The following is a 57,671-nucleotide window of genomic DNA, read 5'->3' on the forward strand; positions in this document are numbered from 1 at the left end:
ATGTCGAGAGCTTATGGAGCGTCAGTGAGGATGATCCTGTGTTTGGTGACACGATTGCTGATCGTTATAAGCAGTTGGCCGAACGTGTTCGTCAAAGTGATACTGAGTATGTTTAAGCCTGAGTGATGAAACCTGAGCGAGCGAAAGTCGTATCTCGGGTTTGTGAGATACATTTCTTATTTATTGGGAATCAACCGAAAATTTCGTGTGCATATTTTTCGGCAAAAAGTACGGAAGATTCTCATTGAGTAATAATGGTATTCATACTTAAACCTTGGTACATAAACTCACGGTGTTTACGGTCACTGTAAACAAAAAACAAAAGGCACCCGTAAGGTGCCTTTTGTTTGAATTAGAGTTTAATGTCTTCCAAGTTATAATCGGTACAGACATCAAGTTCGCGCAGCTCTTTAAGCAAATTGCGTCTGTCGTTCATCTCTTCTATTTCACGCCACTTTCGCTTTACTGGTTTGGCACGAGATTTGGTTGTTGAGGTAGTATCCAGATTAAAAATGTCATCTAGTTGAAAGCCTTCCATAAGCCACCTTTACCTTTCTTAAGCTAAACTGTTGTAACCAGTCCTTGTGGAGTTTTTTAAGTACCACAATAGCCGTGAGAATAACCATGATATATTTCGCATTTGTGTCGGTAGCATGACATTTTCGTGCAAAAATATTCTCAAAATCACACTTTTTATTGCAACGATGTGGATAAAAAATGCACAAACGATCTCAAGAAAACGATTAAATAGAGAGATTTTCTATGTTAATTCGATTTGATGAATGGGTGTACTGCGCAAAGGTTAAAGTTGCATAAAATCAGTTTGATGAAATAGTGTTCAATTAGATGGTAAGTCACTAGCGTAAATTTATGTAACACCTTGTGAATACTAGCTTGTTCTTGTTTATACGGTTTACCATTCCATTTAATGAAGAATAATTATTTATGTTGGTGTTTGGTAATTGAAATGTTGCGCAGTTTGAGTGTTAAGTCTTCTATTTATGTTATTTTTTGGTGACTTTATAGTGAAAAATAACAATGTTATTCATGTTGTTGCATATTGATTTTTGCGCTCCTAGGTTGCATTATCCGCCCGTCAAAAAATACGCTGGTACGTAAAATGGATGCATGAAGCGACGTTTACGATTCTAGATTGCCCATAAACATTACTTAAAAAGCTAAGCACACTTTGACACTTAGCAGGCAATTTGGTGGATGGCTAGGACGCATAGACTGGCGCAACTCACTTTGAGGTACACATGACAGACTTAATCAATTTGATGAACGATCTCCTCTGGGGCTCGATTCTGGTTTATCTTCTTGTTGGTGTTGGTATTTACTTCACCGTTCGATTAGGGTTCATTCAGTTCCGCCATTTCGGCCACATGTTCTCTGTTCTTAAGAACAGCCGTAAAGCAGACAAAGCTGGTATTTCCTCTTTCCAAGCGCTTTGTACTAGTCTTGCTGCACGTGTTGGTACAGGTAACATGGCGGGCGTTGCAGTTGCATTGACTGCGGGTGGTCCTGGTGCGATCTTCTGGATGTGGCTGATTGCAATGCTTGGTATGGCAACATCGTTTGCTGAGAGCACACTGGCGCAGCTATACAAAACCAAAGATGATGATGGCAACTACCGTGGTGGCCCTGCCTACTACATGGAAAAAGGCCTGGGCATGCGTTGGATGGGCGTGTTGTTCTCAGTTTTCCTAATCATCGCTTTTGGTTTGGTATTCAACGCCGTACAAGCTAACTCAATTGCCAATGCAATGAGCAACGCATTTGGTTGGAATAACCTGTATGTCGGTATTGCCGTTGTTTTACTGTCTGCAATTGTTATTTTCGGTGGCATCAAGCGTATCGCAAGAGTTGCTGAGATGATCGTTCCGATCATGGCACTACTTTATCTAGCCCTAGCGCTGTTCATCATGTTCTCTAACCTAGAGAAATTACCTGATGTATTGATGCTTATCTTTAAGAGTGCATTTGGTCTGCAAGAAGCAGCAGCAGGTGGTCTTGGCTACGCAATTGCACAGGCAATGATTAACGGTATCAAGCGCGGTCTATTCTCGAATGAAGCAGGTATGGGTTCTGCACCTAACGCGGCAGCTTCAGCAACACCTTACCCACCACACCCAGCGTCTCAAGGTTACGTACAGATGCTAGGCGTGTTCATGGATACGATCGTTATCTGTTCTGCAACAGTGGCTATCATCCTGATGTCTGGTGAGTATGTCGGTCAAGCAACAGAAGTGACGGGTATCGAGCTAACTCAGCGTGCATTGAGCTCACAAGTTGGCGATTGGGGCGGCATCTTTGTTGCTGTGGCAATCTTCTTCTTTGCGTTTACTTCAATCATTGCAAACTACTCGTATGCTGAAACGAACTTAATCTTCCTAGAGCACAATCATAAAGCGGGCTTAAGCATTTTCCGCGTTATTGTTCTTGGTATGGTGATGTTTGGTGCACTAGCTTCGTTACCAGTCGTATGGTCGCTTGCTGATGTCTCTATGGGTCTGATGGCGATAGTCAACTTGGTGGCGATCATCTTGCTATCTGGCATCGTGATTAAACTGGCCAAAGATTACAATCGCCAGCTTGGTGAAGGCAAAGTGCCAACATTTGATGCGAATGATTTCCCAGAGCTGAAATCTCAGCTTGAAGAAGGCATTTGGTACAACGATAAAAAAGACTAAGTGAGCTATCACTCATAGTTGAAAGCTATTAGTACGATGTAAAAAGCCATGCAGACAATGCATGGCTTTTTTTGTACCCTATTAAAAACAAAATTAGAGAAGGGAAAGTCATGCTTATCGTAGTTTCTCCAGCGAAGACTCTTGATTACGAGTCTCCGTTAGCGACAGAAAAATTTACTCAACCTGAGTTGGTCGAATACTCAAAAGAGCTTATCGATGTTTGCCGCAAACTGACTCCTGCTGATGTTGCCTCTTTAATGAAAGTGAGCGACAAGATTGCCGATTTAAATGTGGGCCGATTCCAAGAGTGGAGTGAAACGTTTACCACGGAAAACTCACGACAAGCCATTCTTGCATTTAAAGGTGACGTTTACACAGGGCTAGACGCCGAAAGTTTATCTGAAGCGGACTTCGAATATGCTCAAGATCATCTGCGTATGCTATCGGGTCTTTATGGTTTACTAAAACCACTTGATTTGATGCAGCCATACCGTCTTGAAATGGGTACCAAGCTTGCAAACGACAAGGGTACGAACTTGTACCAGTTTTGGGGCAACGTTATTACGGACAAGCTTAACGAAGCGATTTCTGCTCAAGGTGATAATGTCCTTATCAACCTTGCATCAAATGAATACTTTAAAGCGGTTAAGCCAAAGAATTTAGATGCGCAAGTGATCACGCCAGTATTCAAAGATTGTAAGAATGGTCAATACAAGGTCATCAGTTTTTACGCGAAGAAAGCGCGCGGTATGATGGCGCGTTACATCATTGAAAACCGTGTTGAGAGCGTAGCAGACCTGGCTAAGTTTGATACGGCGGGTTACTACTTTGTGGAAGATGAATCGACGCCAACAGAGTTAGTATTTAAACGCGAAGAGCAAAAATAAAGCTGATTGAGACGTAGTCTACGTTAATCTCTATCAGCACAAACGAAAAAAGGGTTGGCATTGCCAACCCTTTGTTATTTTCTAGCTTGAGCTACTTGGTCCCAACAAGATTACTTCTTCTTAGCGGTTTTCTTTTTCGCTACTTTTTTCTTGTCGTCTTTTTTCTTTTTCTTCTTAAACACAGGCTTTTTGTGTTTAGGACGCATCTCTTTCACGAAACGCTCTTTGATGTCTTCTTTCACGTAACGTGCAACGCGATCCATCATTGGTTGGTCGTGTGCTTCTACGATTGAGATAGCGTTACCTTTCTTACCTGCGCGAGCAGTACGGCCGATACGATGAAGGTAAACATCAGCCGTGCGTGGCATGTCGTAGTTGATAACGTGTGATACATCCGGAAGATCGATACCGCGCGCAGCAACGTCCGTCGCGAGCAGCACGTTCACAGTACCATCGCGGAAGCGAGAAATCGCATTATTACGACGATCTTGCGGCATTTCACCTTGAATCCAAGAACATGGAATCTGTGCACTTTCAAGCTGCGCTCGTAGCTCAGCCAAACGCTCACGAGTCTTTAAAAAGACGATAGTGCGCTCAGCTTGCTGAGTAATAATGTGTTTTAGTAATTCCAGTTTGTGTTCAGCATCATCAGCTCGGTGGTACCACTGAGCAATTTTCTTACGCTCACGCAGCGGCGATTTTGCATCGATCTCTGCTGGGTCATTCAACAGATCAGCGGTAAAGCCTTCTACGCCTTTCCCTTCTAACGTTGCTGAGAACAGAAGGGTTTGCTTACGCCAGCGACATTCGTTAGATAGGCGATCGACAGTAGGAGCAAAACCCATATCTAGCATACGGTCTGCTTCATCAAGGATTAACCATTCGATTGCACGACAATCAAAACGTTCTGCATCAATGTATTCTTTTAAACGGCCAGGTGTCGCAACCACAATGTCTTGCGTTGTTGCAAGGATGTCGGCGTGCTCTTGGTACTGAACACCACCAGTGATGGTGAAAATGTTGAGTTTGGTATTTTTTGCCAAAGCACGTGCTTGATCGGCAATTTGCATCGCCAGTTCGCGAGTAGGCGTTAGGATCAAAATACGCGCAGGTCCAGGCTTACGACGAGGGAAGTCTTGCAAGTATTGCAATGCTGGCAGGACGAAGGCGGCCGTTTTACCAGTTCCTGTTGGCGCTGACGCTAGAATGTCACGACCGTCCAACGCTTGTGGAATCGCTTCTGCCTGAATTTTTGTTGGGCGTTCGTAACCCATCTCTTCAATGGCTTCAAGTAGGTTTTGGTCTAGATCAAGTTCAGCAAAGGTTCTGATCACAATGAGTTCTCCACAAGCAAAGCTTGGTTAATGGTTCGCCACAACAGCATAGAATACAAAAAGGTCGCACATTATAAAGTGATTGGTGATAAGGATCACATGTTATTTCACATCTTAAGATAAAACTCGCGGGTTAACTGGATGAAATCATCACTATAGCCGTCATTTGAACGGATAATTAAATGTGACGTCTGCAAATCGCAAGGTCGTTTTGACAGTTCAAATAACAATCGGTGTACTGGTTTCTTTTCTGATGGTTGCACACGACAGATCCTCGATAGATACCAACCTTGGTTTAATGCTAGCTCAATGAACTGCTCGCCTTCGGTGATTGGCAACACAAAACTAGCTCTCCCTTCGTCATCAAGCAAATGATAGCAACGCTGTAGCAATGCGTTATGGCCTAGCGTATCAGTGTGCCTCGCGGTTGCACGTTGACTGTGTTTCGATTGCTCGCCGCTGTTGAAGTAGGGCGGGTTACAAATGATGCGTTGGAATGAATGTGTCGGCGTAAAGTGCAGTATGTCGGTGTGATGCACACTTACACGATCTGACCAAGGAGACTGGGCCATATTTTTTTGCGCGGCAGCAACGGCTGTTAATTCGATATCGACCGCGGTTATTTGAGCTTCCGTAAAGCGTTGAGCACACATCAGGGCAAGCAGGCCAGTGCCAGTGCCAATATCGAGAATTTTAGCGTCGTTAGGGCTTTGAATCCAAGCACCAAGCATTACCCCATCTGTGCTGACTGGCATACCACTCTCGCCGCCCTCAATACAAAATTGCTTAAAATTGAAACCTTTAGTTTTCAGTTTTTTGTTCTTCATGATTGTTTTATATTTGCTCAATAATTAAGTGGATTACTCTATTGTTTATTAATTGTATAGATTGTTGTTTTGTTGGTTATTAAATTGTATTGTTAATTGATCGAGATAAAGAACTGGTCTGTTATTTGGATCTGGTTATATCCACTGCTTTTAAGTTTGAAAACTAAATTAATATGGTGTTTTTTTCTTAAAGGTTGCCAAATGATGAGTCTTTCGTCATTATGCGGCGAAAATTTTATAGATTGAACCACGTGTACTTATTGACTTTAGGTATACAAAAAGTGGTCTAAGCATACACAACATTCATTAATTAAAAGACAAGGGTTATCTGTGAAGCAGACGTTAAAACTAACAGATATTATCGCAGTAGGCTTTATGCTATTTGCGTTCTTTTTAGGTGCGGGCAATATTATCTTTCCACCTCTAGCGGGTCAGTTAGCGGGTGAAAACTTAATGCCAGCTATGTTTGGTTTCTTGCTGACAGCGGTAGGTCTACCTCTTATTACTATCGTTGCTATTGCTGTTGCTGGTGGTTCTTGGGATCACTTAACGCAAGATCTTCCGAAAAAAGCAGCGGTTATTATGGCTGCGTTGATCTTCATCATCATCGGTCCTGCGTTTGCTGCGCCTCGTACTGGCCTAGTGGCTTACGAGATGGCGGTGAAACCTTTCTTCCTTGAAGCGTCACAAACGCATCTCACTGCATTTTCAGTGATCTTCTTTATTGCGGCGATGATGTTCTCATGGTTCCAAGGCCGTTTGATCGATCTTATCGGTAAAGTACTGACACCAGCATTGTTCGTTGGTTTGATCATTCTTGCTGTCGCTGTCTTCCTTGATCCTCAGGGCGATATGATTGGCGCGCACGGTGAATACCTAACGCAGCCTCTGACCAAAGGCTTCTTAGAAGGCTACAACACAATGGATACGTTCGCGTCATTGATGTTTGGTATGCTGATGGTTGATGCACTGCGCGGTAAAGGCATTACTGAGCGCTCTGCAACTACTAAATATCTGATCTATGCAGGTTGTATTGCTGCTGCTGGTCTTGCGTTTGTTTACATCTCACTATTTTACTTAGGTGCGACGAGTGCAACGGTTGCTGCTGGTGCTGATAATGGTGGCCTAGTGCTTAGCCAATACGTTCAAGCGTTGTTTGGTCCATACGGTCAAATCGTTCTGTCTGTCATCGTATTGCTAGCGTGTCTGACAACCGCGATTGGCTTGATTTCTGCGTGTTCAGATTTCTTCAGCTCGAAAACACCACTGTCATACAAGCAATGGGTACTGATTAATGGTTCTGTTTGTGCATTGGTTGCAAACGTTGGTCTTGCACAGCTGATTTCTCTGTCAGTGCCAGTATTGTTTGCGCTGTACCCTGTGGCGATTGCGTTGGTTGCACTAACATTTGTGCGCAGCAAACTGCCAAATCCACGTTTTGCTTACCGCGCGGTACTGCTTGTATCTCTGTTGTTTGCGTTGGTTGATGCGGCAAAAGTATCGGGTATTGATGTTTCTGCGTTTAACATGTTGCCACTATTCGAAGTCGGCATGGGTTGGGTGCTTCCAACATTTGCGGCTATCGTGTGCATGTTCTTCATCGCGAAACCTCGCCCAGAACTAGCACAAGAAACCGCGTAATCACTTCGCGTTATCAAGATAATAAAAAGCCCGATGAATTACTTCATCGGGCTTTTTACTTTTTAATGATGACGTGTTTGCGCTATTAAAGCGTGTCGTGGAATTCCACAAGAACTTGTTCACACCATTTTTCGATGCGTTCATCACTCAGTTCGTACTGTGAGTCTTCATCTAACGCAAGTCCAACAAACTTGCTGCCATCTTCGATCAGTGCTTTCGATGCTTCAAATTCGTAGCCTTCATTTGGCCAGTAACCGATAAAGGTTGCGCCTGTGGCTTGTAATTCATCGTGAAGTAAGCCCATCGCATCTAAATACCACTCTCCGTAACCTTCTTGGTCACCCAGACCAAACAGCGCTACAACTTTGCCTTTCAGTGGTGTGGTCGCGATGTCTTGCCAAATCGCGTTCCAATCTTCTTGAATTTCACCAAAATCCCAAGTTGAGATGCCAAGGAGTAATAAGTCGTAGTCCGCCATTAGTGATAACGGTGTCTCTTTCACATTGTGAATGTCGACAAGGTCTTCACCAATAAGGGTACGAATTTTCTCTGCTGCCATTTCTGTGTAGCAGGTCGTTGAGCCGTAAAAGAGTCCGATTTTCATTATATTCGTCGTTATTTGTGTTGCTGTTGTGGAAGATTCTAACCATAAATTGAGGAAGATTGCAGCGAATATCCTATGTGGGATGATTTTTTATGGTATTGGATTGGCAGGTGCTTTAATCTAAATACTGTAAATATAAACAGATAAGGAAGCATTCATGACGGCACAACAGCCTGTCAATCAACAAGATTTTTCGCTTGTTGAGCAATTCTTAGATGCGATGTGGATGGAGCGTGGTCTATCAGAGAACACGTTGGCTTCCTACCGAAACGATTTAATGAAGCTGCTCGTGTGGATGGAAAAACATCGATACCGTCTTGATTTTATCAGTTTGTCTGGCTTGCAAGAATATCAAAGCCACCTTGTAGACTTAGATTACAAACAGACGTCCCGTGCGCGTATGTTGTCGGCTATTCGTCGTTTATTTCAATACCTGCATCGTGAGAAGGTGCGTGCTGATGACCCGAGTGCGCTCTTGGTTAGCCCTAAACTGCCACAACGTTTACCCAAAGATATTAGTGAAGAGCAAGTGGACGCGTTGCTCGAAGCGCCAGACCCGAATGACCCTATAGAATTGCGCGATAAAGCGATGCTAGAGCTACTCTACGCGACAGGGTTGCGTGTGACAGAGCTCGTCAGTTTGACCATGGAAAATGTTAGCTTGCGCCAAGGGGTGGTGCGCGTGACTGGTAAAGGTGGTAAAGAACGCCTGGTTCCTATGGGGGAAAACGCGGTCGATTGGATCGAGACGTTCATTCAACAAGGGCGCCCTGCGTTACTTGGTGATACATCATCTGATATTGTTTTTCCTAGTAAACGCGCAAGACAAATGACTCGTCAGACGTTTTGGCACCGTATTAAGTACTATGCTTTGATAGCAGGGATTGACACGGATCAGCTGTCGCCGCACGTACTGCGTCATGCCTTTGCCACGCATTTATTGAACTATGGCGCAGATCTCAGGGTCGTACAGATGCTTTTAGGACATAGTGACTTATCGACCACGCAAATTTATACTCACGTGGCGACTGAACGATTGAAGCAGATCCACAGTCAACACCACCCAAGAGCATAACAATGGTTAGATTCATCCATGTCTTCTTGGAAAAACGATTTTACATTAAGGTGAATTTCATGAGCGTATTACGCCGACTAACTCTGCTGACTTTACCATTTTTTGTTACCGCTTGTGGTGCAGAAGAAAGTCAGGCTCAAACGGAGACTCCTGCGCAACAAGTGGCGCCAGCTGCACAAAGCGGCTTTGATGAAGCAGCATTAAAAACTAAGTTCTCAAAGCTTGGTTTATCTATCGTTGATATTCAACCATCAGACGTCGCTGGCTTATTGGAAATTCAAACCAATGGCGGGATCCTGTTTGCTTCAAATGATGGTAGCCATTTTATCGCCGGTACGCTTTATGCCATTAATGATGATGGCAGTTACAAAGATGTCATAGCAGAGCGTCAAGCGCCGCTTAACGCCGAGAAAATTGCGCAGTTCTCCGATAGCATGATCGAATACAAAGCCGACGATGAAAAGTACGTTGTGACCGTATTCACCGATATCACCTGTGGTTACTGTGTGCGTCTGCATAGCCAAATGCAAGGCTATAATGATCTAGGTATTACAGTGCGTTACATGGCTTACCCTCGCCAAGGTGCAACTGGCCCTGTAGCGGAGCAAATGGCAACGATTTGGTGTGCTGAAGATCCGGCGTCGGCAATGCACAACGCGAAAGTGAATCGTACATTTGATAACCCTGCGAAAGACTTGAAACAGTGTAAAGAAACCATCCAGGCGCATTACAATCTAGGTCGCCAATTGGGTATTTCTGGTACGCCAGCAATCTTCTTACCGAATGGCGAAATGGTTGGTGGCTACCTACCACCTGCAGAGCTATTGAAACGTTTAAAGCAACTATAATCCATTAGGAGCAGAGCCGGCAAAGTTGTCGGCTCTTTTAAGCATGATAGAAATTCAACGACGTCCTGAACCTGATCTTTCCCTTCTTCCTGATTCCATTCCTCCGATTCTTAAACGTATCTACATCAACCGTGGGATAACGGATCTTTCACAATTAGAAACGTCGGCCCGTGGGTTGCATTCATATCAAAAACTCGGGGGGATTGAGCAAGCTGTCGATCTTTTGTTTCAGGCGATAAAAGAACAAAAACGCATCATCGTTGTCGGTGATTTTGACGCTGATGGCGCGACAAGCTCAGCATTATCAGTGCTCGCGCTACGTATGCTTGGTAGTCACAATGTGGATTACCTAGTGCCAAATCGTTTTGAAGACGGTTATGGGTTAAGCCCAGAAGTCGTTGACCAAGCCTTAGAGCTTGGCGCTGAGATGATCATGACGGTGGATAACGGCGTCTCATCAATCGAAGGCGTGCGTTACGCAAAAGAAAATGGCATTACTGTGCTTGTTACCGATCACCACTTGCCAGGACAAGTGTTGCCTGATGTGGATGCAATGGTGAACCCAAACCTTGAGAGCTGTAGCTTTCCATCTAAAGCGCTTGCGGGTGTAGGGGTCGCGTTTTATCTCATGATGGCACTATGCGTTCATATGCGAAAACACAATTGGTTTGCAGAACAGGGGATGCAAGAGCCCAAATTGATGGAACTGATTGACCTTGTTGCACTGGGTACCGTCGCCGACGTCGTTCCATTGGATGAAAACAACCGCATTCTTGTACACCAAGGCTTGCAACGTATTCGTGCTGGCAAAGCGCGTCCCGGCATCCAAGCATTAATTGAGGTCGCGAAGCGCGATGCGCGTCGTTTAGTTGCGTCTGACTTTGGCTTTGCTTTAGGTCCACGTATTAACGCTGCAGGTCGTCTTGATGACATGTCTTTCGGTGTTGAACTATTGATGTGTAACAACATCCACGCTGCTCGTCGCATGGCAAGTGAATTGGATGGCTTGAACCAAACTCGTAAAGAGATTGAAGAAGGCATGAAGCAAGAAGCGATGGCTTTCTGTGAGCGCCTTCAGTTTGGTGAAGGCAATGAGCTTCCTTATGGCTTAGCCTTATTCCAGCGTGATTGGCACCAAGGTGTGATTGGTATTTTGGCTTCGCGCATTAAAGAGAAGTTTCACCGTCCAGTCATTGCATTTGCTGATGGCGGAGAAGGGACGATTAAAGGCTCGTGTCGTTCTATTCCGGGGCTACACATGCGCGATGCGTTGGATTTCATCGACACACAAAACCCGGGTTTGATCATCAAGTTTGGTGGACACGCCATGGCAGCAGGCTTAACGATTAAAGAGCAGGATTTTGAGCGTTTCAGTCGTTTGTTTGATGAAGTGGTAAAAAAGGAACTCGATGAAGCGGCGCTAAAAGGCGTGATCATGTCAGATGGTGAACTTAAGCCGGAAGAGTTCTCTATGCATGTTGCTGAACAGCTGCGATCGGGTGGCCCTTTTGGACAAGCCTTCCCTGAACCAATCTTTGATGGTGAGTTTAAAGTACTGCATCAAAAGCTGGTGGGTGAGAAGCATCTTAAATTGATGTTAGAGCCGCTTTATAAAGGTCACCCTACCAATGTGATGATCGACGGCATTGCATTCAATGTTGATCTACGCCGATGGCCAGATGCATCGGTTAAAACAGTACGTCTCGCGTATAAGCTGGATGTGAATGAATTTCGTGGTAATCAATCATTGCAATTGATGATCGACCATATCGAAGCTAAGTAATACCTAGATTAACCTTTCTTATAGAGTACGGTTGCCCCTAAGTGGGCGTAAAATTTTATGACCGTGCTCTCTCTCACCGCAATCTGATTTCTCATCCGAAATTTTCCTGTATCTCGGTCACATTTTTCAGTAGAATTTCTCGGTTAAATTCTATTCTAAAATGTTGAGTAAACATGTTTGAAATCAATCCAATTAAAAACCGTCTGCAGGACGTGTCTCAGCGCACAAATGTCCTGAGGGGGTATCTTTGACTATGACGCGAAGAAAGAGCGTCTAGAAGAAGTCAACGCAGAACTTGAACAACCAGATGTATGGAACGAACCTGAGCGTGCGCAAGCACTGGGTAAAGAGCGTGCATCACTAGAAGCGGTTGTTGAAACCATTGATCAACTAGAGCAAGGTGTGGAAGATGTAGAAGGTCTTCTTGAGCTGGCTGTAGAAGAAGAAGATCAAGAAACATTTGACGAAATTGAACCAGAACTTGCTGAGTTGGAAGAGAAGTTAGAAAAGCTTGAATTCCGTCGTATGTTCTCTGGCGACCACGATAGCTCTGATTGTTACATCGATTTGCAAGCTGGCTCTGGTGGTACAGAAGCACAAGACTGGACTAACATGCTGCTGCGTATGTACCTACGTTGGGCAGAAGCGAAGGGCTTCAAAGCTGAAGTGATTGAAGTCTCTGAAGGTGAAGTCGCGGGTCTTAAGTCGGCAACAGTTCGCATCTCTGGTGAGTATGCGTACGGTTGGTTACGCACTGAAACGGGCGTTCATCGTCTTGTTCGTAAATCTCCGTTCGATTCAGGCGGTCGTCGCCATACGTCATTTGCTTCTGCGTTCATCTATCCAGAGATTGATGAAAACATCGACATCGACATTAATCCTTCCGACCTACGTATTGACGTTTACCGTGCGTCAGGCGCAGGTGGTCAGCACGTAAACACCACAGAATCTGCGGTACGTATTACGCACGTACCTACGAACACAGTGGTTCAGTGTCAGAATGACCGTTCTCAACATAAGAACAAAGATCAGGCAATGAAACAGCTTCGAGCGAAGCTATTTGAGCTTGAATTGCAAAAGCAAAATGCGGAAAAACAAGCTAATGAAGACGCTAAGTCTGACATTGGCTGGGGTAGCCAGATCCGTTCTTACGTATTGGATGACTCACGTATTAAGGACCTCCGTACGGGCATTGAGAACCGTAATACTCAAGCGGTTCTTGATGGCGATCTGGACAAATTTATTGAAGCTAGCCTGAAATCAGGTCTATAAAGCTTTTCACCGACAAAAACAGGATACATCGAAAATGACTGATGCTGTTCAAAACGAAACTGTACTAGAAGAAAATAAGCTGATTGCTGAACGCCGCGCTAAACTGGATGCAATCCGAAAGAGCTGCAAAGCGAACGGCCATCCAAACGACTTCCGTCGTGACGCACTAGCGGGCGACCTTCAGAAAGAGTTCGGTGAAAAGACGAAGGAAGAGCTAGAAGAGCTTAACCACGTAGTAGCAATCGCTGGCCGTATCATGGCTAAACGTGGTCCATTCTTGGTAATTCAAGAAACTTCTGGCCGTATCCAAGCTTACGCTGACAAAGCGGTTCAAAAAGTACTTAAAGAAAAATACCAAGGTCTAGATATCGGTGACATCATCGGTGTTAAAGGTGCACTTCATAAGTCTGGTAAAGGTGACCTATACGTGAACATGGAAGAGTACGAGTTGCTAACCAAAGCACTACGTCCACTTCCAGAGAAGTTCCACGGTCTAACTGACCAAGAGATGCGTTACCGCCAACGTTACGTTGACCTGATCGTTAACGAAGACTCTCGTCAAGCGTTTGTAGTACGTTCTAAAGTAATGTCTGCAATCCGCAACTTCATGATCTCTAAGCAGTTCATGGAAGTTGAAACGCCAATGATGCACGTTATCCCTGGCGGTGCGAGTGCGCGTCCATTTATCACGCACCACAACGCACTAGACATGCCAATGTACCTACGTATCGCGCCAGAGCTATACCTGAAGCGTCTAGTTGTTGGTGGTTTTGATCGCGTATTCGAAATCAACCGTAACTTCCGTAACGAAGGCCTTTCTCCACGCCACAACCCAGAATTCACAATGATGGAATTCTACATGGCGTACGCAGACTACAAAGATCTGATGGACCTAACTGAAGAACTACTAAGCTCAGTGGCGCAAGAAGTTCTAGGTTCAACGTCAATGCCTTACGGTGATGAAACGGTTGAGTTTGGTGGTACTTACACTCGTATGAGCATGTTCGAAGCAATCAAGCACTACAACCCAGACCACGCGCAAATCCAAGCGCTAACAGAAGAAGACCTACAAAACCGTGATCTAATGGTTTCTATCGCGAAATCTGTTCACGTTGAAGTAGAACCTTTCTGGACATGTGGTCAGCTTCTTGAAGAGATCTTTGGTGAAACAGCAGAACCTAAGCTAATGCAGCCTACGTTCATCACTGGTTACCCAGCAGATATTTCTCCGTTGGCTCGTCGTAGCGACGATAACCCGTTCTTTACAGACCGCTTTGAGTTCTTTATCGGTGGCCGTGAAGTAGCGAACGGTTTCTCAGAGCTTAACGATGCTGAAGACCAAGATGCACGCTTTAAAGCACAGGTTGAAGCGAAAGAGTCTGGTGACGACGAAGCAATGTTCTACGATGCAGACTACATCACTGCTCTAGAGCACGGCCTACCGCCAACAGCAGGCCAAGGTATCGGTATCGACCGTTTGGTTATGCTACTGACTAACACGCACACTATCCGTGACGTGATCCTATTCCCTGCAATGCGCCCGCAAGCGTAATTCGATAGGATGAGTAAAAAACCACCTTCGGGTGGTTTTTTTTTTGCCTTTTAGTTAAGTTAATTCAAGTTGTTGCATTTGCTTTTTAATGGGATATGCAAATAAACATTCGCCAAATCTCAATCTATTGCATAGTCTTAATACTGAGACAGACGTGAGGGGGCGGAGTCTCGATAATGTTACCCGCTCGCAAAGATAAGTTTGTGGCACAAAATTTCTATTAACAATGAAAAAGGGTTAGAGAATGGCTGGGCAGTTTAAGATGGATTCCATCCCGGGATCGCTTGTGGTAGTTGGCGGTACTTATGAGCCTTGGTTATCGGTACTGGAGCAAGTGGGCTGGAAGTGTCACCAAGTAGGTGACTTACGCAAAGCTAATACGCTGTTAGAAGATATTGGTCCATGTATCGGTATTGTTGATCTCAGCCATGACGAGTTCAGCTTGAATGGTTTGGCGAACTTAGTCAGCTCTCACAAACACGTACGTTGGTTAGCGTTTATTCGTGAATCTCAGCTTGGCACTGACACCATATGCCAGTTCATTGTTAACTTTTGTATCGATTTTTTCACAGCGCCGATCCCAGATGCACAGTTATTAAGCACAATAGGTCACCAGCTTGGCATGCTTAAGTTGGAGAAAAAAGTTTGGCCTAGTTTTGGTAGCAGTTTAGATATGGGTTTGATCGGTGAATCTATCCCGATGAAACGTTTACGCGATCAAGTGAAGCGCATTGGTCCAACGGACGTCAGTATTCTGATTTCTGGGGAAAGTGGGACTGGTAAAGAGGCGGTTGCTAGGGCCATCCATAAAGTCTCTTCACGCTCTCATAAACCGTTTATGGCAATTAACTGTCGCGCACTCAATGAACAACGTTTCCAAGCTGAAGTATTTGGTATTAACGCCGATGAAGATATGGAAGCATGCCTGCTTGAACAAGCAGATGGCGGCACCGTGTTGTTTAACGACATTCTTACCATTTCAAAAGAGCAGCAAATGAATCTGCTGAGATTCTTGCAAGAAGGCACCATTGATACCAAAGATGGCGTAAAAGCGGTTAACGTGCGTATTCTTGCTGCTAACTCGTCAGATGTTGAAAAAGCTTTGATTGACGGTGACTTCAATGAAGAGCTTTACCATTACATCAACGTTTTGCGCATCAATGTCCCTAGCTTGAAAGAACGTGCGAGTGACATCGCATTGCTGGCTCGTTTCTACTTACAAGAGTTCTCAAAAGAGTACAACTCGCAAGCAAAAAGCTTTTCTGAGGATGCATTCAAGGCACTGACACGTTATTTCTGGCCTGGAAATGTGCGTGAGCTGATGAACCAAGTGAAGCGAGCGGTATTAATGTCCGACAGCGTAATGATTGAAGAGCATCACTTAGATTTACCTCAACGTAATGACTCAAAGCGCAGCTTGAAATCAATCCGAGAGAAGAGTGAACGTGATGCGTTGCTGGTTGTTTTGGAATCTCATTCTGGTCAAGTTTCAAATGCGGCGAAAGAGCTCGGAGTTTCGCGTGCAACCATGTATCGACTACTTAATAAACATAACTTGATTTCCGAACAAGCCATGTAGTTGGCCTTTCCCTGTGTTAAATAGGCGAATAAATACAATAAAAGAGAGTGGCCACAGAGCCGCTCTTTTTATTTTTGTTTGGTTTGATTTATAAAATCCGCAAATTTATATATTCCTCAGGTGAATATGTTATACGTAAAAGTATATGAAACTAAATTGCGGTGTATTGATTTGTTTTTAATCAAAAAGGCAAAAAATGTTTGATATATATCCATCAAAGCTTACAATTTAACCGTAACTCAATGAGTTATACCTTTCATAAACGGATTAATTTTTAGCTAGGAGGCGCAAGATGAAACATTACGTTGTTAACACCACTGCTTGCGCTGATCGTATGCCTATCGCTCCGATAACCCTTAAATCGGATGATACCAATACCACTGGCTCACAAGATAAAAATTAATCCGTAACCTATCATATTTATTACTAGGCTGCGGAAAAGTAGCGGCTTAGTATCAACAGAATATTTCTGTTCATTTTACGCACTATTTTTCCCAGTCGAATACATCGATAATCGGAGAAAATATTATGCGTCACTCTATTTACCTACAATTGGCCACTTTGCTATTGAAAGCAGACCTTAAACGCGAAGAAAAGCAATGGCAGCGCACCATACGCCGAACTGCTCATGATATTCCATGGACGAATGTTCATCTATTGAGAGATATTGGTTTAGATCGCGATGGTCGTTCTACACGTGCCAATGTTCCGGATGCAGTAAAAGTTGAACGTCGAGTTCGTCACCTTCGTCGAGTCTTAACGTCGCGAATAATGACGTAATCGTTAGCGTGTTGGGCTGACTGAGTTGCTAACGAGTCATTCAACACGCTTAACTTTTTATATGAAGTATGACTTCATTGGATAAACAGCTGATCTTGAAGATCAGCTGTTTTCGTTTGAAGGTGGTACTGTTAAGGGCAAGGATTCGAGTAAGTTGTACCTATTGCTTGAATTTCAGTAAGTAGTTCGTCGCTAAGTTGCAAATCAATACTGTCGATATTGGCTTTTAATTGGTCTAGGTTTGTTGCTCCGATAATGTTAGAAGCAACAAATGGACGCTGATTGACAAACGCGAGCGCCATTTGTGCAGGGTTTAGACCATGCTCTTGAGCTAAATTGACGTAAGCTTCGGTCGCTTTAACACCTTGCGGAGTGAAGTAGCGCGCAAAACGCTCCCACTTAGTGCATCGAGCGCCTTCAGGTTTTGCCCCGTTTAGGTATTTACCACTCAGGCAGCCAAATGCCAAAGGAGAGTAGGCAAGTAACTGAACGCCTTCGTAATGGCTGATTTCAGACAAGCCAACTTCGAAGCTGCGGTTCAATAAGTTATATGGGTTTTGAATGGAGACAATTCTTGGCAAATCGTGTTTTTCTGCCAAACGCAATAGCGACATCACACCCCACGGCGTCTCGTTGGATACGCCGATATAGCGCACTTTACCTGCATTCACTAATTCAGTAAGCGCTTCCAACGTTTCAATTAACGTGACTTCTTCTTGTTTGTCAGGGTATGGGTAGTTGAGTTGACCAAAGCAGTTGGTTTGACGCTGCGGCCAATGTAGTTGGTACAAATCGACATAATCGGTTTGTAGACGATTAAGGCTGTCATCAATTGCTGTATGGATGTGGCGACGATTAAGGCTCATGTTGTCTCTAATGTGAGGAACATTGCGAGGGCCAGCCACTTTTGTTGCCAGTACTACTTTTTCTCTTTTGCCGCTTTTTGCTAACCAATTACCGATGTATTGCTCGGTGAGCCCTTGTGTTTCCGAGTTTGGCGGTACAGGGTACATCTCTGCGGTATCGATGAAGTTCACCCCATGATCGAGGGCAAAGTCGAGCTGTTCAAAGGCGTCCTTTTCTGTGTTTTGCTCGCCAAACGTCATAGTGCCGAGGCAGATTTTACTAATCTCAAGTGATGAGTGCGGTAGTTTTGTGTATTGCATATCACGTCCTTGAAGAGTTACCGACTAAATAAGTGACTCCAATATAGGGGATTTTTAGCCGCAATCGCAAATGATTTACGTATAAAGGAAGAGCAAACTCGAAAGCTACAGTTAGCCTAACTACACTTAAATGATCGTGTGAAGGAGGTATGTTATGCAGAAGCATCAATTGGACATGTGGCTACATGGTCCACATAAAGATACTTATAAAACTCCCAAAGTATTTGTGATTGGGTGTTCTGATGTCTCTGACTATCTTTTAGCTGTGGAGTACAAGCATCAACTTGAGCCGATTAAAGACGGTGAAGACCCGATACATTTTGGCTCTCTAGACTTAGTAAAAGAAGAACTATTGAGGCTAGGGGTCGATAAAGCGTATTTAAGGCTGCGCAATGCGTATGACGAATGTGGCACTGACGAGGCAGCCTCGTACTGCGATATTGAGTTATCGCTCGTGACGCACTAAATAGCTGATATGGTTTTATTTTGGTTGAGTGTTAATGTAGTGCTTGAGTAAGATCTGTTCAGTAAACTGTGTTCTAAGGTAAAAGCCTCGGGGCAGAGTTTTCATCGGCTTACCATTTGAGTTGTATGCTTCGGTGAGCGCTTTTGCATTTGCGGCTTTAGGGCGAAGATGCAGCGCTTCTCCGTGTCTGGCGGAAATTTGATCAAATCTTCCCAAGACGATCATTTCCATTAACTCTTCCCAGTCATTTCGCAAAATCCGTTCTTCTTCTTCATCTGGTGACCAAATGAGTGGACTGCCCACACGTCTTTCAGCGAGTGGGATTTCTCGTTCTCCTTCTACGGGTACCCAAAGCACACGAGATAGCTTGTTTCGAACATGACTTGTTTCCCATGTAAGACCATGAACACCAGTGAGGGGAGCCACAGAAACAAAGGTTGTTTCTAAAGGTTTGCCAGAATAACTGATTGGAATACTTTTCAACTCGATCCCTAGTTTTGCGAAATCTTGTTGAGGTTTACTGCCAGCTGGAGCGCCCAAGTGCCATTCGAGTAATTGACCCACCCAACCTTTATCACGTTTTAAGTTTTCAGGAACAATCATATTCGCCTCGGCGGCCAACTCAGCAAAACTGAGTCCTGCCATATCATGCGCTCGTTCCAATAGATCTGCTTCTGTTTGTGGTTCTGGTTTCATAGTTACAAGGTGGTATTACAAAAAATATAGTTTATCAAACTCCGACCAAATCTACTGTTTAAGATTTCACCGAGGCGGTGTAAGAACGATCAATTCATAACTTATCCACAGGTGGAGGAGGTATTGATAAGATCCTGACGAGGTCTGTATGAATAAACAGGGGTTAAAATGCATTTTTGGGGTTGATTTTGTTGTAATCATCTAAACGAATAGCAGGTGAGTGTGGATAAATAGCCTGTTGGTGGATCTTTGACCGATCTGAGTTTGGTGAAAAGATCATCAAGAAACTGAAGATCGAATTATCGTTATTTTTAAAAATAAATGCTTTTTTATCAATATGTTATGTTTGTTTTTTTGTTTCTTCATTTGTTTTGCTTTTGATGGGATTGAACTGAATTACTCATTTGAATTGAATTCTTCACAAAGTTATTCACAGAAAAGGTGAATAAATGTGGGCAATGTCTCACTCTTGTGTTGATAAGGTATGGTTTGATTAAAAGATATCCAAAAATGGTGAAAAGGTAATAAATCTTGCTCATATCACATCAGTAAGTTTGCTAGTAATGGGGATATGTGGAAAAATCACGGTAATAAAAAATTTATTCATAGAGGTTAGCCAGTGATAGATGGCGATGGTTACCGACTTAATGTTGGTATTGTGATATGTAATAACCATGGTCAGGTCTTCTGGGCTAAACGATACGGGCAACACTCATGGCAATTTCCACAAGGTGGGATTGACGAAGGTGAAACCCCTGAACAAGCCATGTTCAGGGAGTTATACGAAGAAGTCGGTTTAACGAAAAAAGACGTTAAGATCATTGCAACAAGTCGTCATTGGTTAAGATATAAGCTACCAAAGCGATTGGTGCGTTGGGACTCCAAGCCTGTTTGTATCGGCCAAAAACAGAAATGGTTTCTGCTGAGATTAGAATGCGATGAGTCTCGCATTAATATGCAACGCGGAAAATCCCCTGAATTTGATGGTTGGCGCTGGGTAAGTTACTGGTATCCAGTTAGGCAAGTTGTTTCTTTCAAGCGAGATGTTTATCGACGAGCGATGAAAGAATTTGCATCCTTAGCCATGCCTTTTCGAGAGAGAAAAGCGAAAGGGAAAAGAAAAAAGCAACGTAGAGGATAATCATGCTCAGTCAGCTAAGGGAAATAGTTGAGAAAGTCTCCAGGGTCGATGATGTGCATCTGGCACTCGATATATTGGTGAAAGAGACTTGTGCTGCCCTTAGTACTGAGTGCTGTACTATCTATCTTGCTAATGAAGAAATGCAGCGCCTTGAGTTAATGGCAACTCAAGGCCTTATTTTTGAAGGTGATAGTATTCATATCAACTTCAATGAAGGCTTGGTTGGGTTGGTAAAACGAAGCGCTGAACCCCTTAACCTTGCCGAAGCCTCAAAACACCCCGAGTTCAAATTCTTTCCTCAACTCGGCGAACAGATTTACCACTCTTTTTTAGCTACTCCAATCATTCATCGTAAACAAGTTTTAGGTGTGTTGGTGATCCAACAAAAAACGCCGCGCTTGTTTAGTGAAATGGAAGAATCGTTTCTTGTTACTTTATCCGCTCAGTTAGCGGTGCTCATTGCACATGCGCAGAATCTTGGGCATTGGCAGTTAGCATCTAAACCCACGGTATTAAAAGGTTTGCCTGCGTCTACTGGTGTCGCGATTGGAGAGTTTTGGTTCGACAATACCCAGCCGAGTTTATCGGATATTTTCCCTTCGTCCACGTTAGATAAGGAACGCGAGCACGAGACACTACTGGTGGCCATAGAGCGAGCGTTAAATGACTTTCGCCGTATGCGGAAAAAACTGGACAGTGAAATCAACAAAGATGCTCTGGCGATCTTCGATCTGTTTACTCACTTACTGAATGATCCGATGCTTCGCGGTGATTTGAAGAAGCAGATTGAAAAAGGAGACAGGGCAGACTGGGCGTTACGCCAAGTTGTAGAGTCATACTCGAATCGATTTGCCAGAATGTCGGATGTATACATGCGTGAAAGAGCGCAAGATATCCGAGAGTTAGGGCAAAGGCTGCTCTATTTTCTGCACAACAGCGAGCAAGAAAATTCTGCAATTGATCGTCCCATTATTTTGGTGGCGAATGAACTCACTGCCACCTTGCTCGCTTCTGTACCTAAAGAGTTCTTGTTAGCCGTCGTATCATTAGAGGGAGGCGCTAACTCTCACGCTGCCATTTTATCTCGAGCTCTTGGGGTCCCTGCAGTCATGGGCGCCAACATTAATCCGGATGTGGTGAATGGCAAACTCGGGATAGTCGACGGCTATACGGGTGAGATCTTCTTAGAGCCAAACCGCCAGTTGTTGCGAGAGTATCGCAGCTTAGTAAGCGAAGAGTCTGAACTGTTTGCCATGGTAAACCAGGACCTCGCACTCCCTGCGGTTACGCAAGATAATCACCATATCGAAATTATGCTGAATGCGGGACTCAGTGCAGACAGTAATATTGCCATCAACACAGGTGTTGATGGTGTTGGGTTGTACCGAACTGAGATTGCATTTTTACTTCAGCATCACTTTCCTTCGGAAGATGAGCAGTATCATCAATACCAAGCAATACTTAACAGCTATCCGAATCAACGAGTAGTGATGCGTACTTTGGATATTGGTGGTGACAAACCTTTGCCGTATTTGCCCATTGAAGAAGATAATCCGTTTCTAGGCTGGCGTGGCATTCGTTTTACATTGGATCATCCAGACATTTTCTTGATCCAGCTGCGTGCAATGTTAAGAGCGAGTGCAGAAAGCGGAAACTTAAGTATCTTATTGCCAATGGTGTCAGGGGTAAAAGAGCTAGACGATGCCATTAGCTTGATTAATCAAGCTCACAGTGAAGCCGTTTTGCTTGATGATAGAATTCAATTCCCACAAATTGGGGTCATGATTGAAGTACCATCGATGGTGTATCTGTTGCCAACGATTGCTCACCGTGTTGATTTTGTTTCTGTCGGGACAAACGATTTAACTCAGTATTTATTAGCGGTAGATAGGAACAATTCGCGCGTAGCGGATGTCTATGAATCTATGCATCCTGCGGTACTGTTAGCGCTTAAGCAAATCCATGAGGTGTGTGATAAATATCAGGTGCCCGTGTGTATTTGTGGTGAGCTAGCGGGTGATCCATTTGGCGCTCTTCTCTTACTTGGGTTAGGGTATACCAGTTTGAGTATGAACACCTCCAATGTGGCTAAGGTGAAATATTTGATTCGTCATAGCCAACAAGAAGAATTAGAAAAATTAGCGGAGCAAGCAATGACAAAATCCTATGGGGAGGACATTCATCAAATGATGCATGACTTTTTCATTCAACAGGGCTTTGCGGGCTTTATCCGTGCAGGTAAAAAGTAGGAAATCGTGACCGTCTCTTTATTTTTGTTATTGTTGGCGCTAGGCGCTTTTGTGGGTGTGATGGCGGGGTTACTCGGTATCGGTGGTGGTTTGATTGTTGTTCCTGCCTTGTTGTATTTGCTTCCTCTTGCTGGGATCTCTCCAGAAATGAGTATGCACATGGCCTTAGCCACTTCGTTAGCGAGTATTATTGTCACGTCTGGCTCATCGGCGATGAATCACCTTAAGCTCGGCAATGTCGATATGTTTGTCGTAAAATGGTTGATGCCTGGTGTGGTCATTGGTGGCTTTGTTGGTGCCAATATTGCTGAGTGGATCCCTACACACTATTTGCCGAAAGTGTTTGGTGTCATTGTTCTTTGCCTGTCAGTACAAATGTTTCGTTCCATTAAAGTTACGAGCAGTAAACCTATGCCGAGCAGCCCTGTGACTGTAGTTTACGGCACGGGAATTGGTGTCGTATCAAGCCTTGCTGGTATTGGTGGTGGCTCACTGTCGGTACCATTTTTAAATAAACATGGGATAGAGATGCGTAAAGCGGTGGGCTCATCCTCCGTTTGTGGTTGCGTGATTGCTATTTCTGGTATGATCGGCTTCATCTTACATGGCTATAAAGTGGAAGGCTTACCTTCATACAGTATTGGCTATGTTTATCTTCCTGCTTTATTAGCTATTGCTATGGCCTCGATGCTCACAACAAAAGTGGGTGCGAAGCTCGCAACTAACCTTCCAACTGCGGTATTAAAAAAGATATTCGCGGTGTTCTTAATGTTTGTTGCAGCGACCATGCTGCTCTAAGTTTGTACCCAAGTCATTCTCGCTGAACCAAGCATCTAGAGGTTACTTGGGTATATTTATTTTGTTGTGATAAGAAGAGAATGATTTATGTCTCAAGGATATATTGAATTTCCCAATATTGATCCGGTTTTAATCTCTATTGGTCCTGTTTCGGTTCGTTGGTACGGTTTGATGTACCTTGTTGGCTTTATGTTTGCTCTATGGTTAGCGAACCGACGTGCGGATAAGCCTGGAAGTGGTTGGACACGAGAGCAGGTTTCTGATTTGTTGTTCGCAGGCTTCCTTGGCGTGGTTATTGGTGGCCGTGTAGGCTACGTGCTTTTCTACAATTTTGAGCTCTTCCTGGCTGACCCTTTGTATCTATTTAAAGTGTGGACCGGTGGTATGTCTTTCCACGGCGGCTTACTGGGTGTGATTACTGCGATGTTCTGGTATGCACACAAAAACGGGCGAACTTTCTTCGGTGTTGCTGACTTTATCGCGCCGCTTGTGCCATTTGGTTTGGGTATGGGGCGTTTAGGTAACTTCATGAACAGCGAGTTGTGGGGCCGAGTAACGGATGTGCCTTGGGCGATCGTTTTCCCAAATGGCGGTCCACTGCCACGTCATCCATCGCAGCTTTATGAAATGGCGCTTGAAGGTATCGTCCTTTTCTTCATCTTGAATTGGTTCATCAAGAAACCTCGTCCTCTAGGTTCTGTTTCAGGGCTATTTTTAGCTGGATATGGTACATTCCGCTTCTTAGTTGAGTACGTGCGCGAACCAGACGCTCATTTGGGTTTATTCGGTGGCTTTATTTCCATGGGACAGATTTTATCCCTGCCAATGGTGGTTATCGGTGTCCTCATGATGGTTTGGGCATACAAACGTGGTCATTACAAAGACGAATTACCACAAAAGACGAAGTAAGGTATTGGTGTGAAACAGTATTTAGATTTGTGTCAACGCATCGTTGACCAAGGTGTTTGGGTTGAAAATGAGCGTACAGGCAAGCGCTGCCTGACCGTAATCAACGCGGATTTAACCTACGATGTTGCGAACAATCAATTTCCGTTGGTCACCACACGTAAAAGTTTTTGGAAAGCGGCCGTTGCAGAGCTATTAGGGTATATTCGTGGTTACGATAATGCGGAAGATTTTCGTAAGTTGGGCACGAAAACCTGGGATGCCAATGCCAACCTAAATGATGCCTGGTTGAATAACCCATACCGTAAAGGTGAAGACGACATGGGCCGTGTCTATGGGGTTCAAGGGCGCGCCTGGGCGAAACCTGATGGTGGTCATGTTGACCAGCTACGTAAGATAGTGGATGACTTAACGCGTGGTGTTGATGACCGCGGTGAAATCTTGAACTTCTACAATCCGGGTGAGTTCCACATGGGGTGCTTGCGTCCTTGTATGTACAGTCACCATTTTTCATTGCTGGATGATACGCTTTACCTGAATAGTACTCAGCGTTCGTGTGATGTACCGCTTGGCTTAAACTTCAATATGGTTCAAGTTTACGTATTCTTGGCGATTATGGCGCAAATTACGGGCAAGAAACCTGGTCAGGCATTTCATAAAATTGTGAATGCTCACATTTATGAAGACCAGCTTGAACTGATGCGCGATGTTCAGTTGAAGCGTGAGCCATTAAAAGCGCCGACGTTCCATATCAACCCAGAGATTAAATCTCTAGAAGATTTGGAAACTTGGGTCACACTGGATGACTTTTGGGTTGAAGGGTACGAGCATCACGATCCTATTCGTTATCCATTCTCAGTGTAACGAGTATCGTTCTTCAAGATATAGAAAAAGCTCCGAATAGAGCTTTTTTCTTTTTTGTACTTAGAAGGTATTATTTTAGTGCACTGACAATATAACGGTGAATTGGGTTGGTCTGCATCGGTGTGGACAGTGCCGGGCTAATAAACTTAGGTTGAGTGAATATTTCTTTACTCACTAATGAACGGATAAGCTCAAAGTACTTCAGCTCTGTTTTCCCGCACAACAATAGTGAAAAGTCATCGCCCAATTTATCATAGGCATTGAGCACCTCTCGGAATCCTCTAAGATACAAGTAATCCTTCGTTAAACCTCCACCTCGATAGACTCGGGCAGTCGTTGTAAATGCTTGAAGATCAGAAGCTTTATACTGTTCTTTTAATAGCATGAACGTATGGCGGAAATCGCGATCCTTGATCATCGACTCTACTGCCAGAACTCGTAAGGCTAAGGTTCTTAGGCGCTTGATACTGAAATGTCCTGACAGATACTCACATAATATAGCCAGCCCTTCTTGAGTGTTGGTATTGGCAGGACAACCTAAGCTCAGGACTTTTAGCGGTTGTTGACGACCGTTAAGCGTAGTCAGGAGATGTACTCCCATTTCATGATGTGCAAGAGCCTCCAGCTCATCAGTGGTGATGTACGCCGCGTGGTTAATTTTGACTCGAGATCCTGAAACTAGTGCGTTTGCTAACATCCCGTCCAACACCTGTATTTCACATTCATACCCATTGCGTTGAGCAAAATTTTGCATGAAACGTGCTATTGCACGGCTATCGTGCTGAGGTTCTTTTTCTTCTTCTGTAGGAAGGTGCAATATGAAATGGGCGTTGGCAATATCTTTGGCGCTCGGTTCCCCATAATAGCGTAAGGAGTTATAAAGAAACTCTTGCGTGCCTATGGTATTCACTTGATCCAGTTTATCTGCATAAGACTGAATTACATCTGCGTACAGCCTCTGCAATTGGGTGTCTTGAATGTTTTCTAGAGGTAGCTCATATAGACGTCGCTTTGCGCTGTGAGTATCTACATTAGTAATTGAATATTGAAAATTAGGCTCTTGAGAATATTTGTTTTTAATGAAACGTTCTCTTTCTTGAGCATAATTAAGAGGATTCACGCTACTGAGGATATCAATATCAGCAACCAGTTGGGTTAGGTTTTCGTCTATTGCGAGTAGCTGATCAGAAATAGCGTCATTAAGCTGCGTCATGTTGTCGACTCCAAATGAGATAGCTCAGCATAAGCATGCTGATGTGGCTCAAATTATCACCGGACAATCGATTTGAACAGTTTAATTATCATAAAAAAGGCTCCACGATGTGGAGCCTAAACAATAAGCGATGGTATGTCGTTGTTGTTACGTTGTTAGGGCTAGAATCGCACCTGGTAGAATAACGAATACTGACATTAGGTAGCCACCAACAACAGCTTTATTCTTAATAGCCATTTCAGAAATCATCTCAGCGCCTTTAACCGGAATCTCACGTAGGAATGGAATTCCAAAGATAAACAGCGTCGCCATGATGTTAAATACTAAGTGGACTAGAGCGATTTGAAGTGCGAATACTGCGAACTCTCCAGATACCGCTGTCGCTGCTAGTAGTGCCGTAATACAAGTACCAATGTTAGCACCCAGAGTGAAAGGGTAGATATCTCGTACTTTCAACACGCCAGTACCAACCAACGGAACCATTAAACTTGTCGTGGTTGAGGAAGATTGTACTAGAACGGTCACGATTGAGCCTGATACGATGCCGTGAATAGGACCACGACCGATGGCGTTTTTCAAAATTTCACGTGCGCGACCAACCATTAGGCTCTTCATTAATTTACCCATCACTGTGATTGCAACGAAGATAGTCGCAATACCCAAAGCAATAAGCATGACGCCGCCAACAGTATCACCGAAGGTAGAAAGTGGCTCTTTAATTGCGCCTACGACTGGCTTTGTAATTGGTTTAATAAAGTTGAAGCCTTTAATGCTCATATCACCAGTAGCAAGCAGTGGAGAAACAAGCCAGTGAGAAACTTTCTCTAAAATGCCGAACATCATTTCCAACGGAAGGAAAATAGCGACAGCAAGCAAGTTGAAGAAGTCGTGAATGGTTGCACTTGCAAATGCACGTTTGAACTCTTCTTTACAGCGCACGTGGCCAAGAGATACAAGCGTATTGGTCACTGTGGTACCAATGTTAGCACCCATCACCATAGGGATAGCGGTTTCTACAGGTAAGCCACCTGCAACCAAGCCTACAATAATAGACGTTACAGTACTTGAAGACTGAATTAAGGCTGTTGCCACCAAGCCGATCATTAGACCTGCAACTGGGTGTGCGGCAAATTCAAATAGCACCTTAGCTTGATCGCCAGTTGCCCATTTAAAGCCACTACCAACCATAGATACTGCTAGAAGAAGCAGATATAACATGAATGCCAAGTTAGCCCAGCGTAACCAACGAGCTGTGCTCGAAATTGGTGCCACTGTTGAAGTAGCTTGGTTCATCATAATTTTCTCCGTTGACCTTTCAGTTCATTTTTCGGTCTGTAGTTGAATCTGCGGGCGATGTTAGAGAACAAATATTTCAGTAATATTACAGATTTCTTGCTGTGAGAGATTTTTATTGTTCTTTTTGATAATGGCGTAAAAGAAGAAGAAAATTAATTTTTAACTTGTTGATTTTAGTGGTTAAATTTTGATTTCGTTTTGTTTGGTTTTTGCGTTTTTTTTGTAGAGAAAATGCGCCTCAGTTCAACTTTTATGACAGTATTGACTTTATACTTTCGGTAAAACTTATGCTTTTGTAAGGTATTGTATGGTTTTGTCGAGTTTATTGTTTGTCTCTGTCACATTTGGTATAAAAAGTATCACTTTCTTTTCGGGACTCGATCATGTCACATCTAAACTACAACCATCTCTATTATTTCTGGATGGTGTGCAAACAGGGCTCTGTAACTAAGGCGGCTGACGCGCTCTTCCTGACACCGCAAACCGTGACAGGACAGATTAAAGCGCTTGAAGAGCGCATGAAAGGAAAGTTAACCAAGCGCAATGGTCGTACAGTTGAGCCCACTGAGTTAGGTCAGCTTGTGTTTAAGTACGCCGACCGGATGTTCGGTTTGAGCTATGAGATGTTAGATATCGTCAATTACAGCCAGCACTCGAACATTCTATTTGAAGTTGGTGTAGCCGATGCATTATCTAAACGCTTGGTCAGTAAAGTACTGATGACGACCGTCCCGGAAGATAACAGTATTCATTTACGCTGTTATGAATCGACCCACGAACTGCTACTTGAACGCCTTTCTCAGCACAAGCTAGATATGATCCTTTCGGATTGTCCCGTTGATTCTACTCAAAGTCCTGGCCTTTATAGCAAAAAGTTGGGTGAAAGTAGCATGAGCTTTTTTGCTTCTTCTGAAATTGAAAATGTGCGATTCCCTGAGATCTTGGAACAAAAAAAACTTCTGATTCCCGCGAGCCGAACGGCTATGGGGCGTAAAGTTATTCAATGGTTTGATCGTCAAGGCCTTCAACCCAATGTGCTAGGGGAGTTTGATGATGTTGCGTTGATGAAAGCTTTTGCTCGGTACCACGATGATGTGATTTTCTTGGCACCGACCGTATACATGTCGGAGATTGAAGACGACCGAAATTTACAGCTAATTGGCCATGTCGATGGGCTAAAAGAAGAGTACTACGTGATTTTTGCGGAACGAATGATCCAACACCCCGCGGTAAAAAATGTTTGTGATGCTGATTTCAGTCAAATGTTTGAGTAAACCCGTATCGTTGCGTAAATAAATAGATTACTATCAATAAAAATATAATTCTAAATAATATCTAAGTAAGCAAGATACTTGTTTTAGTGAGCAAAACTATTAATTATTGATGGCGCACCAATTAAAATCCTTGGTGGATAATATTGGTGTATCACTAACAACTAAATTAGAGGTTCTAATAATGAAGACTCTGGAAGTGTATCTTGATTTTCTTAGATATATAAATCAGTGCAACACAACAAGCTGGCCAGGGTTGGAATAAGTAAGTTGTAGCTAGAGGTCCAACACATGAATCTACAAGAAATGGAGCAGAACTCCGCAAAAGCCGTCGTGTTGCTCAAAGCGATGGCAAACGAGAGACGCCTACAAATCCTTTGTATGCTGCATAACCAAGAGCTGTCCGTGGGAGAGCTGTGTGCAAAGTTAGAGCTAAGCCAGTCGGCATTATCTCAGCATCTTGCTTGGCTTCGCCGTGATGAGTTAGTCACGACAAGGAAAGAAGCACAAACGGTGTACTACACATTAAAGAGTGATGAAGTGAAAGCGTTAATAAAAACACTGCATAGTCTTTATTGTGCTGAGAGTGCTCAACACTAATTAAATAGTCCTAATATACTGCTCATCTTAGAGTGTGAATCTAACTTGTTGGAATATTTGAGAGTGGCGTTAAACTTTTGATGATAGGGTACTACTCATCGACCAATTTGCTTTGTTCTCAAGTGTTTTAATAGTGCTTTCTAGTTTGAGCGTTATATGGGTAATGAATAAGCTGATGTCTTTAAATGGGACATTCAGAAAAAGAAAAGCTGGCATTGCCAGCTTTTTTATTAAGAAAATTTTGTAGATATAAAAAAACCGACACAAGGTCGGTTTTTTCTTCACTGTAAAATCAGGACTCTATTAAAGAGCTTTGATTTGTGCAGCGAAACGAGACTTATGGCGAGCTGCTTTATTCTTGTGAATAAGGCCTTTAGTTGCCATGCGGTCTAGGATAGGTGTAACTACAGCGAATGCAGCAGTTGCAGCTTCTTTGTCGCCTGCTTCGATAGCAGCAACAGTTTTCTTCATGTAAGTACGCATCATTGAGCGACGGCTAGCATTGTGCTGACGACGTTTCTCAGCTTGGATAGCGCGCTTCTTAGCAGATTTACTATTTGCCAAGGGTCTAACTCCCAAAAACTTAGTTCTGTGACAATTTAAGGGCGAGGAATATCCCTCATTTGCGCTTAAATGTCAAATGATTTGTGCAAAAACCGATCTAAGCCAAAACAAATTTTGGTAAGAGAGGTTATCGCGGTTAAGATGGCGGGGATTCTAACAGCATTTTTATACCAATGCTAATAATTATCCGCGAAAGGCACACTTATTCCTTACAACCCGCGGATAGATTTTTGACGTCTATTTGCAGCACCTGTCAGAGAAACAGTATAGGGTTAGCTGTCTTATGGTGATATTCCGAGGTTACAGTGAGTAAACGACTACTCAAGTCTGGCATGATCGTCAGTGCTATGACATTTATTTCCCGCGTTCTTGGCCTAGTTCGTGATGTTGTAGTGGCAAATTTAATGGGGGCAGGAGCAAGCGCAGACGTCTTTTTCTTCGCCAATAAAATTCCTAATTTTTTACGACGTTTGTTTGCTGAAGGTGCTTTTTCCCAAGCGTTTGTACCCGTTTTAACGGAAAGCCATGCTCAAGGCGACATGGATAAAACTCGGGAGCTCATTGCTCGTGCAGCGGGCACATTGGGGGTGATAGTCTCAATTGTTACCATCTTAGGTATTCTAGGTTCCGGTGTGGTGACTGCACTGTTTGGTTTTGGTTGGTTCCTAGACTGGATGCATGGTGGTCCCGCGGCTGAGAAGTTCGAACTTGCTAGCGTGATGCTCAAGATTACCTTTCCTTATTTATGGTTCATCACTTTTGTTGCCCTATCGGGAGCCATTCTCAATACACTAGGTAAGTTTGCGGTTTCTTCGTTTACTCCCGTCTTCCTCAACGTAATGATCATTTTGGCAGCATGGTTTATCTCGCCGCAGATGTCACAGCCAGAGATTGGTCTTGCCATCGGTGTTTTCCTTGGTGGTTTGGTTCAGTTCTTATTTCAAATCCCTTTCCTTATTAAAGCGGGGGTTATGGTTAAGCCGAAATGGGGCTGGCGCGATCCGGGCGTGGTGAAGATCCGAACCTTAATGATTCCTGCTTTGTTCGGTGTGTCGGTAAGCCAAATCAACTTGTTGTTTGATACTTTTATTGCCAGCTTTCTGCAAACCGGTTCGATCAGTTGGTTGTACTATTCAGATCGCTTGTTGGAATTCCCGTTAGGTCTGTTTGGTATTGCTATTGCAACGGTGATTTTACCAGCATTATCACGCAAGCATGTTGACGCACAAAATGAAGGATTCGCACAAACCATGGACTGGGGGGTGCGCATGGTGATCTTACTTGGCCTTCCTGCAATGCTTGGTTTGATGGTACTGGCAAAACCTATGTTGATGGTGTTATTCATGCGAGGTGAGTTTTCGCCACAAGACGTACATCAAGCATCATTGTCACTCTTTGCTTACGCTTCAGGCTTGTTGAACTTTATGCTGATTAAAGTGCTTGCTCCGGGTTATTACTCGCGTCAAGACACCAAAACGCCAGTGAAATACGGCATCATTGCGATGGTGACCAACATGGTATTTAATGCAATTTTTGCGTACTTCTATGGCTACGTTGGCTTGGCTATCGCGACAGCACTATCGGCATTTGTGAATATGGCACTGCTGTATCGTGGCCTGCACATCGCAGAGGTATACCAAATCACTAAGCGAACCGTCTTCTTTATTATACGTTTAGCTATTGCTGGCGCGGCGATGGTTGCGGCAATCTTATGGCAACTGGAAGATATGTCAGTATGGCTGGGCTGGAGCTTTGCTCACCGAAGCGCGGTGCTAGGGATGTTGATCGGTTTAGGAGCAGTGGTTTACCTAGTGGTTCTATTTTTAACTGGTGCGCGTTTAAAAGACCTAAAAGCTGGGACAGACTGAGGGTGATTAGTATATAATCCGTCAGTTTCACACAGTGTAAAGTAAAACAGAGGCAGAAAGCAGTATCCAATGGAACTGATTAGAGGCATTCACAATATCAACCCGCGACATCATGGTTGTGTGCTGACTATTGGCAATTTCGATGGTGTCCATAAAGGCCATCAACAAGTATTGCAGCAAGTGTCTGAGCAAGCGGACAGGCTATCCTTGCCTTCTGTTGTGATGACCTTTGAACCTCAGCCGATGGAGCTGTTTGCCAAAGACAAGGCACCTGCAAGGTTGACGCGATTACGCGATAAGTTCGTGCAATTGAGTAAGCTCGATATTGACCGCTTACTGTGTGTCAATTTCAATCGCCATTTTGCAAGTTTAACCGCGGAAGAGTTTATCCGTGACTTGTTGGTCGAGCGTTTGGGTGTTAAGTTTCTTGTCGTTGGTGATGATTTCTGCTTTGGCAAAGGCCGTACAGGTAACTTTGCAATGCTGCAGGAAGCAGGGGAAAAATACGGCTTTGATGTCGTAAGTACCCAGAGCTTTTGTTTACAACAATTACGTGTCAGCAGTACGGCTATCCGTCAAGCGCTGGCGCGTGACGATTTGCATTCCGCGCAACAGATGCTGGGAAGAAACTACAGCATCAGCGGTCGTGTTTCTCACGGAAGAAAGCTAGGTCGAACCATTGGGTTCCCTACTGCAAATATTCCTTTGAAACGCTGTGTTTCTCCGGTTTCCGGAGTCTATGTTGTTCAAGCGCTTGGCTTAGGAAATAAGCCAGTTGGTGGTGTTGCTAATATTGGTCAAAGACCAACCGTCAATGGTGTTCGCCAACAGTTAGAAGTGCACTTATTCGACTTTCATGCCAATTTATATGGCAAGCAACTAGAAGTGGAACTTTTGCATAAACTTCGAGATGAGCAAAAGTTTGAGTCGTTTGAAGCACTTAAACAACAAATCGAATTGGATGCTGAAGCAGCAAGGGTGTGGCTGCGTCAGCTTAAGCGTTGAGCGGTTTATTCCACCGTTCAACATAATGTCTAATTTTCGCCCAATATAACGGAATTAAGAATCGATGAGTGAGTATAAAGATACCCTGAACTTACCTGAAACAGGGTTTCCAATGCGCGGCAACCTGGCCAATCGTGAGCCAGAAATGCTTAAGCGTTGGTACAAAGAAGATCTTTACGGTGAAATCCGTAAAGCTAAGAAAGGCAAAAAGTCATTCGTATTGCACGATGGCCCTCCTTACGCAAATGGTGACATTCATATTGGTCACGCACTAAACAAGATTCTTAAAGACATTATTATTAAATCCAAAACACTTTCAGGTTTTGACGCACCTTACATCCCAGGCTGGGACTGCCACGGTCTACCAATCGAATTAATGGTAGAGAAGAAAGTAGGTAAGCCAGGCCAAAAAGTGACAGCAGCGGAATTCCGCGAGAAATGTCGTGAATACGCAGCAGGTCAGGTTGAAGGTCAGAAAGAGAGCTTCAAGCGTCTTGGCATCATGGGTGAGTGGGACAAGCCATACCGCACTATGGATTTCGCAACTGAAGCGAACATTATTCGTGCTCTTGGTAAGATCGCAAGCAATGGTCACCTGCTAAAAGGTTTCAAACCTGTTCACTGGTGTACAGACTGTGGTTCTGCTCTTGCTGAAGCGGAAGTAGAATACAAAGATAAAGTATCACCATCTATCGACGTTCGTTTTAAAGCGGCTGACGAAGCGGCACTGCTATCTAAATTTGAACTGACAGAAGGTCATGAAGGTCACGGTGACGTATCTATCGTTATCTGGACAACAACACCTTGGACACTGCCTGCAAACCGCGCAGTATGTCTACGTGATGATCTAGAGTACGTGCTTATCCAAACAGAAGGCGACAACGCTGAGCGTATCATCGTTGCTGCTGAGCTGGCGAAAGACGTAATGGACCGTGCGGGTATCGAGCACTTCCACAACCTTGGCTTTGCTAAAGGTGCGGACCTAGAGCTTTCTCAATTCCAACACCCATTCTACGATTTCACTGTACCGGCGATCCTTGGTGATCACGTTACGACTGATTCAGGTACTGGTGTTGTTCACACTGCTCCTGGTCACGGTCAAGAAGACTTCGCGGTTGGTAACAAGTACAACCTAGAAGTAGCAAACCCAGTTGGCTCAAACGGTGTTTATCTACCAGATACAGAGCTATTTGCTGGTCAGCACGTATTTAAAGCGAACGATGCAGTAGTAGAAGTACTAAAAGAAAAAGGTGCACTACTACACCACCACGCTTACGAGCACAGCTACCCACACTGTTGGCGTCATAAGACTCCAATCATCTTCCGTGCTACGCCTCAATGGTTCGTTTCTATGGACCAAGCTGGCCTACGTGCTAAAGCATTAAAGTCAATCAAGAATGTAGAGTGGATGCCTGAGTGGGGTCAAAGCCGCATCGAAGGTATGATCGAAGGTCGCCCTGAGTGGTGTATCTCTCGTCAACGTACTTGGGGTGTGCCAATTGCTCTGTTTGTTCATAAAGAAACAGCAGAACTTCATCCAAACACGCTAGAGCTGATCGAGAAAGTAGCGAAGCTGGTTGAAGAGAAAGGCATTCAAGCATGGTGGGATGTAGATGCCGCTGAACTACTAGGTGCTGACGCTGACCAATACGAAAAAGTGCTAGATACGCTAGACGTATGGTTCGATTCAGGTGTCACTCACTTCTCTGTTGTTGATGCTCGTGAAGAGTACAACGGCAACAGTGCAGACCTATACCTAGAAGGTTCTGACCAACACCGTGGTTGGTTCCAGTCTTCTCTAATTTCATCTATTGCGATGAAAGACGAAGCGCCTTACAAACAAGTACTGACACATGGTTTCGTGGTTGATGGTCAGGGGCGTAAGATGTCTAAATCTATCGGTAACGTGGTTGCGCCAAAAGATGTAACTAACAAGCTAGGTGCTGACATTCTTCGTCTATGGGTTGCTTCAACAGACTACACTGGTGAAGTTGCGGTTTCTGATGAAATCCTAAAACGTAGCGCAGATGCTTACCGTCGTATCCGTAACACAGCGCGTTTCTTCCTTGCTAACCTAAGCGGCTTCAACCCTGAAACAGACATCGTTCCTGTTGAAGAGATGGTTGCGCTAGATCGCTGGGCAGTTGGTCGTGCGCTAGCAGCACAAGAAGAGATTGTTAAAGCATACGAAGAGTACAACACACACGGTGTGACTCAGCGTCTAATGCAATTCTGTTCGATCGAAATGGGCTCTTTCTACCTAGACGTAATTAAAGACCGTCAGTACACAGCAAAACGTGGCGGCAACGCTCAACGTAGCTGTCAGACAGCACTTTACTACATCGTAGAAGCGCTAGTTCGTTGGATGGCGCCAATCATGTCGTTCACTGCAGATGAAATCTGGAACGAAATGCCAGGTCAACGCGACAAGTTCGTATTCACTGGTGAGTGGTTCGACGGCCTATTCGGTCTTGCTGAAGGTGAAGAGCTGAACAACGAATTCTGGACTGAGATCCAAGCGGTTCGTGGTGCGGTTAACAAACTTCTAGAAGATGCGCGTAAAGAGAAAACCATTGGTGGTGCACTACAAGCTGAAGTGACTCTATTTGCTGATGACGCACTAGCGGCGAAGATCAACAAACTTGAAGATGAACTGCGCTTTGTTCTACTAACCTCTGCTGCGAAAGTTAAGCCTCTAGGTGAGAAGACGGATGCAGCACAAGCGACGGATATCGAAGGCTTGTTTGTTGAAGTAGCAGCAGCTGAAGGCGAGAAGTGTGACCGTTGTTGGCACCACACGCCAGACGTAGGCACAATCGAAGGTCACGAGAAGATCTGTGGTCGTTGTGTGTCTAACGTAGACGGCGAAGGTGAAGTACGTAAATTCGCGTAATTGCCTAGAACGACTGAACTTTTTTTAAAATTAACAGCCCCAGTATTTACTGGGGCTGTTTGTAGGTAAAGTAATGAGTGAAAAAGCACTGACGTTAAAGCAATCTGGAGTTCGCTGGCTGTGGTTAGCAATTCTGGTATTTATTGCAGATATTGGCATCAAATTGGTGGTGATGGACAACATGGGCTACGGATGGGCAAACCGAATTGAGGTGTTGCCATTCTTCAACCTACTTTACGTTCATAACTACGGTGCCGCTTTCAGCTTCTTGAGCGATCAAGCTGGTTGGCAGCGCTGGTTATTTACAGGTATCGCGTTTGTTGTTACGGGTCTTTTGACCTACTGGATGAGTAAGCTTCCAGCAAAAGAAAAATGGAACAACATTGCTTATGCACTGATTATTGGTGGTGCAGTGGGCAACGTGTTTGACCGCGTCGTTCATGGCTTTGTTGTTGATTACCTAGACTTCTTCTGGGGTAACTACCACTGGCCAGCATTCAACCTTGCTGACATGGCGATCTGTATTGGTGCGGCAATGATTATTCTGGATGGCTTCCGTAAAAAAGACGCTGACAAGTAATCTTTTGCGGTATATCGAATAACCCTAAGCGTCGTCCGTTGATTCGAGCGACGCTTTTTATTATGTTGGAGCGCCAATCAGCATATCAATGTATAAAAAGACCAAGCTGACAGCGTAATAACCCAAGAACAAGGAAGCATTAACGTGACAACAATAACCAATGAATCGGTAGTAACCCTTCACTTTACGATTAAAATGAAAGACGGATCGGTTGCAGATAGTACTCATAACATGGGTAAACCAGCGAAATTTGTTATGGGTGATGGCAGCTTGAGTGAAAACTTTGAGCAGTGCTTGATAGGCCTTGAAACAGGCGCACAAAAAGCGATTGAGCTAAAGGCAGAAGACGCGTTTGGTATGCCAAACCCTGATCATATTCACTATATGGATCGCACTAAATTTGTAGGTGATGCAGAAGTGGAAGTTGGTACAATCATGGCCTTCAGTGGCCCTGATGGCATGGAAATCCCGGGCATTATTACAGAGATTGCAGGCGATTCAGTCACTGTGGACTTCAACCATCCTCTAGCGGGACAAGACGTGACTTTCGAAGTTGAAATTTTGTCAGTAGAATAGCGAACCAAATAAAAGATAACTTCCATGAGCAATGAAATGAAAATCCTGTTAGCTAACCCACGTGGTTTCTGTGCTGGTGTTGACCGCGCGATTAGCATCGTAGAGCGTGCGCTAGAGATGTATCAGCCACCGATTTATGTGCGTCATGAAGTGGTGCATAACCGTTTTGTGGTTGAAGGTCTCAAACAGCGTGGTGCTATCTTCGTTGAAGAACTGCACGAAGTGCCAGACAACAACATTGTGATTTTCTCCGCTCATGGTGTATCGCAGGCAGTTCGTCAGGAAGCCAAGCAGCGTGATTTGACCGTATTTGACGCAACGTGTCCTTTGGTAACCAAAGTGCATATGGAAGTGGCGCGTGCGAGCCGTCGTAATATGGAAGTGGTTCTGATTGGTCACGCAGGTCACCCTGAAGTCGAAGGTACGATGGGGCAATACGCCAGTGAAACCGGTGGTATGTACTTGGTTGAAACTCCAGCCGATGTTGAGAAACTGAAGGCGATTGTGAAAGATCCATCCGATCTTCATTACGTAAGCCAAACGACGCTTTCTGTCGATGAAACTGCCGATGTTATCGAAGAGCTACGCCGCGTGTTCCCAGATATCCAAGGTCCACGTAAAGACGATATCTGTTATGCGACACAAAACCGCCAAGATGCCGTACGTGAATTAGCTGGTGACGTAGATGTGATGGTTGTGGTGGGTTCTAAAAACTCATCAAACTCTACACGTCTTAAAGAGCTAGCTGAAAAGTTAGGGACACCTGGCTACTTAACCGACTGTCCGGAAGATATCAAACCTGAGTGGTTTGAAGGCAAAACAAAGGTCGGCGTGACTGCGGGAGCATCTGCTCCGGAAGAGCTCGTTAATCAGATTCTAGAGCGAATCAAAGAACTCGTTGGTGCCGAAGCGGTTGATGAAGTACTTGGCCGTGAAGAGAATATGTTCTTTGAAGTACCTAAAGAACTGCAAATCAAGCAAGTGGATTAGTCTCTATTTATCGAATATTCAAAAGGCGACCTGTGGGTCGCCTTTTTTACATCTCTCTTAACTCATTTAGGTAATCACGAATTTGGTCTTTTCCTAAACCATCGATAATCATATCAGACATCTTCGTGATTCTTCGCTCAAGCGATTGAGCAACCTTTTCGCAATGTGCGTACATGTCTTCATCAGAACCATAGGTCGGAAAAGCATCAACTTGCCAGTTTACTCGAACGCCCCCCGCAAGCGACTGAGGAGCGGTTTCTTGATGTAAAGAATCACAGAGAATAATAACGATGTCGGGAAGAAACTGAGTTCGCTCCTCCCATGAATGCGTGTGGATATGCGGAATGGGGAGTTGGTGGTCATCTAAATATTTTTGCACCACTGGGTGCACCTTGCCTGTGGGATGTGAGCCTCCACTGGTGACACTAAAATCTGCTGGCAGGATATTGGTTGCGATTGACTCCGCGAGGACGCTTCGTCCAGCGTTGTGCTTACATATGAATAAAACTTTATACATCATCGCCTCGTCTTTTCAGAGCGTCCTATTTATACGCTAGCGGAAACTCAGCGATGATGTGTGAAGTTTTTGTGTTAGTGGCTAATGCCGAGCATCTCTTTGAGCACCTTTAAGTAGCGGCGGCTTACTGGTATCTCAAAGCCTGTTTTGGTGATGATTTCCGCTAACCCATTTTCCAGTAACTTGATTTCGCTAATCGCTTTAATACTGACTAAGTATTGACGATGGCAGCGGACTAGAGGGGTTTTCTCTTCCAACGTTTTTAATGTCAGTTGGGTGCTCGCGGTTTGGCTGGTGGAGCGTACATGCAAGCCGCTGATATCACTGTAAGCACATTCCACCGTGTCGGTGGTCATGATAACGATGCGGTTGTGTCCGATGCACGGTATCTGATCCAACGTGTCAGGTGTAATAGCAGACAGTTGTTGCGTTAGGGCGGATTGGCTAATGACTTTGTTTAGTCGTTTGACCGTTTTAGTTAACCGGCATGGGTCGACAGGTTTGAGCAAGTAATCAAAGGCATTGTCTTCAAATGCTTGAATCGCATACTGATCATAAGCCGTGACAAAAACCACATAAGGCATGGTTTCTGGATCAAGCATCCCAAGTAATTCAATCCCCGTGACTTGAGGCATTTGGATATCGAGAAACACCACATCAGGCTTGAGTTCATTGATTTTTTTTAGGCCAAGGATTGCGTTTGAGGCATCGCCCACGACCTCAACTTGGCCTGTTTCATCCAGTAACTCTGCTAGCTCTTCACGAGCAAACTGTTCATCATCAATGACGAGTGCGGTTAACATCCAACATTACCTTTATTGCTTCAGCGTGCTTTTATGATTTTGGGGGAATGATAAAGCTCATTTTAGTAAATTGATGTGGCTCGCACGTAATTTTTAGCGCTGCATCACGTCCAAATTGATTAGTGAGACGTTTGTCGACAATTTCTAAACCTAGCCCTGAGTGGTTTTCTTTTGGCGGTTCAAAACTGCCTGCGTTGTCTTCGACGGTAATCAAGTGACCTTGTGGGTGTGCTTCGCTGTATATATGAACTTTACCACCTTCAAGCATGTTTGAAATGCCATGCTTAATGGCGTTCTCAACCAAAGGCTGGAGTGTAAAGCTTGGTAATTTGATGTCCAGCAATTCAGGTTGAATATCGATTTTAACCTCTAAGCGGTCCGTAAAACGCGCTTTTTCGATGCTCAAGTACGAGTTCACATGTGCAAGCTCTTCCTTTAACGTCACGGTATTAATGTTCTGCTTTAAATTGCTGCGGAAGAAGTGCGATAGATTTTGGATTAGCTCGCGCGCTTTGTCAGGGTCACGACGAGTAATCGCACTAATAGTATTGAGTGCATTAAACAAAAAGTGTGGATTCACCTGAGCGTGAAGCAATTTTATTTCTGCTTGGGCGAGTAAGGCTTGTTGTTGTTGGTAATCGCCATAAAGGATTTGGCTAGATAGAAGCTGGGCTATTCCTTCCGCCATCGACATGTTGGCCGTCGAGAACAATTTACGCTTCGGTTCATACAGCTTTATGGTACCAATGACCTCTTTCCCTGCACGCAGTGGGATGATCAGCGCAGATCCGAGCTTGCAATCTTTTGCAATGGAGCATTGGTATGGACGCTCCGCGCCATCAAGATAAATGATGTCGTTTTTCTCCATGGAGTCTAATGTGCTTTGCGATGAAATCGGCGTGTTTGGTTTATGGTGATCATCGCCAATGCCCACAAACGCTAAGATTTTTTCTTGGTCAGTAATCGCGACAGCGCCCACTTTGGTTTCTTCGTAAATAATACGTGCGATTTTCTCTGCGTTTTCGGTGTTGAAGCCGTTGCTTAGAATTCCCACTGAGCGATCAGCAATGGTGAGCGCTCGACGCGAAAACGTCGCAGAAAACTTTTCAAAGATTGCTTTTCTGTCTTGCAGGATACTCATGAACAACGCCGCACCAAATGAATTCGCGATGATCATAGGCGCTGCAATAGCGGACACCAGTTCATAGGCTTGATCAAAAGGTTTCGCGACGGCGAGCAGCAAAATCATTTGCACCACTTCTGCAACAAACGTGACGCTGAATACGACGCTTGGATTAAACAGCAATGCGCCTTTATTTCGCTTGATAAGGTAAACGTGGAGCAAGCCACCAATTACGCCCTCGGCGGTGGTTGAAATTGCGCAGGCTAGGTCAGTAAAGCCACCAAGAGAGTATCGATGAATGCCACCAGTAAATCCGACGGCGAAACCTACAACAGGTCCACCAAACAGCCCGCCCATAACTGCGCCGATCGCACGAGTATTGGCAATAGCATCGTTGATGTGCAGGCCGAAATAGGTGCCGAGAATACAAAAGCCAGAGAAGAGTACGTAACAAATTAGGCGGTGGCTTAAGCGCGAAGAAATACTCAGCAAAGGTAAGATGATTGGCGTTTTACTTAGCATGTAAGCCAAAACTAAGTACACACACATCTGTTGTAAAAGGGAGATGACCAGTTCCATAGTGAACCTAACCTAGAATCAATGTTGTTATTGTATACCTAAGTAACCTCAAGATGCTTGGCTCAGATAGATAAGAACAGCTAAGTAAATGATGCTGCGCTGTGCTTTCTGAACCTTAAAGTGACTTGGGTATAAAACAAAAAGAGCCTGCAATTGGCAGGCTCCTATCTTAGTCACTCAGATGTGACGAGTATTACGCTGTTTCTGATACGGCTTGTGGTTTCTCTTCGTCAGCCAGTTCAGTTTCACCTTTACCCTTAGAGGTTTTGATAACGTAACCTGTCACAGCTAGGGCAAACACAATACCTACGATAGTTGATAGTTGCATTGGCAGACCAAAACCTAGCGAGCTGTTGTTTAAGATGAACGTGACACATACCGTGGTCATGAAGATAGCTGGGATAGTGGTAATCCAGTGCAGCTTGTTGTGACGCAGTAGGTAAGCGGACGCAGTCCAAAGCATCATTACCGCTGTTGTTTGGTTTGCAAAACCGAAGTAGCGCCAGATAATGCCGAAGTCTACTTGAGTTAAGATACCGCCGATAACGAACAGTGGAAGTGCCATCAGTAGACGGTTACGTAGCGTTTTTTGTTCCATGTTGAAGTATTCAGCAAGGATCAAGCGGCTTGAACGGAACGCTGTATCGCCAGACGTAATTGGTAGGATAACCACACCCAGGAACGCAAGGATACCACCGAACACACCTAGCAGACCAAATGATGCGCTGTATACCACGTTACCAGGGCCACCGTTTTTCACAGCTTCTGATAGAGCGTCTAGAGAGCCGAAGAAAGACAGAGCGATAGCACACCAAATTAGCGCGATAACACCTTCACCAATCATTGCACCGTAGAATACGAAGCGACCGTTTTTCTCATTTTCCATACAACGCGCCATCAGTGGAGACTGAGTTGCGTGGAAGCCAGAGATAGCACCACATGCAATAGTGATGAACAATGCAGGCCATAACGGCATGTCATTTGGGTTGAGGTTAGAGAACATGTCCGAAACTTGGAAGTCACCCATTACTGTGTGTTCGCTAGAGAAAGCAACGGCTGTCATTAGGCCAACAGACATAAAGATAAGTAGGGCGCCAAACAGTGGGTAGAAACGACCAATGATTTTATCGACAGGAACAATCGTCGCAATGATGTAGTAAGCAAAAATAGCAATAACCATTGTAGTCATGCTTACGCTCAAGCTTGTTTGATCATTGATGAGGTTAGTAATCATGCCAGCAGGGGCTGAAACGAACACTACGCCAACTAGAAGCAATAGGACAATGGCAAAAATATTCATAAAGTGTTTTGCGCCATTACCTAGGTAGCGACCTGTAATGGTAGGTACAGATGCACCGCCGTTACGCACTGAAAGCATGCCTGAGAAGTAATCGTGTACTGCACCAGCAAAAATACAACCGACTACAATCCAAAGCATCGCCGCAGGACCGTATAGTGCCCCCATGATCGGGCCAAAAATTGGACCAACACCTGCGATGTTAAGTAGTTGAACTAGGTAAACTTTCTTTGTTGACATTGGAACGAAGTCAACACCGTCCGATTTGGTGTGAGCTGGCGTTTGGCGTTTTTCATTGATGCCGAAAATCTTCTCGACGAAAGCGCCGTAGATGAAGTATCCGCCGATTAGGGCTGCGACACAGGTTAGAAACCACATCATAGCAATTGTCCTTGGTCTTAGTTGGGTAGGGTAATTTTTTAATCTCAGGATGCATGTTATGCGTCACTTGTGTTAAATGCATTCGGTTAGTAGATGAGTGGTCGAATAGAGCACTGAGTGGTCGATATGCTGCTTGAGCGGTTTTTAAAAATGGCGAAAGGTTGATGACAGTCTTGAGCGGCTGATTTGAGTCATCAGTGGTTAAATCTGCAAGCTCAGCGGCAAGCGCCAATAATTAGTGGTAAGCTTATTTTTGAAAACAATTACTTAAGGAAGAACCATGAAAAAGGTAACGGTAGGTCTGGCACTGGCTTTACTTGCAGGATGCACAGCAACGACAGCAGATCTTGCCAAGTCGGGAGATTGGCATCAGATCGGATATCAAGATGGCATAACCGGACACACATCGCGCACGATGAGCGAGCTTCGTGAATTGGGTAGTGTTAAGCAAAGTGACTACGACCAAGGTTATTTAGAAGGTTTACGTGAGTACTGTAATCCTGCTTTTGCGTATCAAATGGGGTTATCTGGTCAGTATTACGAAGGGGTTTGTGAAGGTACTGAGCAAGCGCAAAAATTCCGCATGGAATGGCAACGTGGTTGGAATGAATACTCAAATTAATAGTCAATAAAGCCGTTGTTACACTGTCTGCATCACATAAATGTGGCAAAGTCTTCCTTGTTAAACTATGTTCATATTGCTTGATAGTGAGCACAGAAAAAAGGAATCACATTATGTCAACGCAAATGGCTGGTGGCTGGAGTCCATTTCATGAACTCACAGCAGAGAATAAAGAAGTATTTGCTAAAGGTATCGAGGGGTTTGTCGGTGTCAAATACTCCCCTTTGGTTGTGGCTACTCAAGTCGTAGCCGGACAAAACTATGCGTTTTTCTGTAATGCAGAAGTTGTCTACCCTGGAGCACAACCATACCCAGCAATGGTTCATATGTTCAGCGACCTTGAAGGTAAAGTCGGTATTACTCACATTGAACGATTGAACTACTAAATTAAGCCATAAAAGGCGCCTGACTTTTAAATAAGTGAGGCGCTTTATTGATTAAGATTGATTCGCTTGATCGATCACGACTTTTCTTAAATATCCTTGCTTGGCGTTCAGTTGCTCAGTCGCGCTTTCTTTATCCAGCCCGGTTAAAATCATCAAAATAGCTAACTTGGCGTCGTAGTCCGTTTCTTTGAGCGCCGTTTTAGCCTCTTGGTTAGTACAATCTGTTGCTTGCATAACAATACGAGCCGCTCTTGCAACTAGCTTTGCATTCGTCGCTTTCACATCTACCATTAAGTTCTGATAACTTTTGCCCAGGCGAATCATGCTTGCGGTAGTGAGCATGTTTAGTACGAGTTTTTGTGCCGTCCCTGATTTTAAGCGAGTGGACCCCGTTAACGCTTCAGGTCCAACAACGGGGCTAATCGCAATATCGGCAATATCTGCAATCGGAGAGTCAGGGTTACAAGATAGTGCTACAGTGGTGGCACCAAGCTTGTTCGCATACTCTAAGCCACCAATCACGTAAGGTGTTCGTCCACTTGCCGCAATACCAACGACGACATCGCGTTGTGTTAGCGTATTCTCTTTAAGATCTTGCTCGCCTAATGTAGGGTCGTCCTCCGCCCCTTCTTTTGCACGGAACATTGCCTCTTTTCCACCGGCAATAATACCAACGACCATCTCTGGATCTGTGCCAAAAGTTGGTGGGCATTCTGAAGCGTCCAAAACGCCAAGTCGACCACTGGTACCCGCACCGATGTAAAACAACCGACCTCCGACCTTAAATGCTTCCGTGATCTTATCAACGGCTTCAGCGATCTCAGGCAATACTTTTTCAACGGCAAGAGGAACGAGTTTGTCCTGTTGGTTGATGCGTTGAACAATATCGAGAGAAGGCAGCAAGTCGATGTCCATGGTGTCTGGATTTCGCCCTTCAGATACCAGATGGGATAAAGCTGCGATAAGTGCATCGTTCGTCATAATGAATTAAGCCTTTTTGTTTAGGATCTATTGCCCTTAATTTTTTGAATAGAGTACACCCAGTGAAGCGAGACGACTTGCCCCCGTAACTTCCGGTAAGTTGCTAGGGAGGCCGTGAATATGGCGCTGCGCAAGCCAAGCAAACGCCATTGCTTCCATGTAATCGCCATCAACACCTTTTTCTGCCGTTGTCGCAACGCTCCATTGTGGCAATAACTTGGCCAGTCGTTGCATCAAAAGCGGGTTTCTTGCTCCACCGCCACAGACCAATAGTTGAGGTGTGATGCCATGAGAAAACTTGTCGACTTCGTTGGCAATGGTAATTGCAGAATACTCGCAAAGTGTACGTTGTACGTCTTCGATTGGTAACTTGTGATGGACCATTTGTTGATGCAGCCAGTCAATATTGAACAGTTCTCGTCCGGTACTTTTAGGGGCTGGCATGGTGAGGTAAGCTTCTTTGAGTAATTGAGTCAACAAAGTAGCGTTTACCGTTCCTTTAAGTGCAAATTGTGCATCTTCGTCGAAGCTTTGCCCTTTATGCAGCGCACACCATGCGTCCATCAACATATTGCCCGGGCCTGTGTCATAGCCAATGACTGGTTGTTCTGGATGCAGTACAGAGATATTGGCAATGCCTCCAATGTTAAGCACCACAGTTGTGGAATCCTGCATCGCAAAAATGCTTTTATGGAAAGCAGGGACGAGTGGGGCACCTTGTCCACCTAGCGCCATGTCTTTACGACGAAAATCCGCTACCGTATCAATGCCTGTCTTGACCGCGATAATGTTGGCATCGCCCAATTGAGTGGTAAACGGCAAGTTTCCGGTAGGCTGATGGAACACTGTTTGACCGTGATTACCAATCGCACGAATTTGCTCTGCGACGTAACCAGACTTATTGAGCAGCTGTAACACAGCATCTGCAAATAGGTGGCCGAGCTGATGGTCAAGTTCACCTATGGCTTTTAAATTTGTTGCTTGACCGGTACAAACAGATAACAGCATGTCTTTTAGTGCTGCGGGCATTGGGTAGTCGTCGTGCGCAATCAGGCGAACATGCTCATCGCTTATTTCAACTAGAGCGGTATCAACACCATCCATACTCGTCCCAGACATCACACCAATGTACAGTTCGTTAAATTTCATAGCCGATCTCGTCAATTCTTCATTCACTTATTGTAAAGCAAATCTGAAGCGAATAACCTCATCGAATACGAGATATTCAGCCGATTTTGAGGAGAAAACATGGGACCGTTATGGGTTGACGTTGCGGGGTATGAACTGACCGCTGAAGACAAAGAAATCTTGGAGCATCCTACGGTTGGTGGCTTAATTCTATTTGCTCGCAACTATCATGATAGCGAACAGCTTCAAGCACTTACTCAATCCATCCGAAAGGCGTCTAAGCGCCCGTTTTTGATCGGTGTGGATCAAGAAGGCGGCCGAGTGCAGCGCTTTCGTGAAGGTTTCTCATTAATTCCTGCTGCTGATGAGTACGCTAAACATCAAAATGGTGAAGAGCTTGCTCGTATGGGCGGTTGGTTAATGGCCGCAGAGCTGATTGCCCATGATATTGATTTAAGCTTTGCCCCGGTACTTGACCAAGGCCATCAATGTAAAGCGATCGGTAACCGCGCATTCGGTGAAGATGCCGATACCATTCTTCGCTATAGCACTGCATATATGCAGGGAATGAAGAGTGTTGGCATGGCAACGACAGGCAAGCACTTCCCTGGACATGGTGGCGTGATTGCAGACTCACATCTAGAAACACCATACGATGAGCGCAGTGATATTTTTGAACAAGATATGGCGATCTTCAAAGCGCAAATTGATGCCGGTATTTTAGATGCCATGATGCCTGCTCACGTGATTTTCCCACATTATGATGCTCAACCAGCCAGCGGTTCTGAATACTGGTTAAAACAGGTCCTGCGTCAGCAATTGGGTTTTAAAGGTTTGGTTTTTTCGGATGACTTGACCATGGAAGGCGCTGCGATTATGGGCAGCCCAGCCGAGCGAGGTGCTCAAGCATTGAGAGCTGGTTGCGATATGTTGTTAATGTGTAATAAACGAGAAGCGCACGTTGAGGTATTAGACAACTTACCGGTTTCAACCGTGCCACTCGCGGATGGATTACTGAAAAAACAGTCATTTTCTCCAAGCGAACTTAAGCTATCTCAAGAGTGGAAAGCGGCGAGTGAAGCGATGAAACGCTTGACTAGCTAAACCTCTTGTAAAAGATTCAAAACAGCGATGAGAAGCCAAAGTTAATTATGCTTTGGCTTTTTATTTGACTGTAAACCAAAGTTTACACTAAATGTTTTTTATTCTGTACGCTTGTTTTTCTTTTTTAGCCTGTTATCTTGTCGTTAAAGCTTAGTTGTCTCACCAAAGGTTTGGTTGGGTGTAAAAATAAATATACAGGTTAGAGTTATGCAGAAAAGTGAGTTGAGCAATATTAATATTATCGAAGAACAGGTTCTTATTACTCCGGAGGAACTAAAAACCAAGCTTCCTTTGAGTGAAAAAGCACGTCGCTTTATTCAAGAGTCTCGTCAAACTATCGCTAATATTATTCACAAGAAGGATCACCGCCTGCTTGTTGTATGCGGTCCATGTTCTATCCACGACGTAGAAGCGGCGAAGGATTACGCAAAGCGACTTAAAGCACTCTCTGAACAACTAAGTGACCAACTGTATATTGTTATGCGTGTTTACTTTGAGAAGCCGCGCACCACGGTCGGCTGGAAAGGCCTGATCAATGACCCACACCTAGACGGCAGTTTCGATATTGAACACGGTCTGCATGTTGGACGCGAACTTCTGGTGGAGTTGGCAGAGATGGAAATCCCGCTCGCGACTGAGGCTCTAGACCCAATTAGCCCACAATACTTGGCGGATACTTTTAGCTGGGCAGCCATCGGTGCTCGTACGACGGAGTCACAAACTCACCGTGAAATGGCAAGCGGCCTGTCTATGCCAATTGGTTTTAAGAATGGCACCGATGGCAGTTTGGCAACCGCAATTAACGCGATGCAAGCTGCGTCCTCTAGCCACCGTTTTATGGGAATTAACCGTGAGGGACAAGTCGCACTGTTAACCACCCAGGGCAATGCTAATGGACATGTGATCTTACGTGGCGGTAAGCAAACTAACTACGATTCGGTATCAGTCACTGAGTGTGAGCAAGAGATGGCGAAATCTGGTCTTGATGCTTCATTAATGGTGGATTGCAGTCACGCCAACTCACGTAAAGATTACCGTCGCCAGCCATTAGTCGCGGAGGATGTGATTCATCAAATCCGTGAAGGCAATAAATCTATTATCGGTCTTATGATTGAAAGCCATATCAATGAAGGAAATCAATCTTCTGACTTAGCTCTTGAAGAGATGAAATACGGTGTATCTATCACTGACGCATGTATCAATTGGGATTCAACTGAGGCACTATTACGTCACGCACATGAAGAGCTAGTGCCTTTCTTAGAAAATCGTCTAAAGGCTAATTAATACAGGATTTAAGGAACATCAATGGCAGTTGAACTTAACGCATTACGCGATCAGATTGATGCAGTCGACAAGCAAATGTTGGAGCTATTGGCTCAGCGTTTAGCGCTCGTAGAGAAAGTTGGGGAAGTAAAAAGCGAACATGGTTTGCCAATTTATGCTCCAGACCGCGAAGCGGCGATGTTAGCTTCTCGTCGCGCTGAAGCTGAAAAAATGGGAGTTCCTCCACAGCTTATTGAAGATATTCTGCGTCGAACAATGCGTGAGTCTTATGCCAGCGAGAAAGATTCCGGTTTTAAGTGTTTGAACCCTGATTTACGCTCAGTTGTTATTATTGGTGGTAATGGTCAATTGGGTGGCCTCTTTGGGCGTATGTTCAAATTGTCGGGCTACCAGGTCAAAGTTCTCGGCAGTAAAGACTGGGATCATGCGGATGAGATTCTAGACAACGCGGGTTTAGTCGTGGTCACGGTGCCGATTCATCTAACGGAAGGGGTGATCGAAAAACTGGGGAACTTGCCGCAAGACTGCATTCTGTGTGACCTGACTTCTATCAAGTCGAAGCCTCTGCAAGCAATGTTGAATGTGCACCAAGGTCCTGTAGTTGGTTTACACCCAATGTTTGGCCCAGATGTTCCGAGCCTTGCCAAGCAGGTTATTGTGTACTGTGATGGTCGTGGTCACGAGCATTACCAATGGCTATTGCAACAGTTTGGAATTTGGGGCGCAAGCTTGTGCCAAATCGATGCACAAGAGCACGATCATGGCATGACGTTGATTCAGGCGTTGCGCCACTTCACGTCGTTTGCTTACGGTATGCACCTAAGCAAAGAGAACCCGAACATCGATCAGTTGTTGAAGTTAAGCTCGCCAATCTACCGCCTTGAATTGGCGATGGTGGGACGACTGTTTGGTCAGGATCCGAACTTGTACGGTGATATCATTTTCTCTTCTCAAGAGAATATCGATATGATCAAGCGATTCCATCAGCGTTTAGGTGATGCGGTAGCGATTCTGGATAGCAGAGACAAAGCGCGATTCATCGAAAGCTTTAAGCAGGTGAGTGATTGGTTTGGTACTTATTCTCAACAATTTATGAATGAGAGCCAAAACTTACTCAAACAGGCGAATGATAATATTCATCGCGGCTAATCACGGGTCATTTAGCCGTGCAGAGTCCGAAACAAAAAGAGCAGCGTAAGCTGCTCTTTTTCGTGTTGATGGACAAATCAGTTCGTCGCAGTATTACTCGTATCTTCACTTGATACTGTGTTGATACTGGTATCGCGATAGGGTGAATTGGTTAAATTGACTTGTAGGCGTACAACGTTATCAATCAATTGAACCAAAGGTCCCCATTTCACTTTTTTCTCTTTTTCAAAGACGTCATTGAAGTTTTCTGGTGTCCACTCCATTAAGTATTGAGGGTTGAGTGCTCGTCCGAGGAAGCGTACTTCATAGTGCAAGTGTGGCCCTGTGGAGTTGCCAGAGTTACCGCATTGAGCAATGATGTCGCCTTTACTAACAAACTGACCGCTTTTCACTTTGAAGCGTTGTAGATGAGCAAAGGAGCTCATAAAGCCAAATGAGTGACGAATGGTGACATAGTTACCATAACCACGATTGCTCGGGCGAACGGTTTCCACCACACCGTCAGCCGGTGCCAGGATCTCTTCTCCTCTTTTACAAGTCAGATCGATACCAGTATGAACATGCCTCTTACCTGAAATCGGATTAATACGACTGCCGTAAGAAGAAGAAATACGTTGGTATGTGACTGGACTGTCATTTGGTATCAAACGGAACATCGTCGCGCGAACAGCAGAATCGATAGCGGCTGCGTCAATTCGCTCCTCTAACCCCATGCTGTTCTCATCGATCATCAACTCTTCGTCTGCGAGACCTAAAACCGATTCAACGTCGAATACCCGTTTGCCCAATAGCTGAATTTGATTGTTTTTGTCCGTCAAAGATTGGGAAAGCGAATGATTGGTATCAAGCTGTTCTTCGTAAAGAGCCGTCACTTCGGCCTTTTCACTTTCCAGTTTGGCGATGATTTGTGTTAGTTCGTCTTTATTGTGCATCTGCTGCTGATTAAGGTACCACGCGCCACCAACGACGGCGGGTAATGCCAATACTGAAGCAAATACTGCTAGGACCGAACTGCGGCCCAAATAGAACTGCTGATCGCCGTCTTTCGTCGGGATCTGCATGATGATTTTTTTAGACATAGTTATTGTTACTTAAATAGGCGTTCATTTATTTTTCTCCTAAAAACCAGAGAGGTGCTCTAACTCTCGATTCAGAAGGTCGTTATTGCCTACATTCAATTCTATAAATCGTTTTAGTTGGCTAATGCTTTCGATGTCTATCTTAGCGATCTTCAACCTAACCTCACACTTAGAGACATTCACAATTTGCGCTTTTAACGTAATCACTTGTTCGGATTGATCAAATGAAAAAGTCACATGGACTGGAAGGGTTGGATCCAAAGCCTCAGTCTCTTCCACTTTCATGAGTAAACCATGCAAGGAAAGATCTTGAATCCTAGCTTCAATTACCAAGTCACGTTGTTCTATCTTAGCTGGAGCTTGATGGAGAATACGTGAAAAGCGTCGTCTCTCTGTCATATGAATATTCTCGTCAGGTCGTCAAACAGAATTGAATAGTATATCAATACGAACAAAAAATGTTCGATTGTTGTTTGAAAAGTGTCGAGGTCGCTACAGAGTGACGTAAGTGCTATGTCATGTTCTTAACGAACGAGACGGGCTAATGAGCTCTTTTTATAACAAAGAAAACAAAGGCCGCTATGATAGCGGCCTTTGTACAAATTACAATCAAACTTTGTGGGTTGCGATTACTTCGCAATACGCTTGTATTTGATACGGTGTGGTTCTGCGGCTTCAGGACCCAATGTTTTCTTCAACCAATCCATGTACTCTGTGTAGTTACCTTCGTAGAAGTTAACTTGGCCTTCGTCACGGTAGTCAATGATGTGGGTTGCGATACGGTCAAGGAACCAACGGTCGTGCGAGATAACCATTGCACAACCAGGGAACTCTAGTAATGCTTCTTCTAGAGCACGCAGTGTTTCAACGTCAAGGTCGTTGGTTGGTTCGTCGAGTAGCAACACGTTACCGCCCGCTTTAAGCAGCTTCGCAAGGTGGACACGGTTACGCTCACCACCCGATAGTTCACCAATAATCTTTTGTTGGTCACTGCCTTTAAAGTTAAAGCGTGAACAGTATGCGCGAGCTGGGATTTCGAAGTTGTTGATCTTAATGATATCAGCACCTTCAGAGATCTCTTGGAATACGGTTTTAGAATCGTCCATGCTGTCACGGAACTGATCGACCGATGCCAGTTTTACTGTATCGCCCATCTCAATTGTGCCCGAGTCTGGTTGTTCAGTACCACTTAACATCTTGAATAGCGTCGATTTACCTGCGCCGTTAGCACCGATGATACCAACAATTGCACCTTTAGGGATGCTGAATGACAGGTCATCAATCAGAACACGACCGTCAAATGACTTGGTCAGGTTCTTCACTTCAATAACCTTATCACCTAGACGCTCACCAGGTGGGATAAACAGTTCATTGGTTTCATTACGTTTTTGGTGATCAGAGCTTTGCAGTTCTTCAAAGCGAGCCATACGTGCTTTTGACTTCGCTTGACGACCTTTAGGGTTTTTACGTACCCACTCAAGCTCTTTCTCGATAGTCTTTTGGCGAGCACTCTCTTGGGAGGCTTCTTGTTGTAGACGAGCGTCTTTTTGCTCCAGCCATGAGGTGTAGTTGCCTTCCCATGGGATACCTTCACCACGGTCCAGTTCTAAGATCCAGCCCGCAGCGTTATCCAGGAAGTAACGGTCGTGGGTGATGGCTACTACGGTACCTGTGTAATCCACTAAGAAGCGCTCTAGCCAAGCCACTGATTCTGCATCTAGGTGGTTGGTAGGTTCATCAAGCAGTAGCATGTCTGGCTTAGAAAGTAGCAAGCGACAAATAGCCACACGGCGGCGTTCACCACCTGATAGGTGCGCAATTTTTTGGTCCCATTCAGGTAAACGTAGTGCGTTTGCTGCACGCTCAAGCGCATTTTCTAGGTTGTGGCCATCTTTCGCTTGGATAAGGGCTTCTAGCTCGCCTTGCTCTTTTGCAAGTGCGTCGAAGTCTGCATCTGGTTCAGCGTATGCTGCGTAGACTGCGTCCAAACGTTTCAGAGCGTCAGCAACGTCAGCAACCGCTTCTTCAACAACTTCACGAACGGTTTTTGATTCGTCTAATACTGGTTCCTGAGGTAGGTAACCTACGTTTAGACCAGGTTGTGGACGCGCTTCACCGTCGATATCCGTGTCGATACCTGCCATGATACGTAGCAGTGTGGATTTACCTGCACCGTTCAGACCTAAAACACCGATTTTCGCACCAGGGAAGAAGCTCAGAGAGATGTCTTTAAGAATTTGACGCTTAGGTGGCACAATTTTGCTCACCCGCGACATGGTATATACGTATTCAGCCATTGCCGATCGTTCCTAAATTAACTGTCATTCAAACCCATCATTTTATACCAAGTGCTTTGTTTTTGTTACCGCATTGCAAGAATTTCCCTAACGAATGGATTTCTTATTTTGAGCTGACCGGAAACTTACACGGTTAGGGTATACACTTTTGTTATTCGTTAAGAATGACGAAGTGTTTTCTATGCGAGTTAGAAACGCTTTGTCTCCATCGTCTTAAAGTTTGACGAGTACAATTTTTAATACACTAAGTTGCTTTACATGGACATCTGCATTCTGTGTAAATAGATGCATGTGTGAAAATTGCCTTAACATCACATGAACTCTAACAAAACTAGGCTTTAGGGCAGTATATGTCTGGGGAAAATGACACAAATGAGATTCAACGTATCTGAATTGGCTAAAAACGTATGCTGCGCCGCCGCGTTGTGTGCTATGAGTTTGAGTGCTAATGCCGCGCTGAGTTTGGAAAAGCAGCGCGAAGTATATGAGCAAGCTCAAGATTTATTAGATAAAAATGACATCGATGGATACCTTTCGATTCGTCCTAAAATTTCTAACTATCCACTAACGCCTTATGTGGATTACCGCACTTTTATTAGACAGTTACCGGAAAAGTCACCACAACAGGTAAACGAGTTTATTTCTGAGCACGAGTCTTTTCCATTTTCTCGTCGAGTTCGCGCTCCATACCTCAATCATCTTTATAAGCAAAAAGATTGGAAAACTATTACTGAGTTTCAAAAAGTCATTCCTAGTGGTGAGCGTTACCAATGTATTTTCTACGTTGCTCAGTTAAAGCAAGGCAAGAAAGTCGCGGCGTTTAAAGGGGCTGAACATATGTGGTTACGTGGCATCAGCATTGCTGATGAGTGTGACCCATTATTTGCGGCATGGGACAAGGCGGGTGAGCGTACCGATGAACTGATTTTACAGCGTATGTTACTGGCGTTTGATGCTCGTAATGGCGGTTTGATGAGTTACTTGCTCAAACTGCCTAAATCTGCGCAGGCAAAGCAACAAGCCAAAGAAATGAAAGCGTTGTTTGATAATCCTGCAAGTGTTGCGGAATTCGCGAAGAAAAAACCTGCGAATGATTTTAATCGAGCGCAAAGTGAATATGCGTTAGAAAAGTTGGCTCGTATGAACACTAGCCAAGCACAAGGTGCGTACGATGCCGTCATTAAAGGACAGAAGTTTTCTCCAGAAAAAGCGCAAGAACTTGCCGACTATATTGCATTTCGATTGACTCGTACGGAGTCTGAGTCATTAGCTAAATGGCGCGATGATAAAACGAAAACCAGTCAGTACTTACCGTTGATTGAAACGCGCATCCGCTTAGCGATTCAAAATGCAGATTGGAAAGGCGTACAAGAGTGGATTGCTGTTCTAAATAAAGAAGAACAAGCCACGCTACGCTGGCAATATTGGCTTGGAAGAAGTGAAATAGCGTTAGGTGATGACATCGCGGGGAAACAGCGTTTAGCAACTCTGCTTGGGCAACGAAACTTCTACAGTGTGGCTGCCGCCAATGCAATCGGACAATCAATCAAATACCCAACGCATACGGTTAAGTTGGATAAGAAAGTTGTTCAACCCTATCAAGACTCGTTAGCTCGTATCGAAGAGTTGATCGCGACGGATAAAATCGCAGCAGCGAAGAGTGAATGGGCACACTTACTGCGCCGCGTAGGAAAAGATGAAAAGGCGATGTTGGCGGCTTATGCATCATTTAAACGTTGGCATCACCTAACGGTGACCGCGAGTATTCAAGCGCAGATGTGGGATAATATCGAACTTAGGTTCCCAATAGCACACCGCTGGTGGTTTAACTTTTATGCGAAAAAGCACAACATTGATCCCGTCACGATGATGTCTCTCGCTCGACAGGAAAGTGCGTTAGATGTTGAAGCCCGCTCTCCAGTTGGCGCTCGTGGTCTTATGCAGATCATGCCTGCGACGGCGAAGTACACGGCACGTAAATATAAGTTGAGTTATCAAGGTACGCAGGATCTCTACAATGTAGGAAAAAATATCGAAATTGGTAGCCATTATTTGCAAGGTTTATTAGAGGATTACGATAATAATCGTATTTTTGCTCTTGCTGCTTATAATGCAGGTCCTAACAGAGTAAAAACGTGGCGAGAGCGTACCCAAGGAAAAGTGGATGCTTATGCCTTTATTGAGGCAATTCCATTTAAAGAGACGCGCGGTTATGTACAAAACATCTTGATGTTTGAAACATACTATCGTGATCTTTTGGGTATCGATGGCGCGTTCTTGAATCAACATGAGATCAATACCAAGTATTGAGTGAGGTAACTTGATGTCGCACGAACCCGAGTACAAAGACTGGCAACAGATTATTGAGCTAATTCGAACAAGTATGGGCACCCAGCAAGATGACATGCTGTTAACTATGCTGATGTCACGTGATGAGAGAGAGTCATTAATATCACGCGTTAATATAATTAACGAACTTCTTAAAGGAGAATTATCTCAACGTCAGATCAGTCAGATGCTTGGTGTGGGCATTGCCACCATTACTCGTGGCTCTAACGAACTAAAGTCGAAATCTGATGAAGAAAAAGACAAGTTGAAAGTCTTGTTAGAACAAGTTGCGGTATCTAAGTAGACAGTATATCCAATTTGCTTTTAGGCCTTGGTGTTACAAGTGACTAAGATAACGTATTACAAAGGGCGGAAATATCCGCCCTTTTGCGTATCTAGAGACTAGGCTGAGTGTTATAAATTTGAAGGAAAATGCTCAGGGTTTGTGAATGGAATTAAAGCCAGAATCAAGGCTTGGTGATAGACTGAGCTTCGAGTTAGCTGGTTTTGGGTTAGCAGGCTAATAGCGCCACCTTTCTGTTTGATATTATCAGTACCAAACACTTCGTCCATTACATCTCCCAATTCATTCGCATCCTTGAGTTTTTCCAAGACTTTTGGCGGCAACATTAAGCTTGCAGAACGAGATTCACCGCGGTGAGTCTCTGATTCAACCACCATCCAAGCAAACGTCACGTTTGCTTCAATTCCCGCTTCGAGACCGACATAGTAATCCGCGTTTGGCATCTCTACTTTTGCGTTTTTAACGCGGTTTAGCGCACCACGATGAGTTTCTTCATTCGTCATGGGCTGATCTGCGACCTCACTCGGTACACTGATGCCAACGAAGTTGAATTCTTGATGCGGAAATGCATTACGAAATGCACTTTGAACTGCATTAATTTTGGCTGGGTTTAGCGATGCGATTACGACTTTTTGGGTTGCCATGATCTTTTTACTCACTGGTGTCTATTAACTCAATTTTACTTGCGTAGGCTTTACGTTCTCACTCGGGTAACAGCCTAATACTTTCAAGTGCTTAGTGATTTTTGTTAGCTCTTCAAGTGCCTGTTGCATTTCTGTCGAAGCAAGATGTGATGTCAAGTCTACGTAGAACATCTCTTCCCACGGGTTCCCCATAATTGGGCGTGATTCTAGCTTGGTCATATTGATGCCGTAACGTTGCAGCACTAATAGTGTTTCAACCAATGAACCTGCCTCTTGGGAGGTCGACATGATCAATGTGGTTTTTGCTGGAATCTGAGTAGAAACTTCAACCGGTTTACGAGCAACCACGATAAAGCGAGTATGGTTTTCGGTTTGGTTTGCGATGTTGCCTTGAATTGCTTGCAAGCCATATAGCTTACCGCTTGATGCATTACCAATTGCAGCTACATCATCACGATCCATCTCTTGGACTTTCTGCATTGCATCTGCTGTGCTCGCGCAGGACTCCAGCTTTACTCCTTTCATACGGCTTAAAAACTCACTGCACTGTTGGTGTGGCTGAGGGTGAGAATACAGCGTTTTAATATCTTCCAGACGAATGTCTTTTTTCGCAACCAAGCAGTGTTCGATTGGTTGAGTTAGCTCTCCAACGATGTAAAGCGTCGTGTGTTGTAGTAAGTCATACACTTCATTAATAGAGCCTGAGCTGGTGTTTTCGATTGGCAGAACGCCATAATCAGCATGGCCAGATTCAACCGTTTGAGTCACTTCTTTAAAGTGCTCGCAGTTGAGCTCGATAAGCTCCGTATTTTTACGACTGAAGTATTCGCGACTTGCCAAGTGCGAATAAGAGCCTTTGGCTCCTAAAAATGCGACGCGAGCAAGTGGCTTACGGCTTTGCTGTGGGTTAACGAGATTTTGCAGATAACTTTGTTGAAGCAGAACTGAGTCTTCAATGATGGTATGGAAAAGTTTGGTGATGTACTGCGCGTCAAGTTCGTATTTATCTTGGCCATTAGAAATCAGCTTGACCAATAATTGCTGTTCACGGACGGCGTCGCGAACAGGCTTTGAGGTTTGTACTTTGCTTTTGGCTACTTCAATGCTGAGTTTACGGCGCTCAGACAATAAGCTGAGAAGTTGGTCATCCAACTCATTCAAGCGTAAACGAATTTCTTCGAGGGAAATAGGTTGGTCAGTCATCAATTCTTTCCTTATAAAAAAGCCTCCCGATTTGGGAGGCTTTCTGTTTGTTTTTGACTTTTCTTTCACAAACGAGTTTGCCCCTCCAACTATGGGAGGAAAAAGAAGTCAAAAATAAACAGTGAGGTTAAATGCATAAATAGTGCTTAATTTATGAGTGTTTAAACACAATAAGCAAGGCTGGGGAGAGCGTCAAGCAAAAAAATAGCGCCTTTCGGCGCTATTTCCTCAATCTGTTCAGTTTACTCTTCTTCTTCCACTAGCTCAGGCTTACTTGCACGTCGAGCTTCAGGTTTGTGGGTCAGCTTGTTCAATTGTCGTTCTAGTTTTTGCTCCACTTCGTTGATAGCTGCGTAAAGATCTTCGTGAGTTGCTGAGGCAATGAGCTGGCCTTTAGGAACTTTGATAACCGCTTCGAATTTCTTCTGTTTGTTTGGTTCCTCAC

The 57,671-nt window shown here is 44.4% G+C and carries 53 protein-coding genes and 1 other annotated feature (2 of these 54 running past the window's edge); of the genes, 32 read left to right on the plus strand and 21 right to left on the minus strand.

Annotated elements, in window-relative coordinates; translation table 11 throughout:
* Positions 1–116 carry the end of a hemerythrin domain-containing protein gene (locus tag R7093_RS17690; RefSeq protein ID WP_005381807.1) on the plus strand. It extends 436 nt beyond the left edge of the window, so 116 of the gene's 552 nt are visible here — the last part of the coding sequence; its start codon lies off the left edge, out of view; its stop codon occupies positions 114–116.
* Between the two features lie 236 nt (positions 117–352).
* Here the strand turns inward: R7093_RS17690 and R7093_RS17695 are convergent, their stop codons facing one another.
* Entirely contained in the window at positions 353–538 is a 186-nt protein-coding gene (locus R7093_RS17695) for a DUF3545 family protein (RefSeq protein WP_005381805.1), read from the minus strand.
* Between the two features lie 721 nt (positions 539–1,259).
* On the opposite strand from R7093_RS17695, the gene R7093_RS17700 reads away from it, so the two are divergent.
* Together R7093_RS17700 and yaaA are read left to right on the plus strand one after the other, a co-directional pair.
* The gene (locus R7093_RS17700) at positions 1,260–2,693 is read left to right on the plus strand and encodes an alanine/glycine:cation symporter family protein (RefSeq protein ID WP_005381800.1); all 1,434 of its coding nucleotides are present in this window, start codon (positions 1,260–1,262) and stop codon (positions 2,691–2,693) included.
* Between the two features lie 110 nt (positions 2,694–2,803).
* Positions 2,804–3,580, plus strand: a complete 777-nt coding sequence (gene yaaA, locus R7093_RS17705) for a peroxide stress protein YaaA (RefSeq protein ID WP_005381798.1) — start codon at positions 2,804–2,806, stop codon at positions 3,578–3,580.
* A 110-nt stretch (positions 3,581–3,690) separates the two neighbouring features.
* Here the strand turns inward: yaaA and srmB are convergent, their stop codons facing one another.
* Positions 3,691–4,914: an ATP-dependent RNA helicase SrmB gene (gene srmB, locus R7093_RS17710; RefSeq protein ID WP_005381797.1), complete on the minus strand. Its 1,224-nt coding sequence runs from the start codon at positions 4,912–4,914 to the stop codon at positions 3,691–3,693.
* Between the two features lie 107 nt (positions 4,915–5,021).
* The gene (locus R7093_RS17715; RefSeq protein WP_104978805.1) at positions 5,022–5,741 is read right to left on the minus strand and encodes a tRNA1(Val) (adenine(37)-N6)-methyltransferase; all 720 of its coding nucleotides are present in this window, start codon (positions 5,739–5,741) and stop codon (positions 5,022–5,024) included.
* Between the two features lie 330 nt (positions 5,742–6,071).
* On the opposite strand from R7093_RS17715, the gene brnQ reads away from it, so the two are divergent.
* Positions 6,072–7,382 (plus strand): branched-chain amino acid transport system II carrier protein, encoded by a 1,311-nt coding sequence (gene brnQ, locus R7093_RS17720; RefSeq protein ID WP_005382851.1) that lies wholly within the window; start codon positions 6,072–6,074, stop codon positions 7,380–7,382.
* Positions 7,383–7,467: 85 nt separating this feature from the next.
* Here brnQ and fldB read toward each other — a convergent pair whose 3' ends face one another.
* Entirely contained in the window at positions 7,468–7,986 is a 519-nt protein-coding gene (gene fldB, locus R7093_RS17725) for a flavodoxin FldB (protein WP_005381790.1), read from the minus strand.
* Positions 7,987–8,143: 157 nt separating this feature from the next.
* Between fldB and xerD the strand changes: the two genes are divergently transcribed.
* The 7 genes from xerD (at position 8,144) to R7093_RS17760 (ending at position 16,875) form a co-directional block, all read left to right on the plus strand.
* Positions 8,144–9,061, plus strand: coding sequence for a site-specific tyrosine recombinase XerD (gene xerD / locus R7093_RS17730; RefSeq protein WP_005381788.1), 918 nt, complete (start codon positions 8,144–8,146; stop codon positions 9,059–9,061).
* A 59-nt stretch (positions 9,062–9,120) separates the two neighbouring features.
* The gene (gene dsbC, locus R7093_RS17735; RefSeq protein WP_005381786.1) at positions 9,121–9,909 is read left to right on the plus strand and encodes a bifunctional protein-disulfide isomerase/oxidoreductase DsbC; all 789 of its coding nucleotides are present in this window, start codon (positions 9,121–9,123) and stop codon (positions 9,907–9,909) included.
* A gap of 43 nt (positions 9,910–9,952) precedes the next feature.
* Entirely contained in the window at positions 9,953–11,692 is a 1,740-nt protein-coding gene (gene recJ, locus R7093_RS17740) for a single-stranded-DNA-specific exonuclease RecJ (RefSeq protein ID WP_017821504.1), read from the plus strand.
* Positions 11,693–11,865: 173 nt separating this feature from the next.
* Positions 11,866–12,964, plus strand: a protein-coding gene (gene prfB, locus R7093_RS17745; RefSeq protein ID WP_100068604.1) for a peptide chain release factor 2 whose coding sequence is annotated in 2 segments (ribosomal slippage) — positions 11,866–11,940 and positions 11,942–12,964 — 1,098 coding nt in all. Because the reading frame shifts where the segments join, the coding sequence is not laid out codon by codon here.
* A 34-nt stretch (positions 12,965–12,998) separates the two neighbouring features.
* Positions 12,999–14,516 carry a lysine--tRNA ligase gene (lysS, locus tag R7093_RS17750; protein WP_005382861.1) on the plus strand — a complete coding sequence of 506 codons (1,518 nt, stop codon included), beginning with the start codon at positions 12,999–13,001 and terminating at the stop codon, positions 14,514–14,516.
* A 244-nt stretch (positions 14,517–14,760) separates the two neighbouring features.
* On the plus strand, positions 14,761–16,095 hold the full coding sequence (gene vpsR / locus R7093_RS17755; RefSeq protein ID WP_017635067.1) for a cyclic-di-GMP-binding transcriptional regulator VpsR: 1,335 nt from the start codon (positions 14,761–14,763) through the stop codon (positions 16,093–16,095).
* A gap of 528 nt (positions 16,096–16,623) precedes the next feature.
* Positions 16,624–16,875 (plus strand): hypothetical protein, encoded by a 252-nt coding sequence (locus R7093_RS17760; protein ID WP_005381776.1) that lies wholly within the window; start codon positions 16,624–16,626, stop codon positions 16,873–16,875.
* 131 nt (positions 16,876–17,006) lie between these two features.
* Here R7093_RS17760 and R7093_RS17765 read toward each other — a convergent pair whose 3' ends face one another.
* Positions 17,007–18,041: an NADP(H)-dependent aldo-keto reductase gene (locus R7093_RS17765; protein WP_005381774.1), complete on the minus strand. Its 1,035-nt coding sequence runs from the start codon at positions 18,039–18,041 to the stop codon at positions 17,007–17,009.
* A 154-nt stretch (positions 18,042–18,195) separates the two neighbouring features.
* Here R7093_RS17765 and R7093_RS17770 point away from each other — a divergent pair, with 154 nt between their 5' ends.
* Complete coding sequence (locus tag R7093_RS17770; RefSeq protein WP_149192035.1) at positions 18,196–18,507, plus strand: DUF6482 family protein; 312 nt, start codon at positions 18,196–18,198, stop codon at positions 18,505–18,507.
* Between the two features lie 15 nt (positions 18,508–18,522).
* Here R7093_RS17770 and mutH read toward each other — a convergent pair whose 3' ends face one another.
* The gene (mutH, locus tag R7093_RS17775; RefSeq protein ID WP_318146760.1) at positions 18,523–19,203 is read right to left on the minus strand and encodes a DNA mismatch repair endonuclease MutH; all 681 of its coding nucleotides are present in this window, start codon (positions 19,201–19,203) and stop codon (positions 18,523–18,525) included.
* 619 nt (positions 19,204–19,822) lie between these two features.
* Between mutH and rppH the strand changes: the two genes are divergently transcribed.
* The 5 genes from rppH (at position 19,823) to R7093_RS17800 (ending at position 25,161) form a co-directional block, all read left to right on the plus strand.
* On the plus strand, positions 19,823–20,344 hold the full coding sequence (gene rppH / locus R7093_RS17780) for an RNA pyrophosphohydrolase (RefSeq protein ID WP_005381953.1): 522 nt from the start codon (positions 19,823–19,825) through the stop codon (positions 20,342–20,344).
* Between the two features lie 2 nt (positions 20,345–20,346).
* Positions 20,347–22,593, plus strand: coding sequence for a phosphoenolpyruvate--protein phosphotransferase (ptsP, locus tag R7093_RS17785; RefSeq protein ID WP_054574288.1), 2,247 nt, complete (start codon positions 20,347–20,349; stop codon positions 22,591–22,593).
* Between the two features lie 6 nt (positions 22,594–22,599).
* Positions 22,600–23,391 (plus strand): sulfite exporter TauE/SafE family protein, encoded by a 792-nt coding sequence (locus tag R7093_RS17790; protein ID WP_005385965.1) that lies wholly within the window; start codon positions 22,600–22,602, stop codon positions 23,389–23,391.
* A gap of 87 nt (positions 23,392–23,478) precedes the next feature.
* A complete protein-coding gene (lgt, locus tag R7093_RS17795; protein ID WP_005381948.1) occupies positions 23,479–24,300 on the plus strand; it encodes a prolipoprotein diacylglyceryl transferase in 822 nt (273 codons plus the stop codon).
* A 9-nt stretch (positions 24,301–24,309) separates the two neighbouring features.
* Positions 24,310–25,161, plus strand: coding sequence for a thymidylate synthase (locus tag R7093_RS17800; protein ID WP_005381947.1), 852 nt, complete (start codon positions 24,310–24,312; stop codon positions 25,159–25,161).
* Positions 25,162–25,231: 70 nt separating this feature from the next.
* Here the strand turns inward: R7093_RS17800 and R7093_RS17805 are convergent, their stop codons facing one another.
* The gene (locus tag R7093_RS17805; protein ID WP_053306894.1) at positions 25,232–26,374 is read right to left on the minus strand and encodes a flavohemoglobin expression-modulating QEGLA motif protein; all 1,143 of its coding nucleotides are present in this window, start codon (positions 26,372–26,374) and stop codon (positions 25,232–25,234) included.
* Between the two features lie 147 nt (positions 26,375–26,521).
* Positions 26,522–27,667, minus strand: coding sequence for a Na/Pi symporter (locus tag R7093_RS17810; protein ID WP_025768431.1), 1,146 nt, complete (start codon positions 27,665–27,667; stop codon positions 26,522–26,524).
* 386 nt (positions 27,668–28,053) lie between these two features.
* Between R7093_RS17810 and nhaR the strand changes: the two genes are divergently transcribed.
* Positions 28,054–28,944, plus strand: a complete 891-nt coding sequence (nhaR, locus tag R7093_RS17815) for a transcriptional activator NhaR (protein ID WP_005381942.1) — start codon at positions 28,054–28,056, stop codon at positions 28,942–28,944.
* Between the two features lie 288 nt (positions 28,945–29,232).
* Entirely contained in the window at positions 29,233–29,541 is a 309-nt protein-coding gene (locus R7093_RS17820) for an ArsR/SmtB family transcription factor (protein ID WP_005381940.1), read from the plus strand.
* Between the two features lie 303 nt (positions 29,542–29,844).
* On the opposite strand, the gene rpsT is transcribed toward R7093_RS17820, so the two are convergent.
* Positions 29,845–30,105 (minus strand): 30S ribosomal protein S20, encoded by a 261-nt coding sequence (gene rpsT, locus R7093_RS17825; RefSeq protein ID WP_005381938.1) that lies wholly within the window; start codon positions 30,103–30,105, stop codon positions 29,845–29,847.
* 305 nt (positions 30,106–30,410) lie between these two features.
* Between rpsT and murJ the strand changes: the two genes are divergently transcribed.
* The 6 genes from murJ to ispH all read left to right on the plus strand — a co-directional run bounded on the left by murJ (position 30,411) and on the right by ispH (position 38,017).
* Positions 30,411–31,973, plus strand: coding sequence for a murein biosynthesis integral membrane protein MurJ (gene murJ / locus R7093_RS17830; protein ID WP_064353635.1), 1,563 nt, complete (start codon positions 30,411–30,413; stop codon positions 31,971–31,973).
* 69 nt (positions 31,974–32,042) lie between these two features.
* Complete coding sequence (ribF, locus tag R7093_RS17835; RefSeq protein WP_005381933.1) at positions 32,043–32,978, plus strand: bifunctional riboflavin kinase/FAD synthetase; 936 nt, start codon at positions 32,043–32,045, stop codon at positions 32,976–32,978.
* A 64-nt stretch (positions 32,979–33,042) separates the two neighbouring features.
* Positions 33,043–35,871, plus strand: coding sequence for an isoleucine--tRNA ligase (gene ileS / locus R7093_RS17840; RefSeq protein WP_318146761.1), 2,829 nt, complete (start codon positions 33,043–33,045; stop codon positions 35,869–35,871).
* Between the two features lie 73 nt (positions 35,872–35,944).
* Positions 35,945–36,451 (plus strand): signal peptidase II, encoded by a 507-nt coding sequence (gene lspA, locus R7093_RS17845; RefSeq protein ID WP_005385948.1) that lies wholly within the window; start codon positions 35,945–35,947, stop codon positions 36,449–36,451.
* Positions 36,452–36,595: 144 nt separating this feature from the next.
* A complete protein-coding gene (gene fkpB / locus R7093_RS17850) occupies positions 36,596–37,027 on the plus strand; it encodes an FKBP-type peptidyl-prolyl cis-trans isomerase (RefSeq protein WP_005381922.1) in 432 nt (143 codons plus the stop codon).
* Between the two features lie 24 nt (positions 37,028–37,051).
* The gene (ispH, locus tag R7093_RS17855) at positions 37,052–38,017 is read left to right on the plus strand and encodes a 4-hydroxy-3-methylbut-2-enyl diphosphate reductase (protein WP_005381920.1); all 966 of its coding nucleotides are present in this window, start codon (positions 37,052–37,054) and stop codon (positions 38,015–38,017) included.
* 46 nt (positions 38,018–38,063) lie between these two features.
* On the opposite strand, the gene R7093_RS17860 is transcribed toward ispH, so the two are convergent.
* The 4 genes from R7093_RS17860 to R7093_RS17875 all read right to left on the minus strand — a co-directional run bounded on the left by R7093_RS17860 (position 38,064) and on the right by R7093_RS17875 (position 42,717).
* Entirely contained in the window at positions 38,064–38,537 is a 474-nt protein-coding gene (locus R7093_RS17860) for a low molecular weight phosphatase family protein (RefSeq protein ID WP_318146762.1), read from the minus strand.
* A gap of 71 nt (positions 38,538–38,608) precedes the next feature.
* Entirely contained in the window at positions 38,609–39,337 is a 729-nt protein-coding gene (gene btsR / locus R7093_RS17865; RefSeq protein ID WP_318146763.1) for a two-component system response regulator BtsR, read from the minus strand.
* Between the two features lie 31 nt (positions 39,338–39,368).
* A complete protein-coding gene (locus R7093_RS17870; RefSeq protein WP_213877042.1) occupies positions 39,369–41,039 on the minus strand; it encodes a sensor histidine kinase in 1,671 nt (556 codons plus the stop codon).
* A gap of 193 nt (positions 41,040–41,232) precedes the next feature.
* Complete coding sequence (locus R7093_RS17875; RefSeq protein WP_005381914.1) at positions 41,233–42,717, minus strand: carbon starvation protein A; 1,485 nt, start codon at positions 42,715–42,717, stop codon at positions 41,233–41,235.
* 280 nt (positions 42,718–42,997) lie between these two features.
* Here R7093_RS17875 and R7093_RS17880 point away from each other — a divergent pair, with 280 nt between their 5' ends.
* Positions 42,998–43,339, plus strand: a complete 342-nt coding sequence (locus R7093_RS17880) for a DUF2799 domain-containing protein (RefSeq protein WP_005381912.1) — start codon at positions 42,998–43,000, stop codon at positions 43,337–43,339.
* 113 nt (positions 43,340–43,452) lie between these two features.
* Positions 43,453–43,725, plus strand: coding sequence for a hypothetical protein (locus R7093_RS17885; protein WP_005381911.1), 273 nt, complete (start codon positions 43,453–43,455; stop codon positions 43,723–43,725).
* A gap of 51 nt (positions 43,726–43,776) precedes the next feature.
* Here R7093_RS17885 and murQ read toward each other — a convergent pair whose 3' ends face one another.
* Positions 43,777–44,706, minus strand: coding sequence for an N-acetylmuramic acid 6-phosphate etherase (gene murQ, locus R7093_RS17890; RefSeq protein WP_318146764.1), 930 nt, complete (start codon positions 44,704–44,706; stop codon positions 43,777–43,779).
* 36 nt (positions 44,707–44,742) lie between these two features.
* Complete coding sequence (locus R7093_RS17895) at positions 44,743–45,855, minus strand: anhydro-N-acetylmuramic acid kinase (RefSeq protein ID WP_064377041.1); 1,113 nt, start codon at positions 45,853–45,855, stop codon at positions 44,743–44,745.
* Positions 45,856–45,954: 99 nt separating this feature from the next.
* On the opposite strand from R7093_RS17895, the gene nagZ reads away from it, so the two are divergent.
* The 3 genes from nagZ to tyrA all read left to right on the plus strand — a co-directional run bounded on the left by nagZ (position 45,955) and on the right by tyrA (position 49,371).
* Positions 45,955–46,938 (plus strand): beta-N-acetylhexosaminidase, encoded by a 984-nt coding sequence (nagZ, locus tag R7093_RS17900; RefSeq protein WP_213901865.1) that lies wholly within the window; start codon positions 45,955–45,957, stop codon positions 46,936–46,938.
* Between the two features lie 207 nt (positions 46,939–47,145).
* Positions 47,146–48,222 carry a 3-deoxy-7-phosphoheptulonate synthase gene (locus R7093_RS17905; protein WP_005381904.1) on the plus strand — a complete coding sequence of 359 codons (1,077 nt, stop codon included), beginning with the start codon at positions 47,146–47,148 and terminating at the stop codon, positions 48,220–48,222.
* A gap of 21 nt (positions 48,223–48,243) precedes the next feature.
* A complete protein-coding gene (gene tyrA, locus R7093_RS17910; RefSeq protein ID WP_213901866.1) occupies positions 48,244–49,371 on the plus strand; it encodes a bifunctional chorismate mutase/prephenate dehydrogenase in 1,128 nt (375 codons plus the stop codon).
* A 77-nt stretch (positions 49,372–49,448) separates the two neighbouring features.
* Here tyrA and R7093_RS17915 read toward each other — a convergent pair whose 3' ends face one another.
* The 3 genes from R7093_RS17915 to ettA all read right to left on the minus strand — a co-directional run bounded on the left by R7093_RS17915 (position 49,449) and on the right by ettA (position 52,747).
* Complete coding sequence (locus tag R7093_RS17915) at positions 49,449–50,450, minus strand: M23 family metallopeptidase (RefSeq protein WP_005381900.1); 1,002 nt, start codon at positions 50,448–50,450, stop codon at positions 49,449–49,451.
* 39 nt (positions 50,451–50,489) lie between these two features.
* Positions 50,490–50,849, minus strand: coding sequence for a PilZ domain-containing protein (locus R7093_RS17920; RefSeq protein ID WP_017636157.1), 360 nt, complete (start codon positions 50,847–50,849; stop codon positions 50,490–50,492).
* Between the two features lie 230 nt (positions 50,850–51,079).
* Positions 51,080–52,747, minus strand: a complete 1,668-nt coding sequence (ettA, locus tag R7093_RS17925) for an energy-dependent translational throttle protein EttA (protein ID WP_005381894.1) — start codon at positions 52,745–52,747, stop codon at positions 51,080–51,082.
* A 363-nt stretch (positions 52,748–53,110) separates the two neighbouring features.
* Here ettA and R7093_RS17930 point away from each other — a divergent pair, with 363 nt between their 5' ends.
* Positions 53,111–55,057 (plus strand): transglycosylase SLT domain-containing protein, encoded by a 1,947-nt coding sequence (locus R7093_RS17930; RefSeq protein WP_372434380.1) that lies wholly within the window; start codon positions 53,111–53,113, stop codon positions 55,055–55,057.
* A gap of 13 nt (positions 55,058–55,070) precedes the next feature.
* Entirely contained in the window at positions 55,071–55,379 is a 309-nt protein-coding gene (gene trpR / locus R7093_RS17935; protein ID WP_005381892.1) for a trp operon repressor, read from the plus strand.
* Positions 55,380–55,489: 110 nt separating this feature from the next.
* Here trpR and yjjX read toward each other — a convergent pair whose 3' ends face one another.
* The 3 genes from yjjX to hpf form a co-directional block, all read right to left on the minus strand.
* Positions 55,490–56,023, minus strand: a complete 534-nt coding sequence (gene yjjX / locus R7093_RS17940; RefSeq protein WP_005381891.1) for an inosine/xanthosine triphosphatase — start codon at positions 56,021–56,023, stop codon at positions 55,490–55,492.
* A 24-nt stretch (positions 56,024–56,047) separates the two neighbouring features.
* Positions 56,048–57,226, minus strand: coding sequence for a prephenate dehydratase (gene pheA, locus R7093_RS17945; RefSeq protein WP_017636154.1), 1,179 nt, complete (start codon positions 57,224–57,226; stop codon positions 56,048–56,050).
* A 12-nt stretch (positions 57,227–57,238) separates the two neighbouring features.
* Positions 57,239–57,360, minus strand: a sequence feature (Phe leader region).
* 108 nt (positions 57,361–57,468) lie between these two features.
* Positions 57,469–57,671: the 3' portion of a ribosome hibernation-promoting factor, HPF/YfiA family gene (hpf, locus tag R7093_RS17950; RefSeq protein WP_005381889.1), read on the minus strand. It continues 124 nt past the right edge of the window; 203 of the gene's 327 nt are visible here — the last part of the coding sequence; its start codon lies beyond the right edge, outside the window; it ends in the stop codon at positions 57,469–57,471.

This window comes from Vibrio sp. 1580 (assembly GCF_033340055.1).

Coding starts and splice junctions, on each gene's coding strand:
- ettA (WP_005381894.1), bottom strand. CDS start 52,747: ATGGCTGAATACGTATATACCATGTCGCGGGTGAGCAAAATTGTGCCA.
- R7093_RS17915 (WP_005381900.1), bottom strand. CDS start 50,450: ATGTCTAAAAAAATCATCATGCAGATCCCGACGAAAGACGGCGATCAG.
- nhaR (WP_005381942.1), top strand. CDS start 28,054: ATGTCACATCTAAACTACAACCATCTCTATTATTTCTGGATGGTGTGC.
- mutH (WP_318146760.1), bottom strand. CDS start 19,203: ATGAAACCAGAACCACAAACAGAAGCAGATCTATTGGAACGAGCGCAT.
- btsR (WP_318146763.1), bottom strand. CDS start 39,337: ATGTTAACCGCACTCGTCATTGATGATGAACAGTTTGCTCGTGAAGAG.
- R7093_RS17770 (WP_149192035.1), top strand. CDS start 18,196: ATGCAGAAGCATCAATTGGACATGTGGCTACATGGTCCACATAAAGAT.
- yaaA (WP_005381798.1), top strand. CDS start 2,804: ATGCTTATCGTAGTTTCTCCAGCGAAGACTCTTGATTACGAGTCTCCG.
- R7093_RS17930 (WP_372434380.1), top strand. CDS start 53,111: ATGACACAAATGAGATTCAACGTATCTGAATTGGCTAAAAACGTATGC.
- R7093_RS17905 (WP_005381904.1), top strand. CDS start 47,146: ATGCAGAAAAGTGAGTTGAGCAATATTAATATTATCGAAGAACAGGTT.
- R7093_RS17920 (WP_017636157.1), bottom strand. CDS start 50,849: ATGACAGAGAGACGACGCTTTTCACGTATTCTCCATCAAGCTCCAGCT.
- R7093_RS17805 (WP_053306894.1), bottom strand. CDS start 26,374: ATGACGCAGCTTAATGACGCTATTTCTGATCAGCTACTCGCAATAGAC.
- xerD (WP_005381788.1), top strand. CDS start 8,144: ATGACGGCACAACAGCCTGTCAATCAACAAGATTTTTCGCTTGTTGAG.
- R7093_RS17880 (WP_005381912.1), top strand. CDS start 42,998: ATGAAAAAGGTAACGGTAGGTCTGGCACTGGCTTTACTTGCAGGATGC.
- murQ (WP_318146764.1), bottom strand. CDS start 44,706: ATGACGAACGATGCACTTATCGCAGCTTTATCCCATCTGGTATCTGAA.
- recJ (WP_017821504.1), top strand. CDS start 9,953: ATGATAGAAATTCAACGACGTCCTGAACCTGATCTTTCCCTTCTTCCT.
- ileS (WP_318146761.1), top strand. CDS start 33,043: ATGAGTGAGTATAAAGATACCCTGAACTTACCTGAAACAGGGTTTCCA.
- ispH (WP_005381920.1), top strand. CDS start 37,052: ATGAGCAATGAAATGAAAATCCTGTTAGCTAACCCACGTGGTTTCTGT.
- dsbC (WP_005381786.1), top strand. CDS start 9,121: ATGAGCGTATTACGCCGACTAACTCTGCTGACTTTACCATTTTTTGTT.
- pheA (WP_017636154.1), bottom strand. CDS start 57,226: ATGACTGACCAACCTATTTCCCTCGAAGAAATTCGTTTACGCTTGAAT.
- R7093_RS17820 (WP_005381940.1), top strand. CDS start 29,233: ATGAATCTACAAGAAATGGAGCAGAACTCCGCAAAAGCCGTCGTGTTG.
- lysS (WP_005382861.1), top strand. CDS start 12,999: ATGACTGATGCTGTTCAAAACGAAACTGTACTAGAAGAAAATAAGCTG.
- trpR (WP_005381892.1), top strand. CDS start 55,071: ATGTCGCACGAACCCGAGTACAAAGACTGGCAACAGATTATTGAGCTA.
- yjjX (WP_005381891.1), bottom strand. CDS start 56,023: ATGGCAACCCAAAAAGTCGTAATCGCATCGCTAAACCCAGCCAAAATT.
- R7093_RS17695 (WP_005381805.1), bottom strand. CDS start 538: ATGGAAGGCTTTCAACTAGATGACATTTTTAATCTGGATACTACCTCA.
- R7093_RS17875 (WP_005381914.1), bottom strand. CDS start 42,717: ATGATGTGGTTTCTAACCTGTGTCGCAGCCCTAATCGGCGGATACTTC.
- R7093_RS17870 (WP_213877042.1), bottom strand. CDS start 41,039: ATGGAACTGGTCATCTCCCTTTTACAACAGATGTGTGTGTACTTAGTT.
- R7093_RS17895 (WP_064377041.1), bottom strand. CDS start 45,855: ATGAAATTTAACGAACTGTACATTGGTGTGATGTCTGGGACGAGTATG.
- nagZ (WP_213901865.1), top strand. CDS start 45,955: ATGGGACCGTTATGGGTTGACGTTGCGGGGTATGAACTGACCGCTGAA.
- vpsR (WP_017635067.1), top strand. CDS start 14,761: ATGGCTGGGCAGTTTAAGATGGATTCCATCCCGGGATCGCTTGTGGTA.
- R7093_RS17700 (WP_005381800.1), top strand. CDS start 1,260: ATGACAGACTTAATCAATTTGATGAACGATCTCCTCTGGGGCTCGATT.
- R7093_RS17810 (WP_025768431.1), bottom strand. CDS start 27,667: ATGAACCAAGCTACTTCAACAGTGGCACCAATTTCGAGCACAGCTCGT.
- R7093_RS17885 (WP_005381911.1), top strand. CDS start 43,453: ATGTCAACGCAAATGGCTGGTGGCTGGAGTCCATTTCATGAACTCACA.
- R7093_RS17765 (WP_005381774.1), bottom strand. CDS start 18,041: ATGCAATACACAAAACTACCGCACTCATCACTTGAGATTAGTAAAATC.
- ribF (WP_005381933.1), top strand. CDS start 32,043: ATGGAACTGATTAGAGGCATTCACAATATCAACCCGCGACATCATGGT.
- lgt (WP_005381948.1), top strand. CDS start 23,479: ATGTCTCAAGGATATATTGAATTTCCCAATATTGATCCGGTTTTAATC.
- tyrA (WP_213901866.1), top strand. CDS start 48,244: ATGGCAGTTGAACTTAACGCATTACGCGATCAGATTGATGCAGTCGAC.
- fldB (WP_005381790.1), bottom strand. CDS start 7,986: ATGAAAATCGGACTCTTTTACGGCTCAACGACCTGCTACACAGAAATG.
- R7093_RS17860 (WP_318146762.1), bottom strand. CDS start 38,537: ATGATGTATAAAGTTTTATTCATATGTAAGCACAACGCTGGACGAAGC.
- R7093_RS17715 (WP_104978805.1), bottom strand. CDS start 5,741: ATGAAGAACAAAAAACTGAAAACTAAAGGTTTCAATTTTAAGCAATTT.
- lspA (WP_005385948.1), top strand. CDS start 35,945: ATGAGTGAAAAAGCACTGACGTTAAAGCAATCTGGAGTTCGCTGGCTG.
- R7093_RS17760 (WP_005381776.1), top strand. CDS start 16,624: ATGCGTCACTCTATTTACCTACAATTGGCCACTTTGCTATTGAAAGCA.
- ptsP (WP_054574288.1), top strand. CDS start 20,347: ATGCTCAGTCAGCTAAGGGAAATAGTTGAGAAAGTCTCCAGGGTCGAT.